This is a genomic window from Klebsiella indica (assembly GCF_005860775.1).
In the GTDB taxonomy this organism is placed as follows: Bacteria; Pseudomonadota; Gammaproteobacteria; order Enterobacterales; family Enterobacteriaceae; genus Klebsiella; species Klebsiella indica.
The window spans coordinates 1-56690 of sequence record NZ_VCHQ01000006.1 but is presented as its reverse complement, the minus strand read 5'-3'; the positions used below and the strand labels follow the sequence as shown (position 1 = coordinate 56690).

At 54.0% G+C, this 56690-nt stretch carries 57 protein-coding genes and 5 tRNA genes (1 of these 62 running past the window's edge); 26 read left to right on the top strand and 36 right to left on the bottom strand.

The window, feature by feature from the left end:
- From gutQ to srlA, 7 genes are all read right to left on the bottom strand, one after another.
- A protein-coding gene (gene gutQ / locus FE839_RS05160) for an arabinose-5-phosphate isomerase GutQ (protein ID WP_138359767.1) crosses the window boundary here: on the bottom strand, window positions 1-798 show its 5' portion. Its footprint begins 168 nt before the window's first position; only the first 798 of its 966 coding nucleotides appear in the window; it begins with the start codon at window positions 796-798; its stop codon lies off the left edge, out of view.
- On the bottom strand, window positions 791-1564 hold the full coding sequence (srlR, locus tag FE839_RS05155; RefSeq protein WP_138359766.1) for a glucitol operon DNA-binding transcriptional repressor SrlR: 774 nt from the start codon (window positions 1562-1564) through the stop codon (window positions 791-793). The genes gutQ and srlR overlap by 8 nt, the downstream gene beginning before the upstream one ends.
- Before the next feature lie 68 nt (window positions 1565-1632).
- A complete protein-coding gene (gene gutM, locus FE839_RS05150) occupies window positions 1633-1992 on the bottom strand; it encodes a transcriptional regulator GutM (protein WP_138359765.1) in 360 nt (119 codons plus the stop codon).
- 119 nt (window positions 1993-2111) lie between these two features.
- Window positions 2112-2891: a sorbitol-6-phosphate dehydrogenase gene (srlD, locus tag FE839_RS05145; protein ID WP_138359764.1), complete on the bottom strand. Its 780-nt coding sequence runs from the start codon at window positions 2889-2891 to the stop codon at window positions 2112-2114.
- A gap of 17 nt (window positions 2892-2908) precedes the next feature.
- Window positions 2909-3271 carry a PTS glucitol/sorbitol transporter subunit IIA gene (gene srlB / locus FE839_RS05140; protein ID WP_138359763.1) on the bottom strand — a complete coding sequence of 121 codons (363 nt, stop codon included), beginning with the start codon at window positions 3269-3271 and terminating at the stop codon, window positions 2909-2911.
- Window positions 3272-3284: 13 nt separating this feature from the next.
- Window positions 3285-4262: a PTS glucitol/sorbitol transporter subunit IIB gene (gene srlE / locus FE839_RS05135; RefSeq protein WP_138359762.1), complete on the bottom strand. Its 978-nt coding sequence runs from the start codon at window positions 4260-4262 to the stop codon at window positions 3285-3287.
- Window positions 4259-4822 carry a PTS glucitol/sorbitol transporter subunit IIC gene (srlA, locus tag FE839_RS05130; protein ID WP_138359761.1) on the bottom strand — a complete coding sequence of 188 codons (564 nt, stop codon included), beginning with the start codon at window positions 4820-4822 and terminating at the stop codon, window positions 4259-4261. Before srlA ends, srlE begins: the two co-directional genes overlap by 4 nt.
- A gap of 261 nt (window positions 4823-5083) precedes the next feature.
- On the opposite strand from srlA, the gene mltB reads away from it, so the two are divergent.
- From mltB to luxS, 19 genes are all read left to right on the top strand, one after another.
- Entirely contained in the window at window positions 5084-6160 is a 1077-nt protein-coding gene (gene mltB / locus FE839_RS05125; protein WP_138359760.1) for a lytic murein transglycosylase B, read from the top strand.
- Window positions 6161-6363: 203 nt separating this feature from the next.
- Window positions 6364-7074 (top strand): metal ABC transporter ATP-binding protein, encoded by a 711-nt coding sequence (locus FE839_RS05115; protein ID WP_171034825.1) that lies wholly within the window; start codon window positions 6364-6366, stop codon window positions 7072-7074.
- Window positions 7071-7934, top strand: coding sequence for a metal ABC transporter permease (locus FE839_RS05110; protein ID WP_138359758.1), 864 nt, complete (start codon window positions 7071-7073; stop codon window positions 7932-7934). Before FE839_RS05115 ends, FE839_RS05110 begins: the two co-directional genes overlap by 4 nt.
- Window positions 7935-7941: 7 nt before the next feature.
- Window positions 7942-8820: a metal ABC transporter substrate-binding protein gene (locus FE839_RS05105; protein WP_138359868.1), complete on the top strand. Its 879-nt coding sequence runs from the start codon at window positions 7942-7944 to the stop codon at window positions 8818-8820.
- Between the two features lie 320 nt (window positions 8821-9140).
- The gene (gene pncC, locus FE839_RS05100; RefSeq protein ID WP_138359757.1) at window positions 9141-9638 is read left to right on the top strand and encodes a nicotinamide-nucleotide amidase; all 498 of its coding nucleotides are present in this window, start codon (window positions 9141-9143) and stop codon (window positions 9636-9638) included.
- Between the two features lie 80 nt (window positions 9639-9718).
- A complete protein-coding gene (recA, locus tag FE839_RS05095; protein WP_138359756.1) occupies window positions 9719-10777 on the top strand; it encodes a recombinase RecA in 1059 nt (352 codons plus the stop codon).
- A 67-nt stretch (window positions 10778-10844) separates the two neighbouring features.
- Window positions 10845-11345 carry a recombination regulator RecX gene (gene recX / locus FE839_RS05090; RefSeq protein ID WP_138359755.1) on the top strand — a complete coding sequence of 167 codons (501 nt, stop codon included), beginning with the start codon at window positions 10845-10847 and terminating at the stop codon, window positions 11343-11345.
- Window positions 11346-11475: 130 nt separating this feature from the next.
- Window positions 11476-14103, top strand: a complete 2628-nt coding sequence (alaS, locus tag FE839_RS05085; RefSeq protein WP_138359754.1) for an alanine--tRNA ligase — start codon at window positions 11476-11478, stop codon at window positions 14101-14103.
- Between the two features lie 235 nt (window positions 14104-14338).
- Window positions 14339-14524, top strand: coding sequence for a carbon storage regulator CsrA (csrA, locus tag FE839_RS05080; RefSeq protein ID WP_000906486.1), 186 nt, complete (start codon window positions 14339-14341; stop codon window positions 14522-14524).
- A gap of 323 nt (window positions 14525-14847) precedes the next feature.
- Window positions 14848-14940 (top strand) — tRNA-Ser (locus tag FE839_RS05075).
- Between the two features lie 4 nt (window positions 14941-14944).
- Window positions 14945-15021: transfer RNA gene (locus tag FE839_RS05070), tRNA-Arg, on the top strand.
- A 174-nt stretch (window positions 15022-15195) separates the two neighbouring features.
- Window positions 15196-15272: transfer RNA gene (locus FE839_RS05065), tRNA-Arg, on the top strand.
- A gap of 186 nt (window positions 15273-15458) precedes the next feature.
- Window positions 15459-15535, top strand: a tRNA-Arg gene (locus tag FE839_RS05060).
- A 178-nt stretch (window positions 15536-15713) separates the two neighbouring features.
- Window positions 15714-15790, top strand: a tRNA-Arg gene (locus FE839_RS05055).
- A gap of 299 nt (window positions 15791-16089) precedes the next feature.
- Window positions 16090-16404, top strand: a complete 315-nt coding sequence (locus FE839_RS05050; protein WP_138359753.1) for a BON domain-containing protein — start codon at window positions 16090-16092, stop codon at window positions 16402-16404.
- 127 nt (window positions 16405-16531) lie between these two features.
- Window positions 16532-17098 (top strand): fructose-1-phosphate/6-phosphogluconate phosphatase, encoded by a 567-nt coding sequence (gene yqaB, locus FE839_RS05045; protein ID WP_138359752.1) that lies wholly within the window; start codon window positions 16532-16534, stop codon window positions 17096-17098.
- On the top strand, window positions 17095-17523 hold the full coding sequence (locus FE839_RS05040) for a YqaA family protein (protein ID WP_138359751.1): 429 nt from the start codon (window positions 17095-17097) through the stop codon (window positions 17521-17523). The genes yqaB and FE839_RS05040 overlap by 4 nt, the downstream gene beginning before the upstream one ends.
- Window positions 17524-17589: 66 nt before the next feature.
- The gene (gene gshA / locus FE839_RS05035) at window positions 17590-19146 is read left to right on the top strand and encodes a glutamate--cysteine ligase (RefSeq protein ID WP_138359750.1); all 1557 of its coding nucleotides are present in this window, start codon (window positions 17590-17592) and stop codon (window positions 19144-19146) included.
- Between the two features lie 162 nt (window positions 19147-19308).
- Entirely contained in the window at window positions 19309-19824 is a 516-nt protein-coding gene (gene luxS, locus FE839_RS05030; RefSeq protein WP_138359749.1) for an S-ribosylhomocysteine lyase, read from the top strand.
- Between the two features lie 361 nt (window positions 19825-20185).
- On the opposite strand, the gene emrB is transcribed toward luxS, so the two are convergent.
- From emrB to FE839_RS04965, 13 genes are all read right to left on the bottom strand, one after another.
- Complete coding sequence (gene emrB / locus FE839_RS05025) at window positions 20186-21724, bottom strand: multidrug efflux MFS transporter permease subunit EmrB (protein ID WP_138359748.1); 1539 nt, start codon at window positions 21722-21724, stop codon at window positions 20186-20188.
- Window positions 21725-21739: 15 nt separating this feature from the next.
- Window positions 21740-22912 (bottom strand): multidrug efflux MFS transporter periplasmic adaptor subunit EmrA, encoded by a 1173-nt coding sequence (emrA, locus tag FE839_RS05020; protein WP_138359747.1) that lies wholly within the window; start codon window positions 22910-22912, stop codon window positions 21740-21742.
- A 132-nt stretch (window positions 22913-23044) separates the two neighbouring features.
- Window positions 23045-23575, bottom strand: a complete 531-nt coding sequence (gene mprA, locus FE839_RS05015; RefSeq protein WP_138359746.1) for a transcriptional repressor MprA — start codon at window positions 23573-23575, stop codon at window positions 23045-23047.
- A gap of 84 nt (window positions 23576-23659) precedes the next feature.
- Window positions 23660-23995, bottom strand: coding sequence for an L-valine transporter subunit YgaH (ygaH, locus tag FE839_RS05010; RefSeq protein WP_138359745.1), 336 nt, complete (start codon window positions 23993-23995; stop codon window positions 23660-23662).
- Window positions 23985-24731 (bottom strand): AzlC family ABC transporter permease, encoded by a 747-nt coding sequence (locus FE839_RS05005; RefSeq protein ID WP_138359744.1) that lies wholly within the window; start codon window positions 24729-24731, stop codon window positions 23985-23987. Before FE839_RS05005 ends, ygaH begins: the two co-directional genes overlap by 11 nt.
- 217 nt (window positions 24732-24948) lie before the next feature.
- Window positions 24949-25944 carry a glycine betaine/L-proline ABC transporter substrate-binding protein ProX gene (gene proX, locus FE839_RS05000; RefSeq protein WP_138359743.1) on the bottom strand — a complete coding sequence of 332 codons (996 nt, stop codon included), beginning with the start codon at window positions 25942-25944 and terminating at the stop codon, window positions 24949-24951.
- A 69-nt stretch (window positions 25945-26013) separates the two neighbouring features.
- Window positions 26014-27078 (bottom strand): glycine betaine/L-proline ABC transporter permease ProW, encoded by a 1065-nt coding sequence (gene proW / locus FE839_RS04995; RefSeq protein ID WP_138359742.1) that lies wholly within the window; start codon window positions 27076-27078, stop codon window positions 26014-26016.
- A complete protein-coding gene (gene proV, locus FE839_RS04990) occupies window positions 27071-28276 on the bottom strand; it encodes a glycine betaine/L-proline ABC transporter ATP-binding protein ProV (RefSeq protein WP_138359741.1) in 1206 nt (401 codons plus the stop codon). Before proV ends, proW begins: the two co-directional genes overlap by 8 nt.
- A 344-nt stretch (window positions 28277-28620) precedes the next feature.
- Complete coding sequence (gene nrdF, locus FE839_RS04985; protein ID WP_138359740.1) at window positions 28621-29583, bottom strand: class 1b ribonucleoside-diphosphate reductase subunit beta; 963 nt, start codon at window positions 29581-29583, stop codon at window positions 28621-28623.
- A gap of 10 nt (window positions 29584-29593) precedes the next feature.
- Window positions 29594-31738: a class 1b ribonucleoside-diphosphate reductase subunit alpha gene (gene nrdE, locus FE839_RS04980; RefSeq protein ID WP_138359739.1), complete on the bottom strand. Its 2145-nt coding sequence runs from the start codon at window positions 31736-31738 to the stop codon at window positions 29594-29596.
- Window positions 31711-32121 carry a class Ib ribonucleoside-diphosphate reductase assembly flavoprotein NrdI gene (nrdI, locus tag FE839_RS04975; protein WP_138359738.1) on the bottom strand — a complete coding sequence of 137 codons (411 nt, stop codon included), beginning with the start codon at window positions 32119-32121 and terminating at the stop codon, window positions 31711-31713. Before nrdI ends, nrdE begins: the two co-directional genes overlap by 28 nt.
- Window positions 32118-32363, bottom strand: coding sequence for a glutaredoxin-like protein NrdH (gene nrdH / locus FE839_RS04970; protein ID WP_138359737.1), 246 nt, complete (start codon window positions 32361-32363; stop codon window positions 32118-32120). Before nrdH ends, nrdI begins: the two co-directional genes overlap by 4 nt.
- A 573-nt stretch (window positions 32364-32936) precedes the next feature.
- On the bottom strand, window positions 32937-33275 hold the full coding sequence (locus FE839_RS04965) for a DUF883 family protein (RefSeq protein ID WP_138359736.1): 339 nt from the start codon (window positions 33273-33275) through the stop codon (window positions 32937-32939).
- Between the two features lie 220 nt (window positions 33276-33495).
- On the opposite strand from FE839_RS04965, the gene FE839_RS04960 reads away from it, so the two are divergent.
- On the top strand, window positions 33496-33846 hold the full coding sequence (locus FE839_RS04960) for a DUF2002 family protein (RefSeq protein ID WP_138359735.1): 351 nt from the start codon (window positions 33496-33498) through the stop codon (window positions 33844-33846).
- A gap of 168 nt (window positions 33847-34014) precedes the next feature.
- On the opposite strand, the gene FE839_RS04955 is transcribed toward FE839_RS04960, so the two are convergent.
- Window positions 34015-34464, bottom strand: a complete 450-nt coding sequence (locus FE839_RS04955) for an L-alanine exporter AlaE (RefSeq protein ID WP_138359734.1) — start codon at window positions 34462-34464, stop codon at window positions 34015-34017.
- A 698-nt stretch (window positions 34465-35162) separates the two neighbouring features.
- Here FE839_RS04955 and stpA point away from each other — a divergent pair.
- Complete coding sequence (stpA, locus tag FE839_RS04945; protein ID WP_138359733.1) at window positions 35163-35564, top strand: DNA-binding protein StpA; 402 nt, start codon at window positions 35163-35165, stop codon at window positions 35562-35564.
- 201 nt (window positions 35565-35765) lie between these two features.
- Here the strand turns inward: stpA and FE839_RS04940 are convergent, their stop codons facing one another.
- From FE839_RS04940 to FE839_RS04930, 3 genes are all read right to left on the bottom strand, one after another.
- Window positions 35766-36287 carry a rhodanese family protein gene (locus FE839_RS04940; RefSeq protein ID WP_138359732.1) on the bottom strand — a complete coding sequence of 174 codons (522 nt, stop codon included), beginning with the start codon at window positions 36285-36287 and terminating at the stop codon, window positions 35766-35768.
- 9 nt (window positions 36288-36296) lie between these two features.
- A complete protein-coding gene (locus FE839_RS04935; RefSeq protein WP_138359731.1) occupies window positions 36297-36596 on the bottom strand; it encodes an ArsR/SmtB family transcription factor in 300 nt (99 codons plus the stop codon).
- A gap of 341 nt (window positions 36597-36937) precedes the next feature.
- Entirely contained in the window at window positions 36938-38725 is a 1788-nt protein-coding gene (locus FE839_RS04930) for a sigma-54-dependent Fis family transcriptional regulator (RefSeq protein ID WP_138359729.1), read from the bottom strand.
- A 251-nt stretch (window positions 38726-38976) separates the two neighbouring features.
- On the opposite strand from FE839_RS04930, the gene exaC reads away from it, so the two are divergent.
- From exaC to FE839_RS04915, 3 genes are all read left to right on the top strand, one after another.
- On the top strand, window positions 38977-40497 hold the full coding sequence (exaC, locus tag FE839_RS04925; RefSeq protein ID WP_138359727.1) for an acetaldehyde dehydrogenase ExaC: 1521 nt from the start codon (window positions 38977-38979) through the stop codon (window positions 40495-40497).
- Between the two features lie 214 nt (window positions 40498-40711).
- Window positions 40712-41485 (top strand): transporter substrate-binding domain-containing protein, encoded by a 774-nt coding sequence (locus tag FE839_RS04920; RefSeq protein ID WP_138359725.1) that lies wholly within the window; start codon window positions 40712-40714, stop codon window positions 41483-41485.
- Window positions 41486-41501: 16 nt separating this feature from the next.
- Window positions 41502-42695, top strand: a complete 1194-nt coding sequence (locus FE839_RS04915; RefSeq protein ID WP_138359723.1) for an MFS transporter — start codon at window positions 41502-41504, stop codon at window positions 42693-42695.
- A 166-nt stretch (window positions 42696-42861) separates the two neighbouring features.
- On the opposite strand, the gene FE839_RS04910 is transcribed toward FE839_RS04915, so the two are convergent.
- The 8 genes from FE839_RS04910 to speB form a co-directional block, all read right to left on the bottom strand.
- On the bottom strand, window positions 42862-43656 hold the full coding sequence (locus FE839_RS04910) for an SDR family NAD(P)-dependent oxidoreductase (protein ID WP_138359721.1): 795 nt from the start codon (window positions 43654-43656) through the stop codon (window positions 42862-42864).
- A 74-nt stretch (window positions 43657-43730) separates the two neighbouring features.
- Window positions 43731-44663 (bottom strand): 2-hydroxyacid dehydrogenase, encoded by a 933-nt coding sequence (locus FE839_RS04905; protein ID WP_138359719.1) that lies wholly within the window; start codon window positions 44661-44663, stop codon window positions 43731-43733.
- Between the two features lie 5 nt (window positions 44664-44668).
- Entirely contained in the window at window positions 44669-45397 is a 729-nt protein-coding gene (locus FE839_RS04900) for a class II aldolase/adducin family protein (protein WP_138359717.1), read from the bottom strand.
- Window positions 45398-46918, bottom strand: a complete 1521-nt coding sequence (locus FE839_RS04895) for an amino acid ABC transporter permease/ATP-binding protein (RefSeq protein WP_138359715.1) — start codon at window positions 46916-46918, stop codon at window positions 45398-45400.
- Window positions 46919-46942: 24 nt separating this feature from the next.
- Window positions 46943-47746, bottom strand: coding sequence for an ABC transporter substrate-binding protein (locus FE839_RS04890; protein WP_138359867.1), 804 nt, complete (start codon window positions 47744-47746; stop codon window positions 46943-46945).
- Window positions 47747-47765: 19 nt separating this feature from the next.
- Window positions 47766-48842, bottom strand: a complete 1077-nt coding sequence (locus FE839_RS04885; RefSeq protein ID WP_138359713.1) for an isopenicillin N synthase family dioxygenase — start codon at window positions 48840-48842, stop codon at window positions 47766-47768.
- A 12-nt stretch (window positions 48843-48854) separates the two neighbouring features.
- Complete coding sequence (locus FE839_RS04880) at window positions 48855-49703, bottom strand: sugar phosphate isomerase/epimerase family protein (protein WP_138359711.1); 849 nt, start codon at window positions 49701-49703, stop codon at window positions 48855-48857.
- A 10-nt stretch (window positions 49704-49713) separates the two neighbouring features.
- Window positions 49714-50664, bottom strand: a complete 951-nt coding sequence (gene speB, locus FE839_RS04875) for an agmatinase (RefSeq protein WP_138359709.1) — start codon at window positions 50662-50664, stop codon at window positions 49714-49716.
- Window positions 50665-50779: 115 nt separating this feature from the next.
- On the opposite strand from speB, the gene FE839_RS04870 reads away from it, so the two are divergent.
- Window positions 50780-51691, top strand: a complete 912-nt coding sequence (locus tag FE839_RS04870) for a LysR family transcriptional regulator (RefSeq protein ID WP_138359707.1) — start codon at window positions 50780-50782, stop codon at window positions 51689-51691.
- A gap of 117 nt (window positions 51692-51808) precedes the next feature.
- Here the strand turns inward: FE839_RS04870 and FE839_RS04865 are convergent, their stop codons facing one another.
- The 4 genes from FE839_RS04865 to FE839_RS04850 all read right to left on the bottom strand — a co-directional run bounded on the left by FE839_RS04865 (window position 51809) and on the right by FE839_RS04850 (window position 55944).
- Entirely contained in the window at window positions 51809-52708 is a 900-nt protein-coding gene (locus FE839_RS04865; protein WP_171034824.1) for a helix-turn-helix domain-containing protein, read from the bottom strand.
- A gap of 249 nt (window positions 52709-52957) precedes the next feature.
- Window positions 52958-54250 carry an NAD(P)/FAD-dependent oxidoreductase gene (locus tag FE839_RS04860; protein ID WP_138359703.1) on the bottom strand — a complete coding sequence of 431 codons (1293 nt, stop codon included), beginning with the start codon at window positions 54248-54250 and terminating at the stop codon, window positions 52958-52960.
- 59 nt (window positions 54251-54309) lie between these two features.
- On the bottom strand, window positions 54310-54732 hold the full coding sequence (locus FE839_RS04855) for a RidA family protein (RefSeq protein ID WP_138359701.1): 423 nt from the start codon (window positions 54730-54732) through the stop codon (window positions 54310-54312).
- A gap of 72 nt (window positions 54733-54804) precedes the next feature.
- Window positions 54805-55944: an ornithine cyclodeaminase family protein gene (locus FE839_RS04850; RefSeq protein ID WP_138359699.1), complete on the bottom strand. Its 1140-nt coding sequence runs from the start codon at window positions 55942-55944 to the stop codon at window positions 54805-54807.
- Between the two features lie 452 nt (window positions 55945-56396).
- Between FE839_RS04850 and FE839_RS04845 the strand changes: the two genes are divergently transcribed.
- Window positions 56397-56690 (top strand): transposase (locus tag FE839_RS04845; protein WP_171034823.1); only part of this gene is annotated, 294 nt, incomplete at its 3' end.

Below are 56690 nucleotides of genomic sequence, written 5' to 3'. Positions count from 1 at the left end.
GCTGACAATATCCTGTAAGCTGCCGCCGCCTACCAGCCAGCGGCGCAGGTCGCCATCGGTAAATACGCCCTGGACACGATTGCGCTCATCGCAGACTGCCACCAGCCCCAGTCCGGTGCGGCTGAGTTCGAGCATCGCGTCCATAACGCTGGCGTCGATAGACACGCGCGGCACGTCGTTATCGCGACGCATCAGATGATGAACTTTATTCAGCAGCCGCGCGCCCAGCGCGCCAGCCGGGTGCGAGCGGGCAAAATCCTCTTCGCTGAATCCCCGCGCCTGCATCACCGCCATCGCCAGCGCATCGCCGAGCATCAGGGTGTTGACGGTGCTGGAGGTCGGGGCGAGGTACATCGGGCAGGCCTCTCGCTCTACGGCGATATTGAGCACTGCTTTGGCCGCCAGCGCCAGCGGTGAAGCGGATTTGCCGGTCATCGCCAGCAGCGGAATGGCTTTTTCCTCCAGACGCGGGACGATGAGATCCAGCTCTTTGGCGCTGCCGGAATAGGAGATAAACAGCATCACGTCGCGGCTGTCGAGCATCCCGAGGTCGCCGTGCAGCGCTTCCGCCGGATGCACGAAAAAGGCCGGCGTCCCTGTGCTGGCGAAGGTGGCGGCCAGCTTTTTACCAATATGGCCCGATTTACCGATACCCGAGACAATCAGTTTGCCTTCGCAGTGGATGATGGTTTCCGCCGCGCGGATAAAGTCGTCGCCCAGGCGTTCAGGCAGGCGGCTTGCCTCCTGAAGTTCCAGCAACAGGGTCTGGCGTCCGGCTTCCAGCAGCACGTTACTCATGATGTTCTCCAGTAGTAATGACTTCAATTCCTTTGTCCTCCAGCGCTCGCTGGAATTCCGGGTCGATGTCGGCATCGGTAATCAGTTTATCCACGCTCTCCAGGCCGCAGACGATATTGGGGCTTTTACGGCCAAATTTCGATGAGTCGGCCATCAGGATAACTTCTCTGGCCGCATTGCACATGGCTTTGCTGACGGTATAAACCTCATTGAAGGTGGTGACGCCAGCGATTAAATCAATGCCGTCGGTGCCCATAAACAGTCTGTCAAAGCTGAAGTGTTCGAAGGCGTTTTCCGCCAGTTGGCCGTGAAAAGAGGCCGATTTTTTGCGGAAGGTGCCGCCCGGCATCAGGATCGTTTGTTCATTATCCAGTTCGGAAAGCGCGTTAACGATATGCAGGCTGTTGGTCATCACGGTGATGTTATTGAAACGGCTGAGCATCGGCACCATTTGCAGCACCGTACTGCCGGCATCGAGAATGATCGAGTCGCCATCATGTATAAAGCTGACGGCGGCTTGCGCAATCCGCTCTTTTTTATGGGTGTTGATCAGCGTCTTGTGGTCGATGGGCGGGTCGGCCTCGTCTTTATTTAACACGACGCCGCCGTAAGTGCGAATAACGGTCCCCGCATTCTCAAGGATGACCAGATCCTTACGGATGGTGGTGCCGGTGGTGTCGAAGTGTTGCGCCAGTTCTTCGACCGAACATTTGCCCTGCGATTGCAGATGTTCAAGAATGGCAGCCTGGCGCTGACGTGGTTTCATAGGTGTTGTATCCTGCGGTTAAAATTTCGAAGTGATAATTTCGCAAGATATTAACTTTCACAACGAAATTATAGGTATTTCGGATTAAGCGCTAATAATAGTGCATTCTGACAGAGAGGATCATTGGGAAAGATCACATCAGGCTGCAATTCTTCGATATGTTTGCCGTTAAGCGCAGGGATTTTTTGCGGCCTGGTGAAAACGGTGAGACCTTTCATCAACAACGTATCGCGAATACGGTCGTGCTCGTCGACGGCGATAGCGATGACGGCGCGCGGCCTGAACCGGCCAGCGGAACGGCCAACGCCAACGCGTCCTTTCTGGCTGAGTTGATCAAAGGCGTGATTAAATTGCCTGATTTGCCAGCCGCCAAAGATGAGTTGAGTTATCCAGGCGAGGGCGGCGACGGTGATTAATGTGTTAACCATATCAGTTTCCTTAGCGGTGTGTTGTCGGGAAATCCCCGGGGCGCGGCGCGCACGCCTTGCCCGAGGGACGCTCTGCTTCTGTCGCCCGGATACGCGCAGCGTAATCCGGGACGCCTGTTTTAAAACATCACCTGCCCGCCGGTGATGTTAATAGACTGCCCGGTGCAGTACGAAGCCTGTGGGCTGGCGTAAAACATCAGCACATTAAGCACATCCTGATAATCGCAGCCGCGTTTCAGCGGCACTTTATCGATGTAGTACTGCTCTACCTGATCTTCGGCGATCCCCAGTTTGGTGGCGTACTGCGGTAGCAGGGACTGGAACATTGGCGACTTCAGCAGGTTGCCCAGCATCAGAGAATGCACGGTGATGCCATATTCCGCGAGATCCAGCGCCAGAGACTGCGTTAGCCCCACGCCGCCGAACTTCGCCGCGCTATAGCCAGAGTTATGCTTGCTGCCGACTTTGCCGGATTTGGAGTTGATCTGAATGATGCGCCCTTTAATCCCGTCGCGGATCATCAGCCGGGAAAACTCACGGGCGCAGAGGAAGTAGCCCACCAGATTAACCTGTAGCGAGCGGTCGAAATCGCCCAGCGCGAAGTCGCTGATAAAGGCCGCTTTGGCGATTCCGGCGCTGTAAACCAGCAGGTCAACGCGGGAAAATATGTCGTCCACGCCGCGGGCAAGGGCGACAACGCTGGCTTCGCTGGTGGCGTCTGCGCCGAAGCCGTAAGCCCTTCCTTCGCCATATTCCGCATTAATGGCCTGTGCGACGCGGGTCGCTTTATCACTCTGAATATCGACAACGGCGACACGATAGCCCTCTGCGGCAAGCCCACGACACAGAAACTCCCCTAAGGTTTGTCCCCCACCGATGACAACAGCAACCTGATTCATAATTTTCTCCTTACAACTTAAGCAACAAATTTCAGTACGCAGCCGGTGGCGATGGTTTCCGGCACCGGGCCCGCCACGTGGACGGTTCCGGGGAACTCCGCTTCGTGATGTCCATCAAAACGCAGCGTGATATGGCCGAGCTCGCGCAGGTTTTGCTCAGCGACATCGCCGACGGCGGTCACCGGATAGCGCTGTTCACCAAGCTGGAGCTCTGCGCCTGGCAGCAGCGGGCCGGACAGCTCGCCGTGGTTGTGAATAAAGCAGTACTCTTCGATATCGGCCGGGGCGCCCTCCCGGAAAGTGATCAGCATCTGGTCTGCCAGCGCCATCGTCGCGCTGGCGCCAATGTGCGTAATGGTGGTCTGGTAAATCACGGTCATCTTCAGGAACCTCTTATTGGTAAATAAACCCGGAAACGAACCAGGCGATCAGTACCGTTGGCGCGCCGGTCAGGAAGCGGCTCACCAGCACTGACGGTACGCCGACGCGCACGGTCTCCTGACGAGCTTCCGCCAGCGACAGGCCAACCGGAATAAAGTCGCAGGCGGCCTGGGCGTTAATGGCAAACAGCGCGGGCAGGGCGAGATGCGGTGGAATATTGCCAAGACCAATCTGGACGCCAATCAGCACGCCGATAACCTGCGCGATGACTGCGCCAGGGCCAAGAAACGGCGACAGTAGGGGGAAAGAACAGATGAGCGCCAGGGTAACGAGGCCCAGCGGATGGCTGGCGAGGGGCGCCAGGCCGTGGGCGATCCAGTCGCCGACGCCGGAGGCCATAATGATGCCAATCAGCGCCGAAACGAAGGCCATAAACGGCAGAATAGTTTTCAGCACCGTATCAATGGTGTCGCGACCGGCCTGGAACATCACCGCCACGACGGAGCCCATTCCCATGCCGATCTTCGCCAGCAGGCCATCGCTTTGCTCGGTTATTTTCTTGCTGGCATCATAGTCACGGGGCGCTGACTGGGCTGGCGCAGCCTCTGGCGCCGGGGCGCGGCTGCCTTCCTGCGCGGTAATGTTCTCTTCTTTAACGCCGGAAACGTAAATATCCTCAACGATATACTGCGCCAGCGGGCCGGATTTACCGGTAGAGTGAATATTAATGGTCGGGATGCGGCGCTTTGGATAGATACCGCAGCGCAGGGTGCCGCCGCAGTCGATAATCGCCACGCCGATTTCCGCTTCCGGCGGTTCGCCCTCTTTAAAACCATCTACCGCCTGCCAGCCGGTCAGACCGGCAATTTTATCGACGATCGCCGGACGGGTGCCTGCGGTGATATAGACAATCTTTTTACCGGCAACGGCGTCCAGTTCGAGAGGGCCGCCCCAGCCGCCGGTGCCTTTTTCAATGCGAATACGCGTCATGATGTCGCTCCTGACAGACGAACTTTCTGTTCAAGTTGAATGGCCATTTTTTTCTCAAAAATCGATGTGGTCAGATCGGTTATCCAGCCACGGAAGAAGTTGGTTACCAGACCAACCAGCAGATAGCTCACCGCCAGCGGCCCCAGCGGCAGACCGAGGGTGGTCAGCCCATTGGCGATCCCCAGATAGACAAACAGTTCGCCGGGATTGATATGCGGAAACAGGCCATTCATTGAGTGGCAGCTATAAGAAGCGGCCGCGTAGTAGCTCGGTTTGTATTTCTCGGGCATAAAGCGCCCCAGGCTCAGGGTCATCGGATTACAAAAAACGAAGGTACCGATACAGGGCAACAGCAGATAGCGGGAGATCGGATTACCGGCGCAGCGTTGCGCCAGCTTTTCGATCCGTTGCTGACCAATAAAATTGATCAGCGCGTTCATGATCACCAGCAGACTGATCAGTAGGGGCAGGATCCCGGTAACCATTCCGGTAAACACCTCACCTCCCTTCTGAAACAGGCCGATAAACCATTCGGCGGCGTGGGTAATGACATCAATCATTGTTCTCTCCTTCAGCGTGTTATTTTTCTTGCTAACTGGCGGCCAATTTTAATCACTTTGAAAGATTTAAAAGTGTTAAATTGATCGCAAAATGAAAGATAAATATTTTATTTTGAAAGTTTGTGCGAGAGAAAGAATGGATGTGACGAGTGATAAGGAAAAAGTGGCAATAAAAAAGAATTTACATTACCTGCGCTTCCTTGTGAGCGGGCGCATGTTTTACCATAACGATCTCTTGCCGATTTGTTAAATGGATGTCCCATGTTGAAGCGTCGCTCTCTGGCTTTACTCCCCTTGTGTTTCATTCTCGCTGCCTGTAGCAGCAAACCCCACACTCCCGCAGAAACGGAAATAGCGGGCGGTACGGGCGGTTTTTTGCTGGATCCGCAGCATAACGTAATGCAGATGGGGGGGGATTTCGCCAATAATCCGGCGGCAGAGCAGTTCATCGACAAAATGGTCAGTAAACATGGTTTCGACCGGCAGCAGTTGCATGACATCCTCTCGCAGGCCAAACGTCTGGACTACGTTCTGCGTTTGATGGACCGTCAGGCACCGAGCAGATTGCCGCCGTCAGGGCCGAATGGCGCCTGGCTGCGCTATAAAAAACAGTTTATTACCCCGGCTAACGTACAGAACGGCGTGGCGTTCTGGAATCAGTATCAGGATGCGCTTAATCGTGCGTATCAGGTTTACGGCGTGCCGCCGGAAATTATCGTCGGTATTATTGGCGTAGAGACCCGCTGGGGCCGGGTGATGGGCAAAACTCGCATCCTTGATGCGCTGGCGACGCTGTCGTTTAACTACCCGCGTCGCGCCGAATATTTCTCCAGCGAGCTGGAAACGTTCCTGTTGATGGCGCGTAGCGAAAAAGATGATCCGCTTGACCTGAAAGGCTCCTTCGCCGGGGCGATGGGCTACGGTCAGTTTATGCCTTCTTCCTATCGCCAGTACGCGGTGGACTTTAACGGCGATGGACATATCAACCTGTGGGATCCGGTGGATGCCATCGGCAGTGTGGCGAACTACTTTAAACAGCATGGCTGGGTGAACGGCGATCTGGTGGCGGTACAGGCGATGGGCCAGGCGCCGGGGCTGAACGACGGTTTTAAAACCAAATACAGCGTCTCGCAGCTGGCGGCAGCAGGATTGACGCCGACTCAACCGCTGGGCAACCACCAGCAGGTAAGCCTGCTGCGGCTGGATATCGGCACGGGATATCAGTACTGGTACGGTCTGCCGAATTTCTACACCATTACTCGCTATAACCACAGCACCCATTATGCAATGGCCGTCTGGCAACTGGGGCTGGCGGTTTCTCAGGCCCGCATACAGTAATCCTGACTTACGGACTCCTCTCCGTTCTAAGACGAGTCCGTAACATTTTGCAGCATTTCCTTTCGTTGACACCAATTTACATTTTGCTCATCTTTCAATATTGTTACGTTATAACGTTTTGTTGAGGTGAGAAAATTGATTTCCATACTGATGGCCTCTGGTGCAACGCGGCTGGCAATCGCCTGCGCCTTACTGGCCGTGCTGTGGCTGGCGACCTGGTGGGCGGTGTCGTTGCCATGATTGAGCTTGATCATCTGGTGGCAGGCTACGAGGGCCTGGCGATTACTCCATCATTGAGCGGCACCATAGAGATGGGGAGCATGACGGCCATCGTTGGTCTGAATGGCTGTGGTAAATCGACGTTGTTGAAGACGCTGGCCGGATTTATTCCGCCGGTAAGCGGCCGACTGAGCTGGCGCAACGGGCGGCCCATTATCGGTTGGCTGGCGCAGCGGCATGCGCTGGAGTCCCAGTTTCCGTTGACGGTGCAGGATGTTGTCAGCCAGGGCGCCTGGCCGCGGGTGTCGTTACTGCGCGGGTTGCGCGGAGAGGTGCGTCAGCGCATCTCTGCGGCGCTGGAGCGGGTAGGGATGTCGGCGATGGCGAAAACACCGATCGAGGAACTTTCCGGCGGTCAGTTTCAGCGCATGTTATTTGCCAGAGTGATGGTGCAACGGGCGCCGCTGGTGATGCTGGACGAGCCGTTTACCGGCATTGATGAAGCGACCAGTCGCGAACTGATGGCGCTGATCCTCGACATGCATCGGCAGGGCCAGACGATCCTCGCGGTGCTGCACGATAACCAGCGAGTGACCGACTATTTCCCGGAAACGATGCTGTTGACGCCGCAGCGCGCCCGCTGGGGGAACACGCCCGATGTGCTACCCGCATTTAACTCCGTGAGGCTGGCATGATCTGGCATACCTTTTTTCAGCCGTTTATCGAATTTGGTTTTATGCGCCGCGCGCTGGTGGTGTGCCTTGCGTTATCGCTGAGCACCACCATGCTTGGCGTCTTTTTGCTTCTGCGGCGCATGAGCCTGATGGGCGATGCGCTATCTCACGCGATTTTGCCCGGGGTGGCGGTGGGCTACCTGCTTAACGGAATGTCTCTGTTGGCGATGAGCGTCGGCGGTTTTATCGCCGGGATTGTGGTTGCGCTGGTGGCGGGGTGGGTCAGTCGTCGCACGCCGTTAAAAGAGGATGCCAGCTTTGCCGGATTTTATCTCGGCTCCCTGGCGCTGGGCGTCACGTTGGTATCGTTGCGCAGTTCAAACGTCGACCTGTTGCATCTGCTGTTTGGCTCGATTCTGGCGGTCGACAGCGATTCTGCGCTGTTTGTTGCCGGTGTCGCCAGCCTGACGCTGATGTGTATCGCCCTGTTTTATCGCGGACTGGTCAGCGAAGCTTTCGATAGCGTCTGGCTACAGGTGAACTCCCGACGCTTGCCCGCGCTGTTGCACGGTCTGTTTCTCGCCTTGCTGGTGCTCAATCTGGTGGCGGGATTTCAGGTTCTCGGCACGTTGATGGCGGTGGGCGTCATGATGCTACCCGCGGTGGCAGCGCGCTGTTGGATGAAGACGCTGCCGGGGATTCTGTTGCTGGCGGCGCTCATCGGCGGCTTTTGCGCGTGGATGGGGCTGAGCCTGTCATGGGCGGCGAATTTGCCTGCCGGGCCCGCCATTGTGCTGACCGCCAGCGGCATCTTTTTTGTTTCAGTGTTTTTTGGCACGCGCAGTCGGCTGGTTGTCGGCTGGCGTAAATTAATGGGGTAAGAAAATGATGAAACGTACCGGGATCTTGCTGGCGCTGGCGTTAGGCCTGGCATCGCAAGGGGTAATGGCGAAAACGCTGAATGTGGTGAGTAGTTTTTCCGTTTTAGGCGATATTGTACAGCAGGTTGGCGGTGAGCATGTGCATGTGGATTCGCTGGTGGGCCCTGACGGCGACCCACATACCTTCGAACCATCGCCGAAAGATAGTGCGCTGCTCAGTAAGGCTGATGTGGTGGTGGTGAATGGCCTCGGACTGGAAGGCTGGCTCGACAGATTAATTAAAGCCTCTGGTTTTAAAGGCGAACTGGTTGTTGCGTCCAAAGGCGTGAAAACCCATACCCTTGATGAAGACGGAAAGACGGTAACCGATCCGCACGCCTGGAACAGCGCGGCAAACGGCGCGCTGTATGCGCAGAATATCCTCAACGGTCTGGTTAAGGCCGATCCGCAGGATAAAACCGCACTGGAGGCCTCCGGCAAAGCCTATATCAGCCAGCTCAAAGAGATCGATAGCTGGGCCAAAAAACAGTTCAGCGCTATTCCGCAAGCAAAGCGTAAGGTACTGACCAGCCATGACGCTTTCGGCTATTTTGGCCGCGCTTATGGCGTAACCTTCCTCGCGCCGCAGGGCCTGTCTTCGGAAAGTGAAGCCAGCGCGGCGCAGGTGGCGGCGTTAATCAAACAAATTAAAGCTGACGGCGTGCATACCTGGTTTATGGAAAATCAGCTCGACCCGCGACTGGTTAAACAGATCGCCAGCGCAACGGGTGCGCAACCGGGCGGCGAACTTTATCCTGAAGCGCTCTCCAGACCGGGCGGCGTGGCGGACAGCTACGTGAAAATGATGCGTCATAACGTGCAACTGATCGCTGCGAGTATGAAATAAATGAAGCCGGCCCGTGATGGGCCGGTTAGTCATGACCATTCGATATCTGTTTTCTTTCTGAGCGCCGTAGACTAAAGCTTCATTCAGCAATAGCTGTATGCCGTGATTCTGTGCGCGCTCATTCCTGATAACCTCGAATTCAACTCTCTTATCGGCGGCGAATGGCGGTACGGATAAGCCTGACCGTTCCCGGCTAATGCTGAGCCAGCGTGGACGATGTTTTTCGCAAGACCCCTCGTAAAATTGCCACTTCATCCCCATATTTCCGCTGAAAGTGCTATCTTTGATGGCTTCTTTATATGGCCTACGTGGGGCAACGAATGACTGATTCAGAATTAATGCAACTGAGTGAGCAAGTGGGGCAGGCACTGAAAGCGCGCGGCGCAACGGTGACCACGGCAGAGTCCTGCACCGGCGGTTGGGTAGCCAAAACGCTTACCGATATCGCGGGGAGCTCGGCATGGTTTGAGCGTGGTTTCGTCACTTACAGTAATGAAGCGAAATCGCAGATGATCGGCGTCAATGAAGAGACGCTACTCGACCATGGCGCGGTGAGTGAACCGGTTGTGGTGGAGATGGCGATTGGCGCCCTTCGCGCGGCTCGCGCGGATTATGCGATATCGGTCAGCGGCATTGCCGGACCGGATGGCGGCAGTGTGGAAAAGCCGGTTGGGACCGTATGGTTTGGCGTTGCCAGCGCCAGCGGCCAGGGGGTTACCCAATGCGAATGTTTCTCCGGAGACCGTGAGTCGGTGCGCCGTCAGGCAACGGCGTATGCGTTAACACTCCTCTGGCAACAATTTCTACAAAATACTTGATACTGTATGACCATACAGTATAATTGCCTCAACAGAACAGAATTGACTATCCGGTAACACCCGGCATGAGAGGAGTTAGAATGGCTATCGACGAAAACAAACAGAAAGCGTTGGCGGCAGCACTGGGCCAGATTGAAAAACAATTCGGTAAAGGTTCCATCATGCGCCTGGGTGAAGACCGTTCTATGGATGTGGAAACTATCTCCACCGGCTCGCTTTCTCTGGATATTGCCCTGGGCGCTGGCGGCCTGCCGATGGGGCGTATCGTCGAGATTTATGGGCCTGAATCTTCCGGTAAAACGACGCTGACTCTGCAGGTCATCGCTGCGGCGCAGCGAGAAGGTAAAACCTGTGCGTTTATCGATGCAGAACACGCGCTGGATCCCATCTATGCGCGTAAGCTGGGCGTTGATATTGACAACCTGCTTTGCTCCCAGCCGGATACCGGCGAACAGGCGCTGGAAATCTGCGACGCGCTGGCCCGTTCCGGCGCGGTAGATGTCATCGTTGTCGACTCCGTTGCGGCGTTGACCCCGAAAGCGGAAATCGAAGGCGAAATCGGCGATTCTCACATGGGCCTTGCGGCACGCATGATGAGCCAGGCGATGCGTAAGCTGGCGGGTAACCTGAAGCAGTCCAATACGCTGCTGATTTTCATTAACCAGATTCGTATGAAAATTGGCGTAATGTTCGGTAACCCTGAAACCACCACCGGTGGTAACGCGCTGAAATTCTACGCCTCCGTTCGTCTGGATATCCGTCGTATCGGCGCAGTGAAAGAGGGCGATAATGTTGTCGGTAGCGAAACCCGCGTTAAAGTGGTGAAAAACAAAATTGCCGCGCCGTTTAAGCAGGCTGAATTCCAGATCCTCTACGGCGAAGGTATTAACTTCTTCGGTGAGCTGGTCGATCTCGGCGTGAAAGAGAAGCTGATTGAGAAAGCCGGTGCCTGGTACAGCTACAACGGCGATAAAATCGGTCAGGGCAAAGCGAATGCGATCTCCTGGCTTAAAGAGAATCCGGCTGCGGCAAAAGAGATCGAGAAGAAAGTCCGTGAACTGCTGCTGAGCAATCAGGATTCCACACCGGATTTCGCGGTTGATGGCAACAGCGAAGCAGAAACCGCACAAGATTTCTGATATTGTCTGCACAGACTAAAAAGGGCCGCTTCTGCGGCCCTTTGGCTTTTTGATTAGCGAGGCTTCCGTGACTGAAACTTCATCCCGCCGCTCTGGCTATGCTCGCCTGCTTGATCGCGCTATGCGAATTCTCGCCATGCGCGACCACAGTGAACGGGAGCTAAGACGTAAGCTGTCAGCTCCGGTCATGGGGAAGAATGGCCCGGAGGTACTGGAGGCGACTCAGGAAGAGGTTGAAAACGTTGTCGCGTGGTGCATTGATAACCGCTATCTGGACGACGAACGCTTTGTTCATCAGTTTATTGCCAGCCGTAGCCGCAAGGGATACGGCCCGGCGCGCGTCCGTCAGGAGCTAAAGCAGAAGGGGATCTCTCGTGAGACGATAGAGGCAGCCATGCGCGAGTGCGAAATTGACTGGGTGCGGCTTGCCAAAGAGCAGGCGCAGCGAAAATATGGCGAACCCCTGCCCACCGTATTTGCCGAGAAAGTCAAAATTCAGCGCTTTTTGCTCTACCGCGGCTATCTGATGGAGGATATCCAGGAAATCTGGCGAAATTTTGCAGATTGACCCATCCGGGATTTTACTTCCCCGTGAAGAAAACTTATCTTATTCCCACTTTATTTTCGTGAGTAGCCTGCCGGTCAATACTGGGTAGGGGCTGCCAGCGACATTTCGTTAGCTTGATTTCAGGATAATTATGAGCAAGAGCACCGCTGAGATCCGTCAGGCGTTTCTCGACTTTTTCCATAGTAAAGGACATCAGGTAGTTGCGAGCAGCTCCCTGGTGCCGCATAACGACCCGACCCTGCTGTTTACCAACGCCGGGATGAACCAGTTCAAGGATGTTTTCCTTGGTCTCGACAAACGTAATTATTCGCGCGCGACTACCGCGCAGCGTTGCGTTCGTGCGGGTGGTAAGCACAACGATCTGGAAAACGTCGGTTACACCGCGCGTCACCACACTTTTTTTGAAATGCTGGGTAACTTCAGCTTCGGCGATTACTTTAAGCAGGATGCTATTAAATATGCATGGGAACTGCTGACCGGAGAAAACTGGTTCGCGTTACCGAAAGAAAAACTGTGGGTGACCGTTTACGAAACCGATGATGAAGCCTTTGATATCTGGGCGAATGAAGTCGGTGTACCGCACGAGCGTATTATCCGTATCGGTGATAACAAAGGCGCGCCTTTTGCTTCTGATAACTTCTGGCAGATGGGTGATACCGGGCCGTGCGGTCCGTGTACCGAAATCTTTTTCGACCACGGCGACCATATCTGGGGGGGCCCTCCGGGAAGTCCCGAAGAAGATGGCGATCGCTATATTGAGATCTGGAACATCGTCTTTATGCAGTTTAACCGTCAGGCTGACGGGACGATGGAACCGCTGCCGAAACCGTCCGTTGATACCGGGATGGGCCTGGAGCGTATCGCTGCTGTGCTGCAGCACGTAAACTCCAACTACGAAATCGATCTGTTCCGCGATCTGATTAACAGCGTGGCTGGCGTGACGGGCGCGACCGATCTGTCTAACAAATCGCTGCGCGTTATTGCTGACCATATTCGTTCCTGCGCGTTCCTGATTGCCGATGGCGTTACGCCGTCGAATGAAAACCGCGGCTACGTGCTGCGCCGCATTATTCGTCGTGCTATTCGTCATGGCAACATGCTGGGCGCGAAGGATACTTTCTTCTGGAAACTGGTTGCTCCGTTGATTGATGTCATGGGCTCAGCGGGTGAAGAACTCAAACAGCAGCAGGCTCAGGTTGAGCAGGTACTGAAAACTGAAGAAGAGCAGTTTGCCCGCACCCTGGAGCGCGGACTGGCGCTACTGGACGAAGAACTGGCTAAACTGAAAGGCGATACGCTGGACGGAGAAACCGCTTTCCGTCTGTACGATACCTACGGTTTCCCGGTTGATCTGACCGCAGACGTCTGCCGTGAACGCAATATTAAAGTTGATGAAGCGGGCTTTGACGAAGCGATGGAAGAGCAGCGTCGTCGCGCGCGTGAATCCAGTGGTTTTGGTGCCGACTACAATGCGATGATTCGTGTTGACGGCGCCTCTGAGTTTAAAGGCTACGACAGCCTGGAACTAAACGCTAAAGTGACAGCCCTGTTTATCGACGGTAAAGCGGTTGAAACAGTGAATGCGGGCCAGGAGGCGGTGGTTATTCTGGATCAGACGCCATTCTACGCTGAATCCGGTGGTCAGGTGGGCGACAAAGGCGAACTGAAGGGTGCCGGTTTTTCCTTCCAGGTCAGTGATACCCAGAAATACGGTCAGGCGATTGGTCACATCGGGAAACTGATCGGCGGCTCGCTGAAATCAGGCGATGCGGTTCAGGCCGATGTCGATCAAGCTCGTCGGCAGCGTATCCGTCTGAATCACTCCGCAACGCACCTGATGCATGCGGCATTGCGTCAGGTTCTTGGGACGCACGTCGCGCAGAAAGGTTCTTTGGTCAACGACAAGGCGCTGCGTTTTGACTTCTCGCATTTTGAAGCGATGAAGCCGGATGAGATCCGGGCGGTAGAAGATCTGGTCAACGCGCAAATTCGTCGCAACCTGCCAATCGAAACCAATATCATGGATATTGATGCTGCGCGTAAATCAGGCGCTATGGCGCTGTTTGGTGAGAAATACGACGATCGCGTCCGCGTGCTAAGTATGGGGGATTTCTCCACGGAACTGTGTGGCGGCACTCACGCCTCGCGCACCGGTGATATCGGCCTGTTCCGTATTACGTCTGAGTCCGGCACTGCCGCAGGCGTGCGCCGTATTGAAGCGGTCACTGGCGAAGGCGCGATTGCATGGCTGCATGCGCAAAGCGATCAACTGAGCGATATTGCGCAGTTGCTGAAGGGGGATACCCACAGCCTCGGCGACAAAGTGCGCGCCGCGTTAGAACGCAGCCGCCAACTGGAAAAAGAGCTTCAGCAACTGAAAGAGCAGGCTGCGGCGCAGGAGAGCGCAAGCCTCAGCAGTAAAGCGGAAGAGATTAACGGTGTTAAACTGCTGGTCAGCGAGCTGGCTGGCGTTGAGCCGAAAATGCTGCGTACCATGGTGGACGACCTGAAGAATCAGTTGGGTTCAACGGTTATCGTATTAGCCACGGTTGCAGATGGTAAGGTTTCTCTTATTGCCGGAGTGTCTAAGGATGTGACAGACCGCGTGAAAGCAGGGGAACTGATTGGTATGGTCGCCCGGCAGGTGGGCGGAAAAGGGGGCGGTCGTCCGGATATGGCGCAAGCCGGTGGTACGGATGCGTCTGCTCTCCCTGCTGCGTTGGCCAGTGTGAAAGGCTGGGTAAGCGCAAAACTGTAATAACTATAAACAATAGATGCTGCCGTTCCCGGATGGCGGCATCTTGCGCGAGAAGCACTGATAACGATAAAGTCGGGTTGAAGTTGTGTATATCGGCTAAACTTAGGTTCACAGAATGTGATGCCGCGGCTGCTTACACTGTAGGGTGTTTGTGATCGCTTACGTTTTGGCGTTATATGATAGATAATGCCGGGATACGAGAGCCCGACTCTTTTAATCTTTCAAGGAGCAAAGAATGCTGATTCTGACTCGTCGAGTTGGTGAGACCCTCATGATTGGAGATGAGGTCACTGTGACAGTTTTAGGGGTTAAGGGTAACCAGGTACGTATTGGCGTTAATGCCCCTAAAGAAGTCTCTGTCCATCGTGAAGAGATCTACCAGCGTATCCAGGCTGAAAAATCCCAGCAGTCCAGTTACTAAGGTTTTCGCGCCTCGCTATTCGGTGAGGCGCCTCTCTCTGCCCGCTATTTTCCTCACTTTTCTTCTTCGATTGCTTCTCTTTTTTGACTATTCCCTGATATCCGTTACAGCTATTTTTTCCTTTCATAGCGGTGTGATCGTCAATTTCTTGTTGATAAAATACTCTTTTTGCCGTTTTCACCGTCTAATTGCGCGGGAAGTGTGCAAACGAAAAAAAGGTCTCGAAAAATCGTTTGACTTATAGGTACCAGAAAGTAATATGTGCGCCATCGCAGCGACGAAGAGCGCAAACAAGTTCTTCGAAGCACTCGTAAGAGGCGTGTGGTGAGGTGGCCGAGAGGCTGAAGGCGCTCCCCTGCTAAGGGAGTATGCGGTCAAAAGCTGCATCCGGGGTTCGAATCCCCGCCTCACCGCCATTTTGCATCCGTAGCTCAGCTGGATAGAGTACTCGGCTACGAACCGAGCGGTCGGAGGTTCGAATCCTCCCGGATGCACCATCTTCTCCAGGGGAACAGCAGCGCTGTTGTCTAATGGTCTGCAAGAAAGCAGCCAGTGCCGGAGAAGATAACGTTGCTTCCAAAGAGCAAGCCGCGTAGCCATTCTCCTTACGCAGTGTGGCAAGTGTTAGATGTGACACTGCGCGTAGTAAATGTAGTAAACAAGTTTCTTATGCATCCGTAGCTCAGCTGGATAGAGTACTCGGCTACGAACCGAGCGGTCGGAGGTTCGAATCCTCCCGGATGCACCATATTCTCCGAGATAACAGCAGCGCTGTTACTTCATGGTCTGCGAGATAACCGCCAGCACCAGAGAGAATAACGTTGCTCTGGCAACGGCCCGCAGGGCGAACCGCGTGAGTCATCCTCCTTACGCAGTGTGGCAGGTGTTAGATGTGACACTGACGCGTAGTAAATGTAGTAAACAAGTTTCTTATGCATCCGTAGCTCAGCTGGATAGAGTACTCGGCTACGAACCGAGCGGTCGGAGGTTCGAATCCTCCCGGATGCACCATTATTCTCCAGAATAACAGCAGCACTGTTATTTCGTGGTCTGCGAGATAACCGCCAGCACCAGGGAGGATAACGTTGCTTCAGCAACGGCCCGCAGGGCGAACCGCGTGAGTCATCCTCTTTACGCAGTGTGGCAGGTGTTAGATGTGACACTGACGCGTAGTAAACAAGTTTCTTATGCATCCGTAGCTCAGCTGGATAGAGTACTCGGCTACGAACCGAGCGGTCGGAGGTTCGAATCCTCCCGGATGCACCATTATTCTCCAGAATAACAGCAGCGTTGTTATTTCATGGTCTGCGAGATAGCCGCCAGCGCCAGGGAGGATAACGTTGCTTCAGCAACGGCCCGAAGGGCGAGTGGCAAAACAAGTCATCCTGTAGAATTCCTCTGTTTTCCTGCTAAAATAACCTCCAGTTGTCTTTTTAATCCCTCTCCAGAGTAATAATTCACAATCTTTTTCAGCACTTTTTTCATTGGCAACTCCCTCTTTCCACTATAGTTTATCCTTGTATACAACCTGATTTTGGGTGATATAAATGCAAGGAGAGAAATCCATGAAATGGTTCAAAGCCATATCTGCGTTTTGCGCGACGCTTCTGGTAGCCGTATCGTTGGCAGGCTGTGCGGGTTCGCCTACCAAGGAGAGTACCGGCGGGTACATTGACGATACGGTGGTCACGACTAAAGTAAAAGCCGCGTTGTTCAATGACAAGGAGATTAAGTCTTCTGAAATTAGTGTCGAAACCTTTAAAGGGCGTGTACAGCTCAGCGGCTTTGTCTCATCAGCCGAGATCGCCAGACGGGCGGTGGACGTGGCGCGAAAAGTACAGGGTGTTCGCGTGGTTGAGAACGATTTAAGAATCAAATAAACGCACAAAACGATATTATTACCAACAAAGGCGCGATAAAGCGCCTTTGTTGCGTTTGTCGCTGGCAGCGACAAAACCGGCCTTTTGCGTTACAGTAACCTCTCCTTAACCGGCGGGTGAGAACACGATGTACGAACGTTATGCAGGACTGATTTTTGATATGGATGGCACGATCCTCGATACTGAGCCGACGCATCGTAAGGCATGGAACGAGGTTCTGGGACGTTACGGCATGCGTTTCGATATGCAGGCTATGGTCGCGCTTAATGGTTCTCCAACCTGGCGGATTGCTCAGGCCATTATCGAATTAAATCAGGCTGATTTAGATCCTCACCAACTGGCGCAGGAAAAAACGAACGCTGTGAAGGCGATGCTTCTTGATAGTGTTCGCCCTTTGCCGCTGATTGAGGTGGTTAAGGCGTGGCACGGTCGTCGTCCCATGTCGGTTGGTACTGGCAGCGAGAGCGCCGTGGCGGAAGCGCTGTTGGCTCATCTGGGGCTGCGCCACTACTTCTCTGCGGTGGTTGCCGCCGATCATGTCGTAAACCATAAACCCGCGCCCGATACCTTCTTACTTTGCGCTGAACGCATGGGCGTGCCGGCGGAAAAATGCGTTGTCTTTGAAGATGCGGACTTTGGTCTGCAGGCGGCGAAGCGCGCCGGAATGGATGCCGTGGACGTGCGACGATTGTGAGCGACGCGCTGTCGCTGATTTCGCTGTTTGCCAGTAGTTTTTTGAGCGCAACGCTGCTTCCCGGTAATTCGGAAGTGGTGTTGATTGCTATGCTACTGGCAGGGGCCAGCCAGCCGTGGTTACTGATTTTAACAGCAATAATCGGTAATAGCCTTGGAGGGGTAACTAACGTTATTCTGGGGCGCTTATTTCCGCTGCGCAAAACATCGCGCTGGCAGGAGAAGGCGTCCGGCTGGTTAAGACGCTATGGCGCGGCCGCGCTATTATTAAGTTGGGCGCCTGTTATAGGCGATTTGCTGTGTTTACTGGCGGGATGGATGCGCATTTCCTGGGGACCAGTGCTCTTTTTCTTGTGCCTTGGCAAAGCATTACGCTATATCGCCATCGCGGCGATAACGCTTCAGGGCATGACGTGGTGGCACTAATTGGACTGATTGTTCGACCATTACAATTATGCTAATTCAAATGATTTCGACAGGCGGGAGGTCAAATTGATCCCGGACGTATCACAGGCGCTGGCCTGGCTGGAAAAAAATCCGCAGGCTCTGAAAGGTATTCAACGTGGTCTTGAACGCGAAACGTTGCGCGTCAATGCTGATGGCACGCTGGCCACTACCGGTCATCCGGCAGCATTGGGGGCAGCGCTGACGCATAAATGGATTACCACCGATTTTGCCGAGGCTTTGCTGGAATTTATTACACCTGTTGATGGTGATATCCGGCATATGCTCACTTTTATGCGCGATGTGCATCGTTATACCGCGCGCCATATTGGTGACGAGCGGATGTGGCCGCTAAGTATGCCTTGCTATATCGCGCCTGGCCAGGATATTGAGCTGGCCCAGTACGGCACCTCAAATATCGGTCGCCTGAAAACGCTCTATCGCGAAGGGCTGAAAAACCGCTATGGCGCGCTGATGCAAACCATCTCCGGCGTACACTATAACTTCTCTCTGCCCATGGCTTTCTGGCAGGCTAAGTGCGGAGTTGAGGATGTGGAAAGCGGAAAAGAGGCCATTTCAGCAGGCTATTTCCGTGCAATTCGCAATTATTACCGCTTTGGTTGGGTGATCCCGTACCTGTTTGGCGCATCTCCGGCGATTTGCTCTTCGTTCCTGCAAGGGAAAACGACGACACTGCCGTTTGAGGAAGCCAGTAACGGGATGTATTACCTGCCTTACGCGACCTCTCTGCGCCTGAGTGATCTGGGTTATACCAATAAGTCGCAAAGTAATCTTGGTATTACGTTTAACGATTTGAATGAGTATGTGGCAGGACTGAAGCGGGCGATTAAAACGCCTTCTGAAGAGTATGCCAAAATTGGTCTGGAGAAAGACGGCAAGCGTCTGCAGATCAACAGCAATGTATTGCAGATCGAAAACGAACTGTACGCGCCGATTCGTCCGAAACGTGTGGCTCGCAGCGGCGAAACGCCTTCTGATGCGCTGCTGCGCGGCGGTATCGAATATATCGAAGTGCGCTCCCTGGATATTAACCCTTTTTCACCGATTGGTGTTGATGAGCAACAGGTGCGCTTCCTGGATCTGTTTATGGTCTGGTGCGTGCTGGCCGATGCGCCAGAAATGAGCAGCGATGAACTGCTGTGTACGCGTAAAAACTGGAATCGTGTGATTCTTGAAGGTCGTAAGCCTGGGCTAACGCTGGGCATTGGTTGCGAAACTGCCCAGTTCCCGTTGGCTCAGGTAGGGAAAGATCTGTTCCGTGATTTACGCCGTGTAGCGCAAACGCTGGATAGCATTCACGGATGCCAGGCGTATCAGCAGGTTTGCGATGAGCTGATCGCTTGTTTTGACGACCCGGAATTAACCTTCTCTGCGCGCATTCTGCGGTCTATGCTTGAAGAAGGTATTGGCGGCATCGGCAGGATGCTGGCCGATCGATATCGGACGATACTGCGTGAAGAACCGCTGGAGATTTTACGCGAAGAGGATTTTGTGGCCGAGCGTGAAGCATCAGTGGAGCGCCAGCGTAGAGTCGAAGTGGCGGATAGCGAGCCGTTTGCCGCGTTACTGGCAAGACATGCGTAGTTTTGCGTGCCGTAAAAAAGAAAACGGCCACATTTCTGTGGCCAAATTTTCATCTCTGACTCAGGGATGATGATAATAAATGCGCGTCTTTCACATGGTCAGACCCGCTGCCCTAAAAAGAGTTCATTTTATTTTTAAAAAAATCACTATCGGAGGTCAATAATGCCGTTGTTAGATAGTTTCACCGTCGACCATACCCGAATGGAAGCGCCCGCGGTGCGCGTCGCGAAGAAAATGAACACGCCTCATGGCGATGAAATCACCGTTTTCGATCTGCGATTTTGCGTGCCAAACCAGGAAGTGATGCCGGAAAGAGGCATCCACACGCTTGAGCACCTGTTTGCCGGCTTTATGCGCGATCATCTGAACGGCAAGGGGGTGGAAATTATCGATATTTCTCCGATGGGCTGTCGCACCGGGTTCTATATGAGCCTGATTGGTACGCCGGATGAACAGCGCGTTGCCGATGCCTGGAAAGCGGCGATGGCCGACGTGCTGAAAGTAAAAGATCAAAACCAGATCCCTGAGCTGAACGTTTATCAGTGTGGTACCTACACGATGCATTCGCTGGAAGAGGCGCAGGAAATCGCTCGACATATTATTGAGCGTGATGTTCGCATCAATAGCAATGACGAGCTGGCGCTGCCGAAAGAAAAACTGCAAGAGTTGCACATCTAGTCGCAATCCCGCCACGGCCCGGCGAGTCGTCGGGCCACGATTTCCCTACGCCGTAATGCCGATAATGTTGCCCTTCAGCTTTCAACGCTGCTGACTGATGCCAAAGTGAAGCGCATGGCATCGCGGCAGATTTCAGCGCCATGCCGAGGGGGGGGAGGCGAGCGAGCCGTTCACACGCCATGAACAGGAAGTATTTTCTCGTATTACGATGAACGGAGAAGCGACAGATCAAAATCTGGCGGAAATAAAACACAGACGATTTCCGCCAGAACGACCGTAGCAAAGAATCTCATGCCGACTAATAAAACAGCATAATCTTCCCGAACGGGCTGATATTCACCCGCAGACACTGATCGCACCCTTAGTGCGCGCCGCCACCGCCTCCTCCGGCGCTAAACGGCGGCCTGGCGAACCACACCAGCCCGAGAAGAAGGATAAAAATGCCTGCCGAGAGCCAGAAAATCTCGTTGGCGGAGATGATCAACCCCTGGTTTGTTATCTGCTGTGCTATCCAGCTGGACGCTTGCTGCTGCGTCATTCCTAAGTCCTGCAACTGGCCGTAAATTTGCTGGGCGTTGGGGTTATACGGCGTAACCGATTCGGTAAGCTGCGCATGATGTAGCGCCTCGCGGTTCGTCCACATGGTGGTGGTAATCGAAGTACCGATTGACCCCGCCAGCGTGCGCAGGAAGTTTGACAGACTGGATGCCGCCGCCAGCCGTTCCGGCGGCAGACCGGAAAGGGTGATGGTGGTTAGCGGCATAAAGAAGCAAGCTACCGCGAAGCCCTGAATAAACTGCGGCCACGCCGAGGCGCCGAAATCCATCCCAGGCTCGAAAGTCCAGGCACGCCAGTAGAAACAGACCGCGTACATAATAAAGCTGAAAGTGACCAGTCTGCGCATATCGAGTTTATGTGCAAAGCGGCCGATAATCGGCGACAGAATCACCGGTATCACGCCGACCGGCGCCGAGGCCAGACCAGCCCATGTGGCGGTATAGCCGTACACTTCCTGCAATAGCTGCGGTAACAGCACAATAGCGCCAAAGTAGAGCATATAGGCGAGACTGATACACAGACAGCCGATGGTAAAGTTTCGCGACTTAAATAATGACAGGTCGACTATTGGGTTATCGTCGGTCAACTCCCAGACGATAAGGAAACAGATTGCCACCACGGCGACAACCGTCAGGATGATTATCTCGTTCGAGGAGAACCAGTCCAGCTCTTTACCCCGGTCAAGCATTACCTGCAGGCTGCCGATACCGATAACCAGCAGCGCCAGACCCACGCCGTCAATTCGCCGTTGCTCGGTGCGTGTTTCCCGGTGACGCAGGGTTTGCAGCGTCATAATCACCACGGCAATACCAATCGGGACGTTGATAAAGAAGATCCAGCCCCAGTGGTAGTTGTCGCTGATATAGCCGCCGAGAATCGGGCCGCAAATCGGTGCCACGATCACCGTCATTGACCACAGCGCCAGCGCAATAGAACGTTTAGCGGGCGGATAGTTACTGAGCAGCAGACTTTGCGACAGCGGAATCAACGGGCCGGCGACGATCCCCTGAATCACGCGGAAAAAAATCAGCATCGTCAGGCTGTTTGACATACCGCAGGCCCAGGAGGCGATAGCAAATGCCACTGTCGACCAGAGAAACAGTTTCACTTCGCCGACGCGCTTTGCCAGCCAGCCGGTAATCGGGATGGAGATAGCGTTCGCGACGCCAAATGAGGTGATAACCCAGGTTCCCTGGCTTAATGATGAACCCAGATTGCCGGCAATGGTGGGGATAGCCACGTTGGCGATAGTTGAGTCCAGCACCTGCATGAAGGTCGCGAACGACAGCGCAATGGTCATAATGACCAGCTGCGCGCCTTCCAGCGGTTTTTGCTGTTGCATTACGCTCACCCCGAATTACCCGGCGTTCGCCTGGATGATACTGTCGATCAATTTATTCACCGGCTCGAGGCCGATTTCGCGGGCATTACTTTCATAAACCGGGGTATTACGTACCTGGTTTGCCAGCATCTGACCGCTGCGATCGGTGGTATTCACCTCAACCAGCGTCGACAGACCGATACGCAGCGGGTGTTCCGCCAGCTGTTTTTCATCCAGCTCGATACGTACCGGCAGACGCTGAACCACTTTTATCCAGTTGCCGGTGGCGTTCTGCGCGGGCAACAGCGAGAAAGCGCTACCGGTGCCCATATCGAGACCAACGACTTTACCGGTGTATTTCACATCGTCGCCGTAAATATCGCTGATAACGGTTGCTGGTTGGCCGATGCGCATATGCGCCAGTTGCGTCTCTTTAAAGTTGGCGTCAATCCACAGATTCGTGGCCGGAACCACGGTCATCAGCGGGGTGGCGGTGGTGATTTGCGCGCCAGGTTGTACGGAACGGCGGGAAACATAGCCGCTAATTGGGCTGACAATTTTTGTTCGCTGCAGCGCCAGCCACGCATTACGAACTTCGGTAGCTGCTTGCAGCACCGCAGGCTGTTGTTCCAGCGACGTTCCCAGCACGATCGCCTGATTGGCATTGTATTGCTGAATCGCCATGTCCAGTTCGGCCTGCGCGCTGGCAACCGTATCGCGAGCATGCTGCAGTTCTTCACGGCCAATCAGGTTAGCGGCTCCCAGCGGAATGCGCCGCTTGAGATCGGTTTGCGCCTGAGAAAGGGCGGTTTTTTTGACCTCGATATTGGCTTGTAACTGCTTGCTGTTGATCATCTGCTCACGCGTCTGGCGCACGCTGACGGCCAGCTCGGTTTTTGCCTTTTCAAACGCCTGCCGGGCGTCGGTCGGATCGAGGGTGACTAACGGATCGCCTTTTTGTACATAATCGGTGTTGTCAGCCCAGACTTTGGTTACGCTGCCGGACACCTGCGCCATAATTTGTACCTGATTTCCTGCCACGTAGGCGTCATCCGTTTCTTCGAAGTGACGCAGGACCAAAAACCAATAAACCCCGTATGCCACGGCAGCAATAATAAAGAGTAAGGTCAGTAAGAGAAGAGCGTTTTTACGCTTTCCTTTTTTGCTGCCCGGTTGCGGCGGGGTTTGGCTCTCCGCATTTACGCTCATGTTATTCTCCACGATCTTATTATTTCACATCGGCTGATCCGAACGGTTTATCAGACAGGCCAGCAGATGATCTGCTGGCCTGTCCGCTTTCCTTGTCAATCCAGAAAAAGGGTTGAGCGAGTGATTCCACGCTTAGCGCAGAGACTCCGCAAGCACGCCATCTTCTTCCATTTGGTCAAGGCGGCTCAATAGTTTGCGGGTGATGTGCTCAAGTTGATCTTTTTCGCTGGCGCTTAAAGAAGACCAAAGTTGATGCAGACAGTTATGCTGCGGCGGCAATACTTCGCGCAGAAACTGATGACCTTTATCGGTAAGTTGTAAATGCAGGCAACGGCGGTCATTATCGCTTTCGCGGCGTTCGATCCAGCCGCGTTTTTCCAGCTCATCGGCAATTCGCGTGGCATTAGTACGCGAGGAGCCTAGCGCACAGCTTAATTCAGAAGGCTGAATGCTGTGGTTCTCCTGAGACTCAAGGGTGATCAGCGCCATAAACAATGTTTCGTTAATCCCTTGCGCCTTCAGCATCTTGTTACGATTTTCCAGCAGCTTACCCTGCATATGCATGCAAAGACGAGTGAGCAGAATTTCCTGAAAAGGGAAGTCTTCGTGACGGCTGGCGCGGAACTTGAGCATTTGCTCAATGGGAGTAAACGAACTGTCCATTTTGATTATGACCTCATTAATTGCAGTCGATATAATAACTATTGTGACAAATAAAGCAAATGAATTATTGATGAAAACCGATACTTATAACCCTGTGCCGATTTTCCAGATAACGCCGTAGGTTAACGCGCCCAAAAGCGTCGGAATAATAATGCTGCGCGTTTTCCAGAAGGCCAGACCCAGCACCGCGAAACCCGCTAAGGTAGGCAGCAAACGACGGGCGTCGTGGAGCATCTCCGGTACGCTGGAGACAACCAGTAGCGCGCAAATGCAGGCGATACCAATGGTATCGAGCAGGACGCCGAGCGGACCGCGGTGTGAGAGGCGGGCGCTCCCGGCACGCAGACGCAATGGCAGATAGCGGAACAGATAATTTACGCAGCCGACCACGGCTCCGATAATAAGGACATCACTGTTCATCGGGCATCCCCTGAATACTGGCCTGCACCAGAGCGGTCAGGCAGCCGCAGACAATCCCGGCAAGGATTGCGGCGGGAATGGAAAACAGGAGCATCCCTCCCAGCGCTCCCGTCAGCGCGGCGCTAACGCTAAGCGACTGCTTACGCTGGAACGACGCCAGTAAAAAACTCATAAATAGCGCGGGCAGCATAAAGCTCAGCGCAGCCTCTATGGCCGGGAAGCCATTTAGCAGGCCGCTGCCTGAATAAGCGCCAGCTAGTGTGCCAAAGACCCATGAACCCCAGGACAGAAAGGCGATGCCGATCATCCAGTTTTCGCTCCAGCGGCGGTTGTCGCGCGTCAGTTTCGCTGTGGCGGCGGCGAATACTTCATCAGTGAGGCCGAAGGCCCAGAGGGCGGTTTTTTTCTTATTCAGCGCACACGGAATGCGGCTGCGCAGGGAAGGGCCATAAAGCACGTGGCGAACGTCCATCGCCATCACGGTGAGCGCCGCGACCCACAGTGAGCTCCCGGCAGACAGCATCGCGGTGATCACGAACTGGCTGGCGCCTGCGTAAATAATGCAGGAAAAAAGCAGGCTTTCCAGCGGGGTGAAACCGAGCTTGGTGGCGTTCAGACCAAAGGCGAAGGCCACCGGAATATAGCTGATAACAATCGGCAGGCTGTCTTTGATACCTTCCGCCAGCGTGGCTTCGTTCACAGGAGACGTATGCGTCAATGCGTCGGAGTTTTCCATAGGGATGACTTATTAATAACTGACGTGAAAATAACATGATTGAACGGGTGGCATTTACCTTAACAGAGAGCGGCGAGGCTTTACAGCATTTGAGACGTTGTGGGTTGATACCCATCGGAGGGGAAAGAAAGCAGATGAAAGCGGAATTTGATTTTCACCGTATTGCTCACCCGGAAAAGGCGGGAGCCTTCTCCGGGATATGCGATAAAAGCAGGGATTACTTCTGCGCAGCCAGGGCTTCTTTTATCCAGCCGTCAAACTGCTGCTGATGGGCTTTGATCCAACCGTCAACGTGGCCCTGAATATCGGCTTCTGAACCATGACCTTCGTGCATCATTGCATTCTCTGCGTTGATATCGGCAATAGGCAGTTTCATGATGCTAAACAGTTTTGCCGCCGCAGGGTTTTTCTCGGCCCAGGCTTTGTTAGCGACGATATGCATGGTGCTGACCGGGAAGCCGTAATTGGCGCCATTAGACAGCTTCGTGTCGATATTTTTCTGCACGCCAGGCAGAGAAGAGAACGGCACCTGCAGCCAGACGACATCTTTACCCGGTTTCAGCACATCGCTGACCCAGTAAGGTGTCCAGGTATAGTAGAGAATCGGCTTACCCTCTTTGTAACGCGCGATGGTGTCAGCCATCATGGCGGCGTAGTTGCCTTGATTATGGGTAACGGTTTTGCTCAGACCGTAAGCCTCAATCTGATGGTTAATCACCGCTTCGCATCCCCAGCCCGGCGTACAGCCGGTCAGATCGGCTTTGCCGTCGCCGTTGGTATCAAACAGTTTGGCGATTTTCGGATCTTTTAGCTGGTCGATAGATTTAATGTGGTATTTATCGGCCGTCTTCTTATCGATCAGATATCCCTGCGCGGCGCCGCTGACGAAAACGCCTTCGCGGTAGAATTTTTTGTCGCCACCGGCGGCGGCGTACATATCATCGTGCAGCGGCTGCCAGTTGACGGCGGTAAAGGTGGCGTCGCCGGAGGCGATCGAGGTATAGCCGACGTTGTAATCCACTTCGCTTGGCTTATCGACGGTGTAACCCAGTTTTTCCAGCGCGCGGCTGACGATCAGAGTCTGGAAAGTCTCTTCCGAAATAGTGCTCTGAATCGGTTTAACGGTAATGCCTTTGCCAGGCAGATCCGCGGCGAAGGCGGAGGTGGAAATAAGGGCGGTAAACGCTGTGGCAAGAATCGCTGTATGTCGCATCGTTGTTCCTTTTATTCAGCAGAGGAGAAGTTCATGTCCCCGGTCGGGTGGCGGCCGGGGCATGTGCTTTTATTTACAGAAAGGGCGAGTGATAAGCCCCAGAGGGCCGGTGGTGTACCAGCGACGGTTGCCGCGGCTACGCGAGTCGCGTCCTACGGCCTGAGTCAAACGGTCAAGAATAATGGCGAGGATAACAATCCCGACGCCGCCGACGGTAGCCAGCCCCATATCGAGACGGCCAATACCGCGCAGTACCATCTGGCCGAGACCGCCAACGGCAATCATCGAGGCGATAACCACCATCGACAGGGCCAGCATCAGCGTCTGGTTGACTCCGGCCATAATCGTCGGCATCGCCAGCGGCAGCTGGACTTTGAACAACAGTTGTCTCGGGCTGGCGCCAAAGGAGCGCGAGGCTTCGATCAGATCCGCCGGCACCTGGTTAATCCCCAGAATGGTCAGACGAACAATCGGCGGCAGGGCGAAGATAATCGTCACCACCACGCCCGGAACGTTGCCGATGCCGAACAGCATCACGATCGGCACCAGATAGACAAACGCCGGGGTGGTTTGCATCGCATCAAGCAGCGGGCGAATAATTTTCGCCGCCCGCGGACTGCGTGCCAGCCATATCCCTAGCGGCAGGCCGATCAGCATGCAAAACAGCAGCGCGGTCAGCACCAGCGCCAGCGTGACCATCGCCTGCGACCAGGCGCCTATGGCGCCGATAGCAACAAGCGAAATCAGCGTCGCAGCCCCCATGCCGACGCTGGAAATCTGCCAGGCAATCAGCGAGAAAATAACAATCGCCACCGGCGCCGGCATGCCCAATAAGAGCTGCTGGAAAGCGCTCAGGATGTAATCCACCGGCACGCGGATCCCCTGAAACAGCGGGCGGAAGTGCATGACAACCCAGTCGATACCCTGCGTGACCCAGCTATCCAGCGGGATAAGCGTTTTATGGAACGGATCCATAATATTGAAGTGTTCAGGCTGCGGCGCAGGCGCGCTGTTCAGCCAGTCGGCACCGCCGCCGGACGGCGCTGGCGTGGACGTCGCACCCCAGGCATCCGCGGATTGCGACGCGCTATCCGCGGCTGCCGCGGTGTCCCACGGGTTAGATTGATCAGTCATTGTTGTTTACCCCCTCGCGATCTAAAGCCTGCAGCAGCATACGTTTTGAAATGATGCCGATGTACTGATGCCCTTCATCGACAACCGGCACCGCGCACGGTGCATGGCCGACGTGAGAGAGCAGTTCGCTAAGCGGCGTTTGCGCATCCACCGCGAGCGGGGAGTCAATTAACGCCGCATCGATTCCCTGACCTTCGCCCAGCGCGGATTTCAGTGAATCAATGGAGACAATGCCAACAAACTTATTACCGCGTTCAATGACGTAGCCATATTCGCGGTCTTCATCCTGCAATAATTTCAACGCCGAACGCGGGCCAAAGCCTGGTGTTTTACGAATCAAACCAACCGGGCTACGACGCGCGATATCTTTGGCGCTAAACACATGGCTAATATCGACGCCGCGGAAGAATGTCCGCACATAATCATTAGCCGGGTTATTCAATATTTCATCCGGGGTACCGACCTGAACCACTTCGCCATTTTGCATAATGGCAATGCGATCGCCAATTCGCATCGCTTCATCAAGATCGTGGGAAATAAATACCACGGTGCGCTGATGTCTGGCCTGTAATTTTATTAACTCATCCTGCATTTCGGTACGAATTAATGGATCGAGCGCGGAGAAAGCCTCATCCATTAACAGGATATCGGGATTAATCGCCAACGCACGGGCCAGGCCAACGCGCTGGCGCATCCCGCCGGAGAGTTCGTCCGGCCAGGCGTGAGCATAATTTTCCAGTCCGACCTGACGCAGCGCTTCCAGCGCTTTCTCTTTGCGTTCCTGAGCGGCTACGCCGGCCAGCTCCATGCCAAAGGCGGCATTGTCGAGGACCGTCATATGCGGCATAAGGGCAAATGATTGAAAAACCATTGCGATTTTCTTTCTGCGCACCTCGCGAAGCTCGGCATCTGAGATCCTGGCGATGTCAACGCCATCAATAAGCACCTGGCCGCGGGTAGGTTCAATCAGGCGATTGAGAAGGCGAACCATGGTGGATTTCCCCGAGCCGGAGAGCCCCATGATGACGAATATCTCGCCTTCTTCAATGGTCAGACTGGCATCTTTGACGCCAAGCGAAAGCCCCGTTTTTTCCAGTATTTGTTCTTTCGATAGTCCTTTTTCGATATATTTGAAGGCCCGCTGTGGGTGCTCGCCAAATATCTTGTAGAGATTCTTGATTTCTAATTTAATTGCCATGCAATAGAGATTTTCCTGTTATTATTTATATCGATATTGTACCTGATGAAGAAAGTTGATTTTTTACACCCTAACATACTGAGAATCTGTGACAACCCTTTATGCTGATTTACGCAGGATGCGCCGGAAGGTGAAATCCGCTACATCGCCCGTGATATAAGGGCTGAGCGCAAATTGCAAATGGCTGATATTTTTTAGTTATATTTTGTTAATTTGACCGGAAATCAACAGGATTTTGCCGAATATGACAAGGTGATGGCGGAAAGATATTGAAGGGAGCGGAAATGTATAATATGAAATAATTCACCAGGAGATATGTCGATATATTCCTGGTGATTGCGAGGTTAAAAATCCCAGTCGTCGTCGACGGTTTCTTCCGCTTTTCCCATTACGTATGAAGAGCCGGAACCGGAGAAGAAGTCATGATTTTCATCGGCGTTCGGCGACAATGCCGCCAGGATCGACGGATTGACGGCGGCCATTTCCGCCGGGAACAGCGCCTCATAGCCAAGGTTCATCAGCGCTTTGTTGGCGTTGTAGCACAGGAAGGCGTTTACCTCTTCAATCCAGCCGCTGTCGGCATAGAGCTCGCGGGTGTAGGCCAGCTCGTTGTCATACAGATCCATCAGCAGGTCGAGGGCGAAGTTTTTCAGCTCCTCACGCTTTTCAGCGCTGACAATCTCCAGTCCTTTCTGATACTTGTAGCCAATATAATAACCGTGTACCGCTTCATCGCGGATGATCAGGCGAATCAGATCGGCGGTATTGGTCATTTTTCCCCGGCTGGAGAAGTACATCGGCAGCCAGAAACCAGAATAGAAGAGAAAGGATTCGAGAAACACGCTGGCGATTTTTTTCTTCAGCGGCTCATCGGCCTGATAGAACGCCAGCATCAGCTGCGCTTTGCGCTGCAACGGCGCGTTTTGCTCGCTCCAGGCATAGGCGGCGTCGATGTCTTTGCTCTGGCATAGGGTGGAGAAAATAGAGCTGTAGGAGCGGGCGTGTACCGCTTCCATAAAACTGACGTTCGACAGCACCGCCTCTTCATGCGGAGTGAGGGCATCGGCCATCAGCGCCGGGGCGCCGACGCTATTTTGAATGGTATCCAGCAGCGTCAGCCCGGTAAAGACGCGGATCGTCAACTGCTGCTCTGTCGGCGTAAGCGACTGCCAGGCGGGGATGTCGTTGGACAGCGGCACCTTCTCCGGTAACCAGAAGTTGCTGGTCAGCCGGTTCCAGACTTCCAGGTCCTTGTCATCCTCAATCTTGTTCCAGTTGATGGCGCTGATGCGCGATAGATGGGTCATCCGGTTCTCCTTACAGCGCGCAGGACACGCAGCCTTCGATTTCGGTACCTTCCAGCGCCAGCTGGCGCAGACGGATGTAATACAGCGTTTTAATGCCCTTCTTCCACGCGTAGATTTGCGCTTTGTTGATATCGCGTGTGGTGGCGGTATCGGGGAAGAACAGGGTCAACGACAGCCCCTGGTCGACGTGGCGCGTTGCCTCGGCGTAGGTGTCGATAATCTTCTGCGGGCCGATTTCCCAGGCATCCTGATACAGCGCCAGGTTGTCGTTGGTCATAAACGGCGCGGGATAGTACACGCGGCCGGTTTTCCCCTCTTTGCGGATCTCTATTTTCGACACGATCGGGTGGATGCTGGAGGTTGCGTGATTAATGTACGAAATAGATCCCGTCGGCGGCACGGCCTGCAGATTGCGGTTATAGATGCCATAGTGCATCACGTCATCGCGAAGCTGTCGCCACATCTCGCGATCGGGCAGGGTAATACCAGATCGGGCGAACAGTTCGCGGACTTTTGCCGTTTTTGGCTGCCAGTCGCCCTCCAGGTATTGCTGGAAATAGTCGCCGCTGGCGTACCGCGACTGCTCAAAACCGGCAAAACGGCTCCCTCGTTCACGCGCCATCAGCATTGAGGTGCGCAGCGCGTGCCAGGTAACGGTATAGAAATAGACGTTGGTAAAATCCAGCCCCTCTTCGCTGCCGTAGGCGATGCCTTCTCGCGCCAGATAGCCGTGCAGATTCATCTGCCCAAGGCCAATCGCATGTGAGGCGGCATTGCCCGCCGCCACCGAGGGCACTGAACGAATATGGCTCATATCGGAAACCGCCGTCAGTCCACGCACCGCCGTTTCAACCGTGCGGGCGAAGTTCGGGGAGTCCATGGTGTGGGCGATATTCAGCGATCCGAGGTTGCAGGAGATATCCTGGCCGATGTCGGCGTAATCAAGGTTTTCGTCAAATGTAGACGGCGTATTAACCTGCAAAATCTCCGAGCACAGGTTACTCATATTGATGCGCCCGGCAATCGGGTTTGCGCGATTCACCGTGTCTTCAAACATAATGTACGGATAGCCGGATTCAAACTGAATTTCCGCCAGCCGCTGGAACAGGTCGCGGGCGCGGATCCAGCGCTTGCTTACCCGCTCGTCGGCTACCAGTTCCGCATACATTTCGCTCACCGCGATATCGCCAAACGGTTTACCGTACAGACGCGCCACGTCGTAGGGCGAGAACAGCGCCATCTGCGCATCTTCTTTTGCTAGCTCGAAGGTGATGTCAGGAATGACGACCCCGAGCGAGAGCGTTTTAATGCGGATTTTCTCATCGGCATTCTCACGTTTGGTATCGAGGAAGCGCAGGATATCCGGATGATGGGCATGCAGATAGACCGCCCCGGCCCCCTGGCGCGCGCCAAGCTGGTTGGCGTAGGAGAAGGCGTCTTCCAGCATTTTCATGACCGGCACCACGCCGGAGGATTGATTCTCAATGCGTTTGATCGGCGCCCCGGCTTCACGCAGGTTGGAGAGCAGAAACGCTACGCCGCCGCCGCGTTTTGACAGCTGCAGCGCCGAGTTTACCGCCCGGCCAATGGACTCCATGTTGTCTTCAATCCGCAACAGGAAGCAGGAGACCAGCTCGCCGCGCTGCTGCTTACCGGCGTTAAGGAAGGTCGGCGTGGCCGGTTGGAAGCGTCCGGAGAGGATCTCATCGGTCAACTGATGGGCCAGCGTCTCGTTGCCCTGAGCCAGACACAGGGCCACCATGCAGGTGCGCTCGGCAAAATCTTCCAGGTAGCGTTTGCCGTCGAACGTTTTCAGCGCATAGCTGGTATAGAACTTCCAGACGCCGAGAAACGTCTGGAACTGAAAATCGTAGCGCCGGGCATGAGCGAACAGCTCAAGCACAAACTGGCGATCGTAGCGGGCCAGCACTTTCGCATCGTAATAACCCTCGGCGACCAGCCATGTCAGCTTATCGTCCTGGCTGGCGAAAGGCGCGCTATTCGGCGCAACATGGTTGGTCATAAACGCCGCCACCGCCTGATGGTCTTTCTCAAACGGAATACGCCCGTCGCTGTCGTACAAATTCAGCATCGCATTGAGGGCGTGGAAGTCAGGCGCCCCGGTGGTTACACGTTCTGCGGTTGTCGTTGCCAAAATTCGTTTACTCCTTTACGCACGTTGTCGACATCTTGTGGGGTGCCCATTAGCTCAAAGCGATAGAGATACGGTACGCCGCATTTCTGCGCGATGATGTCCCCAGCGCGGCCATAGGCTTCGCCGAAGTTACGGTTGCCCGCAGCAATGACGCCGCGAATGAGCTGGCGGTTGTGCGGATCGTTGAGGAAACGGATCGCCTGTCGCGGAACCGCGCCTGCCGTGCCGCCGCCGCCATAGCTGGGGACGATAAGAATGTAGGGAGCGTCTACCTGAATGCGTTCCCGCTCGTTAAGCGGAATACGCACTGCGGGCAGCCCCAGACGCTGGACGAACCGGTGCGTATTTTCGGAGCTGCTGGAAAAGTAGACGATCAGGCTCATGCGCTGACCGCGGTGGCTGTCGGGCGCAGGCGGTTAATCATATCCGGGCGGAAGCCAGACCAGCGGGTCTCTCCGGCAATCACTACCGGTAGCTGGCGGAAACCTTGCTCGCGCAGCATGTCGACGGCTTCAGGATGCTGGTCGATATTGATCATCTCGAATGCAAACCCGCGGGTTTCCATCGCCCGCTTCGTGGCATGACATTGGACGCAGTCATTTTTAGTGTAAATAGTAATGCGCATGATTCGTATTTCCATTTAAAATAGCAACTCGACGCAGAAAATCATGTCGCGTGCTATGGGTTGTCGTTAAAGGAAATACTAGATGTAGTTATTTAAAAGTTCAACAACTCAATATATATGGTTTTTGTAAAAACTGACCGCCACGAAAAACGACGCTGGAGGGCGGGTTCTTTGTCTTAAAATGACTGGCGCATGCTGATGGTCAGGTGGTTAACGGTGTGGATCGGCGTAACGGCAAAAGTCAGAATGCTAATCTGGCGGGTGCTGACATGATCCGGCTGCGATAACTAATCTGCTGAACAGGCCGTGCTGGCGTTGAGCGAAGGGCAAGTGAATAACGGCATGAAAGGGAAGGGGATAAGTTTTACCTCTTTAACCGCGGCAGAAATGGCAGGAGACTCGGCGACTGGCTGACGTTAAGCGCATAGCATCTTTATACGGGAAAGCGTTAGCCGCCTGCAGACGGCAATGCTGGCGTACTCTTTCATACTGGCTTGTTATCAGTCCTCCCCGGCATATCAGCTATGCAGAGGAGGACGGGTATTGGTTATTTGCACCGGACCGATTGTTTTATCATCGACGCAAATTCAGCAGTACGCCAATAAATACCCCAACGGCGGCAGCGACGCCGACGCTTTGCCACGGTTTGTCGTGTACGTAGCTGTCTGCGCACCCTACTGCATCGCGAGCGCAGCCCATGGCATCACGTGCCGCCTGCTGGACGCGGTTATTGCCGTGAAGCCGGGCGCGGGTCTCTTTTAGCAACGCCTGCGCTTTTTTGCGTGCGGCTTCCCCTTCCTCTTTGGCATCGCTGCCCCATGATTTGAGTACCTCTTCCAGCGTATCCGCAAGCTGGCTGACATCATGGTGGATCTCTTCTGCGCTGTCTTCTGCGGTGTTGCGGTTTGCCATTGGTTTCTCCCTTAATTCCGTTGATACCCGTCATGCTTCAGGGGGGATGAAAAGTGCGTTATCTTTCCTCCGCACGCTGAATTATTCAGGATAGAAATGTTCAGTGTAGTCCAGAATGTTGATTTCTGCTGTCCGACGCCGTTTATGGAATATTCCGAAAGCGTTGTCTTTAATAAATAAGGTAAGGTTAAGATGCGGTAAAAGATAATGAGGAATGAGTATGTATTTAAGACCAGATGAGGTGGCGCGCGTTCTTGAAAAAGCCGGTTTCACCATGGATGTTGTGACGCAAAAGACCTATGGCTATCGTCGTGGTGATAATTATGTCTATGTGAACCGTGAAGCACGTATGGGGCGTACCGCGTTAATTATTCATCCGGCTTTAAAAGAGCGCAGCACGACGCTGGCGGAGCCCGCGTCAGATATAAAAACCTGCGAGCATTACCAGCAGTTTCCGCTTTATTTAGCGGGTGATGCGCAGCAGCATTATGGTATTCCACACGGGTTCAGCTCACGGATGGCGCTTGAGCGTTTTTTAAGTGGTTTATTTGGCGAAGCGCAATTTAGCTGATGAAAAGAGCTGGCGCGATTTTGGATTAGTTTTGGTGAATGCCAGATGAAGCGGGCGTGAAGCGAAGCGCACTGCGGCAGGTTTTCAGTGCAATAGCCGTGGGCACGGGGGCGGGCGAAAGGCCCCCTTTCGCCGGAACCACCGATTTACCGCCTTTACTGAAGCGGTTCAGGCTTTGGCATGCTGGTAGGAACTAACGCGAAACAGGCGACGACAATAGTCGAGGAAATAGCCGTATGCGGCGCCCATCATCATGGATATCACGATATTTGAACTGACCGCGGCGGCTATTTGATGCCAGTCAGCGCCGACAACCAGCAGAATTCCAACATATACCGGTGACTGAAAGGTTACATAGGCAACCACATCCGCAATATTCTTCATCCACCCTGACGAGCTGATGCGGCGCGCCTGGCGCATGGCGAAATCGCGGTAAAAACCGTAAGGAACGGCAATAATAATGTTCACCGGGATTGCCACCAGTCTTGAAGATAACGACTGCTGAAAAGACATTTCGCAGAGAAAGATTTCGATTATCATGTTCACGACGGTGCAGTAAACCACCATCGCAAAGGTGTCTGCTACCGCATGCCGCAAGCGGGACTGAGCAGAGAACATCGGTGTGCTCCTCGGAAATAAAGCCAGTTATGGCAGAAGATTTGCTTATTTACAGTTGTTTTTCATTGCATGTATTAGCGTTTGTAGATTATATCTCTACTTTAAAACTTACAACTAGCTATAAATTTTTATTTAATGGCTTTTTGTCGATAAAATACTCTGTATGGGTCTGTTTTTTTTGTGTTACGCTATTTTTGTTCCCGTTGCTTATTTTTGTGTTATTTATCAATGACTTAATTAAAATCCTCTTAATGTGGATAAGCGTAGTGCGGTTTAGCGATGGTCTGCTTTAGGTGCAGAATCGCGTTCAGATAGGGATTGTATCCACTTTAGCGTTTTTACCGTGTTTTAGGGTGGTCACTCAGCATAATGGTCTGTTTTGCATTTTGAATATAAAGTCACATTTTATGTATTAATATTCTTTATCCGCGAGTTTCTCGCGTTAGTGGTCTCCCAACGATATACGGTTAACGTTCTGAGCAGACAAGAGACAGGATGATGAATATTTCACAACGAATATTTATCGGCATAATCTATATTATTCACTTTGAATATTATGCTTGTATCGATTTGCTTCCGGTATTTCCTGGGGATAATGATATATTATGAATTATCTAAAGGGTGGAAAATAATAATCTTATCAATTAAACTACCACCGTACCTGTGTTTTATTTACTGTCTGGAAATTTTTTGATTATATGTCATTACGATTAGATAAACTGAATAATATTCGTTCACTCCGCGCAATGTCCCGTGAATTCTCCATTGACGAGCTTGAAAATATGCTGGAAAAGCTCAGGACTGTCACTGAAGAAAAACGAGCTGAAGAGCAGGCCGCTCAGAAACAGCAGGCGGAATATCAGGAAAAAATACATACCTGGCTGGAATTGATGAGGGCTGACGGTATTACGCCGGAGCAATTAGTTGGTCTGTCCGGCGCCAGCGCTAAGCGTGCGAAAAAGCGTCAGCCGCGTCCGGCGAAATATCGCTTTACCGATCATACCGGCGCAGAAAAAACCTGGACCGGACAGGGACGAATGCCAAAGTGTCTCGCTAACGCTGTTGCGGAGGGGAAACCCCTTGAGAGCTTCCTGATCTAAGCCAGAATCATTCGTCGTGCTGCCGGAAGCAATGTGAAGGCCTTTCACCGCGTCGGTCAGAGTGACGTTCAGGGATCAGCCGGATTATTGCCACCGTATATGTAACCTGGACTATGGCGGATATATTATTCATCCAGTCATTATCTGCCCGCACGGCAGTCATCCGATTGTCACCCGCTTCAACGCTCTCAAAGGGAGACGTTAACGACGGTTCCACGGCATTACCGCCAGCAGGCGAGCCATACCGCAAAAGCCGGTAATACCGGCGAAGGTTAATCCGGCGCCGACGAAGCCGCTAAGCAGGAAAAAGCCGCTGTTAAGCGCATAACCTGATACAACCCCAAGCAAAATCAGGACGCCAGCGGCGATCTGCACCTGGCGCATTAGCGGCAGCGGCTGTGATTTATCCTCTTTCACCGGTAGACCCGCCGCTTTCCACGCCTGAATGCCTCCCGCCAGCAGTTTCATCTGCGCGGGGGCGGCGGCTATCGCCAGACGGGCGGCGTTATTCTGCGTCCGGGAACCGGCCTGACAGTGAAAAATGATCGTCTCTTCGGCACGGGGGTGTAGCGTCGCGCCATTGTTCAGCGTGTCCAGTGGCACCAGTTCCGCGCCGGGGATATGTTCGCGAGCGTACTCATCGGTATCGCGGATATCAACCAGCCGGGCGCCCTGGGCGATGAGCGCCTGGGCTTCTGCAGGAGAAAGAGTAGCGATAGTCATAAACCTTCCTTAAGGACAATAGATTGACTTCAGGGTGGCCACGATTTGCTGAACCGCTGGCCGGGTAATGAAGTAATGAATCCGCTGCGCCTGGCGTTCGCTGCCGATAAGCCCTTCATCACGCATCCGCGTCAGATGTTGTGATGTTGCCGAGGGGCTCAGGCCGGTGATCCGCGCCAGCTCACCGGCGCTGACCCCTGGGGTTTCGCACAGCATGCACAGAATCAACAGCCTGCTGGGGTGGCTCATGGCTTTCAGCAGGGCGGCGGCGTCTCCGGCGCTGGCCTGTAGCTGTTCTGGTGTATTCATTTATTTTAGTCTTTTCTAAATTTAGAAAAATATAAAATAAAAAACGCGATTGCGCCAGCGATAGAAAATTTCTGCAATGGCATCATTCGTCAGGAATTATGACAATGCCTTACCAGGGGGCGCGATTAAGCCGATAGCTGGATGGTCTGAACGATAGGCATGAGCGCACCGGAAGGCGCTTTTTGCCACAAGTAGGTCGCCCGGCATTGCGGAGGTTATTCTGGCTGTGGCGCGCTTCTGCGTGACTCGCCGTTTATTTGAGCGCCCAAACGGCACGGTTCGCGCCTTGACACGCAGCCTGATGACGCCAGCGGCAGTCACGCACCGGGGCGGGACACCGCCTAGCCCCCATGGCTTCCGCGGCGGGCCGCGCGGCGATACAGGGTACTGCGCGCGACGCCTAGCGCCTGCGCGGCTTTGCTGACGTTGCCGTTATAGCTCGCCAGCGTATCGGCAATCAACTGGGCGTCGTGCTGCTGAAGACCTCGCGGCGCAGGGCTGACGGGGCGGGGGCGATATTCTGCGGGGAGCGCATCTATTCTCAGCGTTTCCCCCTCTTCAGCGAGCGCCAGTAGCACCTTCAGCAGGCTCTGTAACTGACGGACGTTACCTGGCCAGGATTGCGTCGCCAGGTGATCAAGCACCTCTGTCGTCAATGTAATTTGCCGCTTTTCCCCGCCCAGGTCGCGCCATAGGCGGCGTATAAACGTCGGCAGTTCCGGCCAGTCGCGCAGCGGCGGTAGCGTCAGGGAAAACTCACGTAAGCGATAGAACAGGTCTTCACGGAAAGTCCCTTCGGCGACGCGTTGCGCCAGATTACGGTGCGTGGCGCAAATCACTGCGAAGTTGACCTGTACGCTCTGGCTGGCACCGAGCGGCGTGACTTCCTTTTCCTGCAGGATCCTCAGCAGCCGGGTCTGTAAGGTTAACGGCATATCGCCCACTTCATCAAGAAACAGTACGCCGCCGTCAGCTTCGCGGATCTTGCCGATATAGCCGTTTTTGTTTGCGCCAGTAAACGCGCCGGGCTGATAGCCAAACAGTTCTGATTCAATCAGCGATTCCGGAATGGCGGCGCAGTTGATGGCGACGAATTTACCGTCGCGCCAGCGGCTATGCTGATGCAGGGTACGGCTGAGATACTCTTTGCCGCAGCCGGTCTCCCCTTCAATACACAAGCCGATCCCGGCGTTAAGCAGGCGAAGCAGTTTTTCTCCTTCTCGCTGTCTGGAGAAGGGGAGGTCGATGGCCGGTCGCGCTGTTATCGCCACGCCGCCAGCGGTCGGGGCGCGTAAGCGGTAATAATAGTTCTGGCCGCAGACGGCGAGCGGCAGTGGCACAGTTACCGCGGTTTGCGCCACCAGGGGAAAAATCTGTCGGAAGGTGAGGTGGCCAAATTGCTCCGCATGGAGATTGAACTCGCGCATTGCCAGCCGGTTAGCCGCCGTCAGAACACTATCCGTAAACACCAACAACAACTCCTCCACGCTGTCGAGTTTTTCCGGCTGGGTATGCAGGCTCATCAGCCACTGCTGCGGATGCAGACTCCGTTTAACCCACAGATACTCAATCTGCTTCGCTGCCCCTTTTACCCATGCCAGTGTCTGAGCATGCGGATACCGGGCCGGGCCGGAGATATCCAGCACCCCGGCTATCTTTCCATCGGGGCGTTGTAGCGGTACGGCGGCGCAATAAAGCTCCTGATTACTGGTCAGAAAATGCTGGCGGCCATCAATTTCACAGCTATCGTCGATCGCCAGCGCGGTGCCAATGGCGTTGGTTCCGCGCCTGTTCTCGCTCCACAGGTTTCCCGGCGCTAAAGCGAAACGCTGCGCTTTCTGCATGGCATGCGTATTACCGAAAGTTTGCAAAACCAGGCCACTGGCGTCGGAGAGGACCACCACCGATTGCAGGTCGCTCACTTTTTGGGTTAGCCCGTTAATGACCGGCTGGATCAACGTTTGCAGACGGCTATGGCTGGCAAGCCTGTCAGCCAACTCGCTGGCGTGCAGGCTGGGGAAGTCATCCGAGGCGGGATCGAGACCGTAACGCTGACTGCGATACCAGGATTCACTCAGTAGCGGGCTCGCTTTGACTTCTGGCGTCAGGGCTAACGGATTGGCAGGCACAAGGCACCTCACAGGTGATTTTATTGTTGCAATATTGTAGCTACATGGTTTTCTTGGTGTTGCGATTTGCAACACATAAGAAGCATTCTGCGGATCAGAAAAAATAATCTGATATCTAATTTATTGAATATTTTCATATTTTATGAAAAATGAAAAAGTGGCATAACCCCTGCTATGGATTGCAGGCGCCGCGAGCAATCGTACAAAACTAATACGCCGCTGCGCCTCAACCCTACAGAAGGAGATTCACGATGCGTTATGCACATCCCGGCACACCGGGCGCTTTGGTTTCATTAAAGTCCGCTTACGGTAACTTTATTGACGGTAAATTTGTTGAACCGATTGGTGGTGAATTCTTCATGAATACCTCCCCGGTCGACGGCAGCGACATCGGGCAGTTTCCACGTTCAGATGCCAAAGATATCGACTTCGCCCTTGATGCGGCGCATCGGGCTGCCGAAGCCTGGGGCAAAACCCCGGCCCAGCATCGTGCTAACCTGCTGTTGCAGGTGGCCGATCGTATCGAGGCGAACCTGGAGTATCTGGCGGTAGCGGAGAGCTGGGATAACGGTAAACCGATCCGCGAGACCCTTAACGCCGACCTGCCGCTGGCGGTCGATCATTTCCGCTATTTTGCCGGTTGCCTGCGCGCGCAGGAGGGGAGCACGGCGGAGATCGACGAAACGACGGTGGCCTACCACTTCCATGAGCCCCTGGGCGTCGTCGGGCAAATTATTCCGTGGAACTTCCCGCTGCTGATGGCGGCCTGGAAGCTGGCTCCGGCCCTTGCGGCAGGCAACTGCGTGGTACTGAAACCCGCCGAGCAGACGCCGCTAAGCATCACCTTGCTGCTGGAGATTATTGGCGATCTGTTCCCGCCGGGCGTACTCAACGTGGTGCAGGGCTTTGGTAAAGAGGCTGGCGAGGCGCTGGCAACCAGTAAACGTATTGCCAAAATCGCCTTTACCGGTTCGACGCCGGTGGGACGCCATATTATGGCCTGCGCGGCGGAGAATATTATTCCCTGTACCGTGGAGCTGGGCGGTAAATCGCCGAATATCTACTTCGCTGACGTGATGGAAGGCGAAGAGGAGTTTATCGAGAAAGCGGTCGAAGGCCTGGTGCTGGGCTTTTTTAACCAGGGAGAGGTTTGCACCTGTCCGTCCCGCGCGCTGATCCAGGCGTCTATCTACGAACCCTTTATGGCGCGCGTCATGGCGAAAGTCGCGCAAATTCGCCGCGGCGATCCCTTCGATACCGACACCATGATCGGCGCGCAGGCGTCGCGCCAGCAGTTTGATAAGATCCTCTCTTATATCAAGATTGCGCGCGATGAAGGCGGCAAGATCCTCACCGGCGGCGAACGCGCCACGATCTCCGCTGAGCTGGATAACGGCTTCTATATTCAGCCAACGTTGATTCAGGGGCGTAACGATATGCGTAGTTTCCAGGAGGAGATTTTTGGCCCGGTTATCGGCGTCACGACATTTAAAGATGAAGCAGAGGCGCTGTCTATTGCCAACCAGACCCAATTTGGTCTTGGGGCCGGGGTGTGGACGCGGGATACCAACCTGGCGTATCGCATGGGGCGCGGTATTAAGGCCGGTCGGGTGTGGACCAACTGCTACCATATCTATCCGGCCCATGCGGCCTTTGGCGGTTACAAGCAGTCTGGCGTAGGGCGGGAAACGCATAAGATGGCGCTTGATGCTTATCAGCAGACGAAAAACCTGCTGGTCAGCTACGGTACCGCGCCGCTGGGGTTGTTCTGAGCGAACCGCCGTTACGTCCCTGATGAATAAATACTGCCCGCAATCCTCAATACAGGTTGCGGGCTTTTTATGTCCTGTGAAGATTGCCATTTGGCGATTTTTCCGTCATGAGTATTGACGGCTTCCATGATTAAAGATGTGATGACTAACAAACAGAAGCCGTTGGCGACGCGGTTTCATCAGAAAACGTTCTCATTTGAACAAGGATAAAAACATGAAGTTGAAGTCAGGTATCGCTTTCACCATCGCCGTCATCGTCTTTGGCGCTCAGGCCCGTGACATGAACAGCATCGAACAAAGCGGTGTACTCAAGGTCGGCGTGCCGGGAGACTACGCGCCGCTGGCGTTTCACAATAAAGCCGGGGAGTTACTGGGTTACGACGTTGATATGGCGAAAGATCTCGGCAAGCGTCTTGGGCTGAAGGTGAGCTTCGTGCAGACCAGTTGGCCGACGCTGTCCGCTGACCTGAAAGCCGACAAATTTGATATCGCCATGGGCGGCGTAACGGCAACCCTGGCGCGGGCAAAAGATTTCGCCTTAAGCAAGCCGGTAGTGCCGAATGGCAAGATTGCGCTGGCCAACTGTGCGGCGGCCCCCGCACTTGGCAGCCTGGAGAAAATTGACCAGCCAAATGTGAAAGTGGTTGTCAATCCAGGCGGCACCAACCAAAGCTTTGTCGATGAACATATCAAGCATGCGCAGATTATTCGGGTGAAAAATAACGTCGATAACCTGGAAGCGCTGCGGCGGAAAACGGCGGATATGATGGTCACCGATCTAATTGAAGGTGTTTATTATCAAAGTAATGAACCGGGGGTCTTTTGCGTGGCTAACGAGACGCCGTTTCCCGGAACCCGCAGCTTTAAAGTCTATATGATGAATAAAGATAATCCGCAGTTGCTGGAGAAAGTCAATCAGTGGCTGGAGAGCCAGGACAAGAATGTGCTGAAGCAGAAATGGCGGATTCACGACCAGATAACACACTGATATAGAAAGGGAATTTATGAGCGCTGAGCTAGCCCTGCCCATCAGGCAGCAAAACCAAAATATCGTTCGCCTGGCCACGGCACAGGCGCTGGCGGGGGCGAACTCGGTGGTGTTTTACGCTACCGGGGCGATTGTCGGTAACGCAATCGCGCCCGATCCGACGCTGTCGACGCTACCCATCACCATTTTTGTGCTGGGAATGGCGGCCTGTATTTTGCCGTTTGGCGCGCTGGCCAGAAGGCGCGGGCGCAAAACGGTTTTTATGACCGGTACGGGAGCCGGTATTCTGACGGGACTGACGGCGGCGCTGGCGGTTGTTGTCAGCTCATTCTGGCTGTTCTGCCTGGCGGCTTTTTTAGGCGGAGCCTATGCGGCAGTGGCGGTGTCATTCCGTTTTGCCGCCGCCGACGGCGTCAGCAACGAACGCCGCGCACGGGCGCTCTCGCTGGTGATGGGGGGCGGCGTGGCGGCCGGGGTGATTGGCCCGATGCTGGTGACCGGTACGATGAATCTGTGGCCGCCGCATACTTTTGCGATGACGTTTATCGCCCAGGGCGGGGTGGCGGCAATATCGGCGCTGGTATTGCTGGGGGTAAAAACCGCGGTGCCGGTTGCGCAGACGAAATCCGGCGGGCGTCCGCTGAGGGAGATTGTGCGCCAGCCGGGCTTTGCCCGGACGGTGTTTAGCGGCGCGGTTTCTTACATGGTGATGAACTTTCTGATGACCGCCGCCCCGCTCTCCATGCATATGCACGGTCTTTCGCAGCAGGCGTCGAATCTCGGTATTCAGTGGCATGTGATCGCCATGTACGGCCCCGGATTTTTCACCGGTAGGTTAATCAGCCGCTTCGGAGCCCGGCGTATTAACGCGGCCGGGTTAATACTGCTGGTTCTGTCGGTGATGGTTGGCCTGGCCGGTATCGATGTCATGCACTACTGGTTGTCGCTGATCCTGCTGGGTATCGGCTGGAACTTTGGTTTTACCGGCGCGTCGGCGCAGATTATGGATTTTCATCGTCCGGAAGAGAAAACCCAGGTGCAATCGCTGAATGATTTTATTGTATTCGGCGTAATGATGATTGGCTCATTTTCTTCGGGGGCGTTGATGAACCTTTTCGGCTGGAATGCCGTGCTGTGGGGCTCGCTGGTGCCGGTTGTGGTGGCGCTGGTCGTGTTGCTGGTCGGCAGGCAGAGAGTATTAAAAGGTTAAAATCTTCTCTCTGCTGCCGCAAATGGTCGCCGTCAGTCTGGACACGGTATGCGTGGAATAACCGGAGCGTGCAGGTCGCAGGCGAGAATGATTCTCCTGGCTTCCCGGGAGCAGAAAAGAGATATCGAAAGCGCCCGACCGCTAATCTGCGGTTGGGCGCAGCTTGTCACACAATATCATCCACCACGCCGCCATCCACGCGCAGCGCCGCGCCTGAAGTCGCGGAGGCCTGAGTCGAGCAGACGTAAACCACCATATTGGCGACTTCATCTACCGAGGCCGCACGCTGAATCACCGAACTCGGGCGGTTCGCCATCACGAACTCTTTTGCCAGTTGTTCCAGCGATTTTCCGGTCTTCGCGACTTCGTCCTTCATCATTTCGGCAAAGCCATCGGAGATGGTTGGTCCCGGCAGCACGCTGTTAACGGTGACGCCGCTACCGGCGACAAACTTCGCCAGCCCGCGGGCCAGCGATAGCTGAGCGGTTTTCGTGACTCCGTAATGAATCATATCCGCTGGAATATTGCGTGCCGATTCCGAAGAGATAAACACTACCCGGCCCCAGCCTTTTTGCACCATCGCCGGGAGCAGCGCGCGGGAAAGGCGAACCCCGGACATCACGTTGGTTTGCCAGTAGTTTTCCCAGGTCGCATCGTCGGTGGCATAGAAATCCAGCGGGCCGTAAATACCGGCGTTATTAACCAGGATGTCGACACCGTTTACCGCCTGCACCAGTTGGCTGACGCCTTCGGCGCTGCTCAGGTCGGCAATGGCCGGGCGCAGCTTCGCGCCGGGAACGTCATTTTGCAAACGGGCGATGGCCGCGCTCACGCTACGTTCGCTACGACCATTAATAATGACTTCCGCCCCGCTGGCTGCCAGTCCTTTGGCGATGGCGAAACCAATACCGCCGCTGGAGGCGGTGATCAGTGCGGTTTTCCCCGATAAATTAATATTCATGCTGATAGCCTTATTTTTTGTCGAACAGACCATTAAGCGTAGCAGTGAATAAGATGCTATTGACGTTTTCCGGGTTAATAACCGCTCTGTTTGTTAACAAGATTTTTCAGCGGCAGCGCCTGTTGCAGACGCTGAATGTTGTCCAGTAGCTGGCGGACAATCACCTCAGTCTGCGCCATGGAGGCCATATGTGGGGTGATCACTACCTGCGGATGTTGCCATAGCGGATCATCCTGCGGCAGCGGCTCGACGGGAAACACATCCAGCACCGCGCCGGATAATTTGCCACTATCCAGCGCCTGGAGAACGTCCTGATTGACCATATGCTCGCCGCGGCCACAGTTAATTAGCGCAGCGCCATCGGGCAGTTGCGCCAGTAAAGGCCGGGCGAGAATGCCTCGCGTCTGTTCCGTTAACGGCAGAACGTTGATCAGCGCATCCAGTTGACCAAGAAATTCACCGGCCTGCGCCTCTCCGTGATAGCAGCGCACGCCCGCAAGGGATTTTTCGCTGCGCGCCCAGCCGGAAACCTGATATTCCAGCCCGGCAAGCTGCGTGGCGATATAGCCGCCAATTTCACCGAGCCCCATCACGCCAACGTGATAATCGGTCGCCGCACGCTGCGGATATATCTTCCAGACGCGCTCGCGCTGGTGGGCCAGCGCCCGATCGAAGCGGCGCTGAAACCAAAGCACGCCCCACAGGGCATATTCAAACATGCCGTGGCGAAAATCTTCGTCAACCACCCGGCAGAGCGGCACGTCGCTGGCAAAGACGCTGGCGGGCAAATGATCGACCCCGGCAGACGCGGCCTGGATCAATTGCAACTGAGGCGAGTGAACCAATAGCTGCGGATCGGGAAACCAGCAGCAGGCGTATTGCGCCTCGCGGGCGGTGGGATCGGCGGGCAGAACCGCCTTCACCTGGGGGAATGCGTTCAATGCCGCGCAAATTTCTCCGGCATACTGAGGATCGTTACAATCCACGACGATAGTTAATTGAGTCATAGGCATCAGTTTTTATAAGCAGTATCAAGACGATCGAGGCGGCGCAGCCACGCCTGCCACACTAACTGGCGTTCATGTTCAACCCCCATAAGCTGCTCGCAGGCGTGCTGGCTCAAATGCTCCGGGATCGTGTGAATGGGACTGAGCGGCGCCAGCTGCGCGGCGGCCATCTGGATCTCGCAGGCGCGATTCAGATAGTACATGATGTAAAACGCATCGGCGACGGTGCGCCCGACCGACAGCAGGCCGTGGCTTTGCAGGATCATGGCGATATTGTCGCCGAGCGACTGCTGGATCCGTACGCGTTCATCGAGATCGAACGCCACGCCCTCATAGGGATGGTAGCCGACGCGTTGATAAAACTCGGTGCTGATCTGGTTAAGCTGCAGCAGGCCATCTTTACAGGCGGCGACCGCCATTCCCGGCAGCGTGTGGGTATGAATAACGCAATGGGCGTCTTCGCGGGCCATATGGACCGCGCTGTGAATAGTAAAACCCGCCGAGTTTGCCGGGGCGCTGCCCTCGACAACCTTGCCCTGCATATCGACGACGATGAGATTGCTGGCCGTGACTTCATCAAACATCATGCCAAAGGGGTTAATCAAAAAACGCGGCTCGCCGCCGCCGGGCAGGCGCACGGAGAAGTGGGTATAGAGCGTGTCTTCCCAGCCGAACAGCGCCGCCAGACGATAGGCGGCGGCCAGTTGCTGGCGTAATTCCAGTTCAGTTGCCATTTATTGCACTCCCATAAATTCACGAATGCGGGTCAGGGACGGATCGGCGGCGCCGTTACGGATACGCTGCGGCGGCATATCGCTCTGCACCACGCCATTTTCCATCATCACGATCCGGTCAGAAATCGATAACGCAAAATCCATCTCATGGGTCACGATCAACATCGTCATGCCGTCACGGGCGAGGGACTGAATTACTTTCAGCACTTCGCCAACCAGCTCCGGATCCAGCGCTGAAGTCGGTTCATCGAACAGCATGATATCGGGCTTGAGCGCCAGGGCGCGGGCGATGGCCACGCGTTGTTGCTGGCCGCCGGAGAGCTGATACGGATATTTTTCGGCATGGGCCAGCAGACCGACGCGATCCAGCAGCCACAGCGCCTGCTCTCTGGCCACCGGGCGATCAAGCAGTTTGTGATACAGCGGGGCGAGCATAACGTTATCCAGCACCGTGCGATGGGGGAACAGGTTGAAGCCCTGAAACACCATGCCGATGCGGCGTACGCCAGCGCGCATTTGCTGCTTATCAACAATGGAGGCTCCCTTCAGGTAATCTTCGCCATACAGAATAATTTCGCCGGCATCAATGGTTTCAAGGGCGTTAATGGTGCGGATCAGGGTGGTTTTGCCGGAACCTGACGGCCCGATGATGCTGATCACTTCGCCATTTTCAACTTTCAGATCAATACCTTTCAGCACCTCATGCTGGCCCCAGGACTTTTTGATGGCGTGCAAATCCAGCGCCGGTGGATTGCCGCTGGCGGGCTGCGCCTTTTGCCCCTGTACCGGCGGTTTCAGCTTCTGGCGCAGGGTTTCGCATTCGCTGTCATTAAGCGTTTGCGGACGTTTGCGCTGAATATCCAGCAGGTTTTCCAGCGCCCGGAAAAGCCAGCTAAAGACGGTGACCACCATAACGTAATAGATGGCGACCGCCAGCAGCGTCTCCATCACGAGGAAATTCTGCGCGTACAGACGCTGGCCGGTAAGCAGCAGTTCCGGCAGTGAAATCACCGACAGAATCGAGCTGAGTTTAATGATGGTGATATATTCGTTAATCAGCGTAGGCAGCGAAATGCGAAACGCCTGCGGGATAATAATTAAGCGCTGAATACCGATAAAGCTAAAACTTAATGCATGCCCGGCTTCGCTTTGCCCTTTGGCGACGGAAAGCAGGCCGCCGCGATGGATTTCCGCCATATAGGCCGCTTCGGTCACCGTCATTGAAATCAGTCCGGCAATAAATGGAATACCGAGCAGCGGCTGGGTGACCGGAAATAGCTGCGGCAGGTTATAGACAAAGACCAGTAATACCATCAATGGTACGCTGCGGAAAAACCAAATATAGAGTTCGACGGGAACTTTTAGCCAGCGCGGGCCGGAGAGCTTGGCGCAGGCTAAAAGAAAACCTAATATCAGGCCAATAAACCAGGACAGCGAACTGACCGCGACAACGGTTACACATGCTTGCCAGAATGCGCCAAAGCTAAATAATGAGAAAAAGTATCCCCAATCGAACTCCATACCGACTCCTGTTTCTTTATTGTATTAATCGATGCTTTCTAAGTTGTATTTCTTGATGATGGCGTCATATTTGCCGTTGGCTTTAAGGGCGGCTAACGTTGATTTAATGGCCTCGGCCAGTTCGGTGTTGCCTTTGGCGACGTAAATTCCCAGCGGTAATGGATAAACCAGGCGGCTCGAACTGATTACCAGGCGACCACGGCTTTTCCCGACAATAATTTGCGCCGCCGGGGCGATTTCTAACTGGGCGTTAATATTTTTTGATAACAGCGCCTGGGAGACTTCAGGCGCGGTCGGGTATTCCTGAATGCTGATGGCCGGTTTACCGTTTTTCAGGCAGTAGTCGTCGGAGTGTTTTTTCAGGCTGGAAACCCAGGCTGTTCCCTGTTGCAGACCCACCTTCACGCCGCATAGCTCATCTTCCGTTTTCGGCTGAATGGGGCTGTTTTTCAGGGCGATAATCGATGCGCCGGACAACGCGTAAGGGATGGCATCCGCCTGTTTCTGGCGTTCCGGGGTGACGTACATTCCGGAGATCACCGCGTCATATTTTTTACCGATGCCTAAAATCAGGCTGGTGAATTTCGTGTCAATAAGCTGCGGTTTGGCGTTCAGATGTTCGGCGATCAGCGTCGCGAACTCCGGGTCGATACCGACGATATTGTTATTGCTGTCGTAGGACTCAAACGGCGGATAGGTCACTTCCATACCGACTTTAAATACGCCGTTGGTCAGCAATTCAGCCGCCTGAGTGAGCGGTGAAAAACAAGCAGTGACGGCGATGGATAACGCCACACGGCGCGAGAGTTTTTTTAGCGTTTGTTTCATCATTTATCCTCACGGGTTCTCACGGGTTGTTAACGGTTTTTTGTTGCGCTTGTTTTTTCAGATGACCAAATGTATTGGTGCCGCGGGCGCGTTCGGGGAGCTGGAGCTCACCTCTGGTGACTTTCTCGCGCAGGTAGCGATAAGTCTGCAGCGCCTGGCTCCACATATGTTCGCCGATGCTCAGTTCCTGATACTCGCTGGCTTCGCCTGCTTCGAGGAAGCCCGGAAGGGGGCGAATCAGCGTGTGATAGTCGCAGGCGAAAAACAGCGGGAAGGAGTAGCGTTCCTGCGGCACCTTGCGTACCCGGTGGGCTGTTGCAACAAATGTGCCAGCGCTCAACACTTCCAGCATGTCGCCGATATTAATCACGAAAGCCTCTTCTCCGCTGGCGCTTTTCAGCGGTGGGGCGTCGATCCAGTTGCTATCTTCATTCAGCACTTCGAGGCCAGGCTGGTCGGCGAGCAGTAGAGTGAAACACTCGTAGTCGGTATGTGCGCCAATACCGGGAACATCTTCGGCGCTGGCGTCAAAGGGGTAGTGGATCAGGCGCAGTTTCGAAGGCGGGCAGGTGACCATGGAACGGAAATAGCCTTCCGGCAGACCGAGGGCGAGAGCAAAGGCATCAAACAAGCGATGCCCGAGTGCGAATACCGCATCATAGTAGGCCAGCACCCGGGATTTAAACTCCGGGACATCCGGCCACTCGTTGGCGCCAATCAGCGGTGTTCTGGCAATGACCAGAGGGTGATCGTCGGCGGCCTGGAAGCCGATATCGAACGCCTCTTTATGGTCCGGTTTGCCGGAGCCGTAAATCTCTTCGCCCTCGGGGACATAACCTTTGTGGCTTTTTGACTGGCCGATGTAGTACGCCATCTTGCGCTGCATCGGCAGGGCGAAAATCTGTTTTGCCGCCGCGCGGATCCCGGCGATCAATTCGGGCGCAATGCCGTGACCGGTAATGTAGAAAAAGCCGACGTCACGGGCGGCCCGGCCGATGGTGTCGGCCACCGCCTGGCGTTTGGCGGGATCGTCGCAGGCCAGATCGCTGATATCTATTATCGGTAATTCAGTAAAAGCACTTTTTGCGGCGGTCATTTCGGCAGTTCCTTATTCAGTTAGCGAGGTAAATTCAACAAAATGCTGCTGTTCATGCTGGGCTATCCAGGCGTTCAGCGACCAGAGATCGGCCACCGGAACGTTGGTAAACGGCAGGTGATGCAAATAACCATCGGGGCCAAATTCCGGCGTCAGCGTGGTGTGCTGGTAGCCACGCTGGCGTTGCGATTGCCAGATCTGCTGCCAGAAACGCTGTTGAAACCGCAGGGCAGCCTGGTATTCCGGCGCGGCGGGATGCGGCACCTGCGGCCCCTGGTCATATCCGACGCGGGCCTGAATATGGTGTACCCGTTCAATAAAGGTGCTGAAATCATCGCAGGGGTCGTCGAGCAGGCGCTCGCTCACGACAATCCAGTGGCTGATATCCGCGGTAAAGCGCAACTGCGGCAGTTGCTGAATGATCTCCAGCGTCAGCCATGGGCTATACAGCGACGTGGCGCGATGGGTTTCAAAGCTGCAGGTCAGCTCATACTCGGCGGCCAGCTCATGAGCCTTACCGAGAAAATCGACCTGCTGCGCCAGCGGCCAGCGATCATTACCGGCCAGCAGGTTGACGAAACGAGGATTCAACGCTTTCGCCGCCGCAAATCGTTCTTTTAAACGTTCCAGATGCTGCGCCGGCGTTTCCGACTGAGCCGGAATGACGCCGCCGCCGCTAAACACGATGGCGATATACTGGAGCGCCGACGCTTCAATCCGCCGACCCAGCGTCTGCTGCTCTTCTGCGCTAAGCGGGACTCGCGCTTCAATGCCGCAGCAGCCGGCGCTTTTGAGTTCGCTAACCGTTTGCTGCCACGGGGTGGTGACGCCCCACAGCGTGCGAAAGACGTTGAGCTGCATGGTTTATCCTCTATTCATATTTCACGCCGGGGAGAACGCAGAGCATTTCATACAGCAGGTTGGCGGCCAGCTGCGCGGTGTTGCCGCTGATGTCATAGGGCGGGGAGACTTCAACGAGGTCGCAGCCAATCAGGTTCAGGCCGCGGCAGCCGCGCACAATCTCCAGCGCCTGAATCGACGTCAGGCCGCCCACTTCCGGGGTGCCGGTGCCGGGCGCCCAGATGGGATCGAGGCTGTCGATATCAAAGCTGAGATAGACCGGACCCTCGCCCATTTGCTGGCGAACTTCCGCCATCAGCGGTGCCAGGGATTTGTGCCAGCATTGCTCCGCCTGCACCAGACGAAAGCCCTGATCGACGCCCCACTGGAAGTCACCGGCAGCGTAGCCTTGCGCACGCTGCCCGATCTGGACGACGCGTTTAAGGTCCAGCAGCCCCTCTTCGACGGCGCGGCGGAAGGTGGTGCCGTGGGCGATTTTTTCGCCGAACATCTCATCGTTGGTATCGGTATGGGCATCAACATGAATCAGGCCGACCGGACCATGTTTTTTGGTCAGCGCGCGCAGGATCGGCAGGGTGATGGTGTGGTCGCCCCCCAGCGTCAGGGGAATCAGCGGGAAACTATTTAAACCAGTGTAGTAATCTTCGATGATCTGCACGGATTTCAGCAGACTGTAGGTGTTAATCGCTACGTCACCGATATCCGCTACCGACAGTGAATCAAAGGGGGCCGCGCCGGTAGCCATGTTGTATGGACGAATCATGACTGATTCGTTACGAATATAGCGTGGTCCGTAGCGCGTCCCTGAGCGCTGGGACGTTCCGATATCCAGCGGAATGCCGACGAATGCTGCATCAAGTCCCTGTAAATCTTCAATAAATGGCAGGCGCATCATTGTTGCGCGGCCAGCAAAGCGCGGCATCTCGTTGCCACCTTGCGGTTGATGAAAGACGTTATCCATTTCTGCTCCTGAATCTGACATACAAAACTCAACAGCAGGGATTGTGCGAAAGATGTGCTGGACTTTACATCGTCTGCCGTAAATACTCAGTTCATTTATTTGTGAACTAAACGCCATGCTTAATGACGCCACGCTAAATATTCGACAGCTACAGGTTTTCGAGACGGTGGCCCGTCTTGAGAGCTATAACCGGGCCCAGCAGGAGCTGGGGATCTCTGTATCCGCGATCAGCAATGCGATGTCGCAACTGGAAAGCCAGCTTGGTTTTAGCCTGTGCCAGCGCGGACGCGGCGGTTTTGCCCTGACCGAGAAGGGCCAGCATTTTTTGCAGCAGGCGATCCGCGTACTGAGTGAACTGAACGAGCTGGAGCGCCAGTCGGCGCTGCTAAAAGGCGAGCACAGTGGAACGATTTGTATCTCAGTGCTCGACTCCATCGAAACCGAAACCGCGCTGTCGCTGCCGGTGGTGCTACGCAGCTTTAGCGATAAGTTCCCCAATGTGCATATCAAGCTGATTATCCGTACCCCGGCGGAACAGCTTAACGGCGTATTGAATAACCAGATCGATCTTGCCATTGGCAGCTATAACTCGCAGGTGCATAACATTATCAGCGAACCGCTGTATCGCGAGCAGCACTGGCTCTACTGTAGCGATCTGCATCCGATGTTCTTCAGCCGACAACTGGACAAAGATCAGATCAGCCAGTGCCCGCTGGTAACACGCAGTTACTGGAACACCAGCGACCTGCGGCGGCGTGGATTCAGCAAGGGCAGCGCCACCGTTGAAACGGTGGATGCGCAGCTGCTGTTGATTCTGTCGGGGAAATATATCGGTTATCTTCCAGAGCATTACGCCTGGCCGTGGATTAAAGAGAATCGGCTGCGGGTATTATTGCCTAATGAGTTTGGTTTTCAGTCGCCATTCTCGGCGATATGCAAACGCGGGCGCAGCAATGAACCTTTTTTGAAAGCGTTTCGTGATCTCCTGAAGAAGAATACGGTGGCCAGACCGAAGTGGAATGAATAAAGGCGGGTTCAGGTCTAAGAAAACCTGGGCCATGAAGATAACGAAGAACGCTGATGTCATTCGCCAGGAGAGATATCCTGCGGCATTTATGTAGGGAAAATCCCCCTGATGGCGAGTTCATAATAAGGTGTTGGTGTGGTTTCCATAGCGGCGAGTTGAGAGGTTTTTGGACTCTGCTGGCGGTGCAAAGAGATAATCATCCATAGGTAGTTTGATGTTCGAGGCATAACTTTTATATTCTCCGGGCGTCATATTGCTCAGCGACTTAAATTCACGCAGAAAATGTGATTGATCGCTGTATCCGAGATCCAGTGAAAGCGATGAAAGAGACAGTTTCTTGTTTGTACTGATCAAGCCGATAGCGATTTGGAATCTGATTAACCGGCAGAATGTTTTCGGCGACAGACCGGTATCCTGCCTGAACATGCGTTGGATGGTTCGGCAACTGTAGCCAGTCAGGCGTTGCAGTTCTTCAATGCGAATATCGCCTTTGCATTGCTGAATAGTTTGAATCATATATTTGGTGATATCTGAAATGTCACGGATCAGATGTGGGGCATACTTAGACTGGAAGAGCGACGTTCTTTGCATGAAACTGGTGCATGATGTTATCTCTTCGATCAAATTTTGCGCATTGCTCAGCGAGTCAAGGATGTTGATCTCTTTATCGGCGAGATCTTCGGCGGAAAGATCGCTAAAACCGGGGACGATGCCAGGCAGAAAGCGCACCCCAAAATACTCATGTCCGGCCTTAAATTCCGTAGAGTGTGTGGTTAACGTGGTGCCGCAGATACGTGCGCCACGAGAATGTTCATCACAATCAAAAACGATATCTGTACACCCATCAGGCACGGCAAGTGTCTGATTTTCTTTGCCTGTAACTTTGAAAGTATAAAAATGAGAAATTCTATCGTCGTTTAAGACGTGCTCTTTATAGCTGTCATTTCCACAGGCAACAAAGTGAGGCTGTAGCGGATGAATACCTTTAGGCTTAAGAGCACTTGTTAACTGTGACATGTTAACTCCAGTTTTTTGATTCAGGTCAAAAAACAAGATGCATGTTCCATACCAAAAATTGATTTGCTTCGTATTACACGATGATATTAACAAATAGAAACACTTTCCTATCCAGGTGTTTGTATTAACGAAGATTATTGAGAAAGCGATGGCATTATCCGTGATCACAAATGGCCGGAGAAGAGAAGGGCGTTGCCCCGAAACAGGGCATATATCCTGAAACGGGGCGCATGAGGCCATTGTTGGTGTTTAAAACCGGGAAAACCGATATGGCGCAGGGTTTATCAGTGGCGTGCTCCCGGTGATGAGATCTGCCGCCAGTTGGCCCGCTGCTGGCGATGTCCCAAAGCCATGACCGGAAAAACCGGTGGCTAATGTCAGCCCTGGAATTTTATCAACATGTCCAATGACCGGGTTTGAATCCGGGGTGACGTCAATGATTCCTGCCCAGGCTTCTTCAATCACGGCATTTTCGAAAGCAGGCCAGGCCGCTCTGAGATTATTCATCGCTTCGTTGTTTAGCGCCATATTGGCTGGTGGATCCATGGTGCGGACACGTTCGAAAGGCGAAATACGGTGATTTCCCCAGCGGCGGGACAGCGCTAAATCTTTAAAGAAATATTTCCCTAATGAGACCCGCAGCATGCCGCGTTGGCTACGCAATTGGGGGACGTAGCGTAGCCCCGTCAGGATATGGTCAAGCGACAGAGGGGCATCAAGGGCGCCACGTTGAGTAATAATGTATCCGCCATCCCGGTGTTTACGGAAGGAAAAATCAGGTGCGCCGACAGCAATTTCGCTCGGGCCTTCCATCGGGCGTGTTCGTAATACCGAGCAAATGAGCGGCAGGGTCGGCAGCGATACACCGAGGTTGCCTAAAAAACGTCTCGACCATAACCCACCCGCCAGTAGCACGTGCTGACACTGAATTTCGCCTTTCTCAGTGATGACACCACTCACCTTTCCACCGGAGGTTGATAAGCTACGCACTGCACAGTTTTCAATAATGGTTGCGCCTTTGGCGATTGCCGCATTGGCCATCGCGCTGCCAGCCAGTGTGGGTTCCGCCCGCCCGTCTGATGCGGTATAGATACCCCCTCGCCATTGCCCTTTACCGCCTGGAACCAGATTGGCTATCTGTTGCGCGCTGAGCAGGCGAGAATCTAACGCGAGATCGCGCACTGAATTCAGCCAGTTTTCATGCATCGCCATTTGCGCTTCGTTGCGCGCAATGAACATGATCCCGGCCTGGCGATAGCCAACATCGCATCCTACGCGTTCAGCCATCGTAGACCAGAGACGATCGGCCGCTTGAGCCAGCGGAATATCATCGGCGCTTCGGCTGGTTTTTCGAACCCAGCCTAAGTTTCGCGATGATTGTTCCCCGACGAGATGTCCTTTCTCCAGTACAACCACGCTAATATTGCGCTCGGCCAGTGTTAATGCTGCCGTCAGCCCAACAATGCCACCGCCAATAACGACAACCGTAGTTGACGAGGGAAGTTGGTCGGAGGTACGAACAGGGGCGATTTTCGGAGCCATAAGGGGGAATCCTTAGATAATAAACTTTTCGGTATTGATCGTTACATCGCGATCACTATTTATGAGCCGACAGTGATCGTTTTCACATCTGCGGTTGACGCATTGCGATATGCGGTCACTTCGATCTCAACTTTATAAATTGAGCTGCCAAGTGGTGGGCAGGTTATTGTTGTTGCCGGATTGATGCCGCGAAATTTATGTCCAAGAATCGGGATAACAGCGGGAATATCGTTTGGATCCTGAATATACACTCGGGAAAAAATGACATCCGCCAGTTTTATATCCACAGCCGCCAGTGCCGTTTCAATATTAGCGAAAACCTGATGCGTTTGTTCAGTGATGTCATCGGAAATGATTTTAGTTTGTGGATTGCGTCCCGCAGTATTGGAGACATAAATCCAGTTATCGACAGCAACAATACGTGAATAACTGGCTTCAGCTTCAAAGGGTGAACCGCTGTTGACTTTAATGATTTGTGGCATGATTTTTATCCGTTAGAGAGTAAAAATGTTATGACAAGAGAGACAATTTAAATCGCCTCCCTTGTCTGTGATTTAACTAAGAACTGGCGTTTCCCAAAGATTCAGTTTCACGCCAATATTTTTGGCGAGAGCGTTGCGGTATATTACTGTGCCCCAGGCGACGTCCTCAACGGGCATACCGCCGACGGACATAATGATTATCTCTTCATCATTATTACGGGCCGGCGCATCTCCCGCGATAATTTTGCCGATATCTTCAATTTGCTCGGCAGTCATTTTCCCTTCATCGAGCATATCCATAAACCGAACGCCAATGACCGGGATATATTTATGTGCCGGTTTGGGGACTTCTTCATACCAGGCTTTATACAGGCCGGTATTATCGACGACTTTACGCACGTCGGCCTGCTCCATTCCTTCATCAATATTACAATAGGCAGGCATCGCCAGAAATGCGCCAGGCTTAACCCATTCGCGTTTTACCATGGGATAGGTTGAAGGATCACCCGTTTCGCCTGAATTACAATAAGTCACGATATCTGAGTCGCGAACGACTTCTTCGAGAGTTTCCACGACTTCAATGGTGGTAATTTGTGGGTAGTTTTCTTTTGCCCATGAAATAAAACTGTTAAGGCTTTTCTGGCCTCGTCCTTTGATTTTTAGGGTGTCGATTTGCGGGCAAACGGCAATAAATGCGGCGACAGTGGTTTTCCCCATGACTCCTGGCCCCAGCAGGCCAATGGTTTTCGAATCCTTACGTGCCAGATAGCGAGCGCCCACACCTGGAATGGCACCTGTACGGTATGCAGACAGTAAGTTAGCAGACATATGGGCTAAAGGCGCCCCGGTGTCAGCGTCATTGAGGGTAAACATCAGAATAGAACGCGGCAGGCTTTTTTCGCGGTTTGCGATGTTGGAACCATACCATTTTACGCCAGCGGTACAAAAATCCCCGCCAAGATATGCCGGCATTGCCATAAAACGCCGATCAGCAGTGGGTTTTGGCATGTTAGGAAACGGGGAGTCTTCCGGGAAAGTCACCATGGCACCGTGCGAATCATTGTTTGCGCCAGCCATACGATAATCACCGCGATATAACAGAACAAACATCTGTTCCATTGTATCGACACAGGCGCTCATATTGGTGACGCCGGCTTTTATCATATCCTGTTCGGAAAGGTAGATGAAATCGATCCGGGTGCTGTCAGACATAATGAACCTCGTAGTAGTAGTATCTCATTGAGTTGTGTTGATATTTGTAAAATAATTCGCGTTGCATCAAGGCGAAAACTCAGCGCATCCCCGGGAACGAACAAATAGTTCGTGGCAAGGGTGAGCGCCAGTAGCCAATAACGATGTTGCTTGAAGTATTAATGGTATATATCAACAATCAGCGTTCTGTCGGTATAGTGATAATGGATTAGCACGGAGCGGTATTGTATTTTTGCGACAAAGTACGGTTCTAATGACAACAACATGATATTAGAGCCATTATTCTTTTTATGGTATGGGTTAATTGAGCTGGCGCAGTCGCTTAGCTCATATAAAATTGTTTTCATCAGGAAATGACGTTTTGTGGCTGTTGATGGCTTTGTTGAATAAATCGAACTTTTGCCAAGCGGCAGGATCAGATCACGCATTATCCTGATAATACAGACAACACCGTGGCAAAGCAGAAGTACAAAATCACCAACTGGAAGGCCTATAACAAGGCCCTCATTCATCGCGGCTCCGTCACTTTCTGGCTGGACGACGAAGCCATTCAGGCGTGGTACGAATCAGCAACGCCCTCATCACGAGGCAGACCTCTGCGTTATTCAGACCTTGCCATCACTACCGTTCTGGTCGTTAAGCGCGTTTTCCGGCTGACCCTGCGGGCTGCACAGGGCTTTATTGATTCCATTTTTGCCCTGATGGGCATTCCTTTGCGCTGCCCGGATTACACCAGTGTCAGCAAA

Excerpts from the sequence above, each read along its gene's own strand:
- exaC (WP_138359727.1), top strand. The coding sequence starts at position 38,977 with ATGCGTTATGCACATCCCGGCACACCGGGCGCTTTGGTTTCATTAAAG.
- csrA (WP_000906486.1), top strand. The coding sequence starts at position 14,339 with ATGCTGATTCTGACTCGTCGAGTTGGTGAGACCCTCATGATTGGAGAT.
- ygaH (WP_138359745.1), bottom strand. The coding sequence starts at position 23,995 with ATGAACAGTGATGTCCTTATTATCGGAGCCGTGGTCGGCTGCGTAAAT.
- FE839_RS04900 (WP_138359717.1), bottom strand. The coding sequence starts at position 45,397 with ATGGCAACTGAACTGGAATTACGCCAGCAACTGGCCGCCGCCTATCGT.
- srlB (WP_138359763.1), bottom strand. The coding sequence starts at position 3,271 with ATGACCGTGATTTACCAGACCACCATTACGCACATTGGCGCCAGCGCG.
- srlR (WP_138359766.1), bottom strand. The coding sequence starts at position 1,564 with ATGAAACCACGTCAGCGCCAGGCTGCCATTCTTGAACATCTGCAATCG.
- srlA (WP_138359761.1), bottom strand. The coding sequence starts at position 4,822 with ATGATTGATGTCATTACCCACGCCGCCGAATGGTTTATCGGCCTGTTT.
- FE839_RS05050 (WP_138359753.1), top strand. The coding sequence starts at position 16,090 with ATGAAATGGTTCAAAGCCATATCTGCGTTTTGCGCGACGCTTCTGGTA.
- nrdH (WP_138359737.1), bottom strand. The coding sequence starts at position 32,363 with ATGCGCATTACTATTTACACTAAAAATGACTGCGTCCAATGTCATGCC.
- srlD (WP_138359764.1), bottom strand. The coding sequence starts at position 2,891 with ATGAATCAGGTTGCTGTTGTCATCGGTGGGGGACAAACCTTAGGGGAG.
- gutM (WP_138359765.1), bottom strand. The coding sequence starts at position 1,992 with ATGGTTAACACATTAATCACCGTCGCCGCCCTCGCCTGGATAACTCAA.
- luxS (WP_138359749.1), top strand. The coding sequence starts at position 19,309 with ATGCCGTTGTTAGATAGTTTCACCGTCGACCATACCCGAATGGAAGCG.
- FE839_RS04880 (WP_138359711.1), bottom strand. The coding sequence starts at position 49,703 with ATGCAGCTCAACGTCTTTCGCACGCTGTGGGGCGTCACCACCCCGTGG.
- recA (WP_138359756.1), top strand. The coding sequence starts at position 9,719 with ATGGCTATCGACGAAAACAAACAGAAAGCGTTGGCGGCAGCACTGGGC.
- srlE (WP_138359762.1), bottom strand. The coding sequence starts at position 4,262 with ATGACGCGTATTCGCATTGAAAAAGGCACCGGCGGCTGGGGCGGCCCT.
- FE839_RS04890 (WP_138359867.1), bottom strand. The coding sequence starts at position 47,746 with ATGAAACAAACGCTAAAAAAACTCTCGCGCCGTGTGGCGTTATCCATC.
- FE839_RS04860 (WP_138359703.1), bottom strand. The coding sequence starts at position 54,250 with ATGGCTCCGAAAATCGCCCCTGTTCGTACCTCCGACCAACTTCCCTCG.
- FE839_RS04955 (WP_138359734.1), bottom strand. The coding sequence starts at position 34,464 with ATGTTCTCTGCTCAGTCCCGCTTGCGGCATGCGGTAGCAGACACCTTT.
- FE839_RS04910 (WP_138359721.1), bottom strand. The coding sequence starts at position 43,656 with ATGAATATTAATTTATCGGGGAAAACCGCACTGATCACCGCCTCCAGC.
- proV (WP_138359741.1), bottom strand. The coding sequence starts at position 28,276 with ATGGCAATTAAATTAGAAATCAAGAATCTCTACAAGATATTTGGCGAG.
- FE839_RS04960 (WP_138359735.1), top strand. The coding sequence starts at position 33,496 with ATGTATTTAAGACCAGATGAGGTGGCGCGCGTTCTTGAAAAAGCCGGT.
- FE839_RS04895 (WP_138359715.1), bottom strand. The coding sequence starts at position 46,918 with ATGGAGTTCGATTGGGGATACTTTTTCTCATTATTTAGCTTTGGCGCA.
- mprA (WP_138359746.1), bottom strand. The coding sequence starts at position 23,575 with ATGGACAGTTCGTTTACTCCCATTGAGCAAATGCTCAAGTTCCGCGCC.
- proW (WP_138359742.1), bottom strand. The coding sequence starts at position 27,078 with ATGACTGATCAATCTAACCCGTGGGACACCGCGGCAGCCGCGGATAGC.
- FE839_RS04905 (WP_138359719.1), bottom strand. The coding sequence starts at position 44,663 with ATGACTCAATTAACTATCGTCGTGGATTGTAACGATCCTCAGTATGCC.
- FE839_RS04850 (WP_138359699.1), bottom strand. The coding sequence starts at position 55,944 with ATGTCTGACAGCACCCGGATCGATTTCATCTACCTTTCCGAACAGGAT.
- yqaB (WP_138359752.1), top strand. The coding sequence starts at position 16,532 with ATGTACGAACGTTATGCAGGACTGATTTTTGATATGGATGGCACGATC.
- FE839_RS04885 (WP_138359713.1), bottom strand. The coding sequence starts at position 48,842 with ATGACCGCCGCAAAAAGTGCTTTTACTGAATTACCGATAATAGATATC.
- emrB (WP_138359748.1), bottom strand. The coding sequence starts at position 21,724 with ATGCAACAGCAAAAACCGCTGGAAGGCGCGCAGCTGGTCATTATGACC.
- nrdF (WP_138359740.1), bottom strand. The coding sequence starts at position 29,583 with ATGACCCATCTATCGCGCATCAGCGCCATCAACTGGAACAAGATTGAG.
- speB (WP_138359709.1), bottom strand. The coding sequence starts at position 50,664 with ATGGATAACGTCTTTCATCAACCGCAAGGTGGCAACGAGATGCCGCGC.
- stpA (WP_138359733.1), top strand. The coding sequence starts at position 35,163 with ATGTCATTACGATTAGATAAACTGAATAATATTCGTTCACTCCGCGCA.
- emrA (WP_138359747.1), bottom strand. The coding sequence starts at position 22,912 with ATGAGCGTAAATGCGGAGAGCCAAACCCCGCCGCAACCGGGCAGCAAA.
- FE839_RS04935 (WP_138359731.1), bottom strand. The coding sequence starts at position 36,596 with ATGAATACACCAGAACAGCTACAGGCCAGCGCCGGAGACGCCGCCGCC.
- alaS (WP_138359754.1), top strand. The coding sequence starts at position 11,476 with ATGAGCAAGAGCACCGCTGAGATCCGTCAGGCGTTTCTCGACTTTTTC.
- FE839_RS04940 (WP_138359732.1), bottom strand. The coding sequence starts at position 36,287 with ATGACTATCGCTACTCTTTCTCCTGCAGAAGCCCAGGCGCTCATCGCC.
- FE839_RS04920 (WP_138359725.1), top strand. The coding sequence starts at position 40,712 with ATGAAGTTGAAGTCAGGTATCGCTTTCACCATCGCCGTCATCGTCTTT.
- FE839_RS05005 (WP_138359744.1), bottom strand. The coding sequence starts at position 24,731 with ATGGAAAACTCCGACGCATTGACGCATACGTCTCCTGTGAACGAAGCC.
- FE839_RS04855 (WP_138359701.1), bottom strand. The coding sequence starts at position 54,732 with ATGCCACAAATCATTAAAGTCAACAGCGGTTCACCCTTTGAAGCTGAA.
- FE839_RS05105 (WP_138359868.1), top strand. The coding sequence starts at position 7,942 with ATGAAACGTACCGGGATCTTGCTGGCGCTGGCGTTAGGCCTGGCATCG.
- FE839_RS04865 (WP_171034824.1), bottom strand. The coding sequence starts at position 52,708 with ATGTCACAGTTAACAAGTGCTCTTAAGCCTAAAGGTATTCATCCGCTA.
- pncC (WP_138359757.1), top strand. The coding sequence starts at position 9,141 with ATGACTGATTCAGAATTAATGCAACTGAGTGAGCAAGTGGGGCAGGCA.
- mltB (WP_138359760.1), top strand. The coding sequence starts at position 5,084 with ATGTTGAAGCGTCGCTCTCTGGCTTTACTCCCCTTGTGTTTCATTCTC.
- proX (WP_138359743.1), bottom strand. The coding sequence starts at position 25,944 with ATGCGACATACAGCGATTCTTGCCACAGCGTTTACCGCCCTTATTTCC.
- FE839_RS04915 (WP_138359723.1), top strand. The coding sequence starts at position 41,502 with ATGAGCGCTGAGCTAGCCCTGCCCATCAGGCAGCAAAACCAAAATATC.
- nrdI (WP_138359738.1), bottom strand. The coding sequence starts at position 32,121 with ATGAGCCTGATCGTCTACTTTTCCAGCAGCTCCGAAAATACGCACCGG.
- FE839_RS04965 (WP_138359736.1), bottom strand. The coding sequence starts at position 33,275 with ATGGCAAACCGCAACACCGCAGAAGACAGCGCAGAAGAGATCCACCAT.
- FE839_RS04870 (WP_138359707.1), top strand. The coding sequence starts at position 50,780 with ATGCTTAATGACGCCACGCTAAATATTCGACAGCTACAGGTTTTCGAG.
- FE839_RS05110 (WP_138359758.1), top strand. The coding sequence starts at position 7,071 with ATGATCTGGCATACCTTTTTTCAGCCGTTTATCGAATTTGGTTTTATG.